At 68.7% G+C, this 46,135-nt stretch carries 45 protein-coding genes, 1 tRNA gene and 2 pseudogenes; 28 read left to right on the top strand and 20 right to left on the bottom strand.

Annotated features, from left to right (window positions below; genetic code table 11):
• Both ABD989_RS16450 and ABD989_RS16445 read right to left on the bottom strand, forming a co-directional pair.
• Positions 1 to 649: helix-turn-helix domain-containing protein (locus tag ABD989_RS16450; RefSeq protein WP_345314306.1), on the bottom strand; the 649-nt coding region annotated here is incomplete at its 3' end.
• A 124-nt stretch (positions 650 to 773) separates the two neighbouring features.
• Positions 774 to 875: pseudogene (locus tag ABD989_RS16445) on the bottom strand (helix-turn-helix domain-containing protein); the annotation flags it as partial.
• 69 nt (positions 876 to 944) lie between these two features.
• On the opposite strand from ABD989_RS16445, the pseudogene ABD989_RS17760 reads away from it, so the two are divergent.
• Positions 945 to 1,067: pseudogene (locus ABD989_RS17760) on the top strand (IS30 family transposase); the annotation flags it as partial.
• A 137-nt stretch (positions 1,068 to 1,204) separates the two neighbouring features.
• On the opposite strand, the gene ABD989_RS16440 reads toward ABD989_RS17760, so the two are convergent.
• Genes ABD989_RS16440 through ABD989_RS16425 form a run of 4 tightly spaced genes read right to left on the bottom strand, consistent with a single transcriptional unit; the run spans position 1,205 to position 7,126 of the window.
• Positions 1,205 to 2,371 carry an aminodeoxychorismate synthase component I gene (locus tag ABD989_RS16440; RefSeq protein WP_246994321.1) on the bottom strand — a complete coding sequence of 389 codons (1,167 nt, stop codon included), beginning with the start codon at positions 2,369 to 2,371 and terminating at the stop codon, positions 1,205 to 1,207.
• A complete protein-coding gene (gene metG, locus ABD989_RS16435) occupies positions 2,368 to 3,909 on the bottom strand; it encodes a methionine--tRNA ligase (RefSeq protein WP_345314305.1) in 1,542 nt (513 codons plus the stop codon). Before metG ends, ABD989_RS16440 begins: the two co-directional genes overlap by 4 nt.
• 46 nt (positions 3,910 to 3,955) lie before the next feature.
• The gene (locus tag ABD989_RS16430) at positions 3,956 to 6,385 is read right to left on the bottom strand and encodes a glycoside hydrolase family 65 protein (protein WP_345314304.1); all 2,430 of its coding nucleotides are present in this window, start codon (positions 6,383 to 6,385) and stop codon (positions 3,956 to 3,958) included.
• 15 nt (positions 6,386 to 6,400) lie between these two features.
• Entirely contained in the window at positions 6,401 to 7,126 is a 726-nt protein-coding gene (locus ABD989_RS16425; RefSeq protein WP_345314303.1) for an HAD family hydrolase, read from the bottom strand.
• 113 nt (positions 7,127 to 7,239) lie between these two features.
• On the opposite strand from ABD989_RS16425, the gene ABD989_RS16420 reads away from it, so the two are divergent.
• The 6 genes from ABD989_RS16420 to ABD989_RS16395 all read left to right on the top strand — a co-directional run bounded on the left by ABD989_RS16420 (position 7,240) and on the right by ABD989_RS16395 (position 13,739).
• On the top strand, positions 7,240 to 8,133 hold the full coding sequence (locus tag ABD989_RS16420) for a TatD family hydrolase (RefSeq protein ID WP_425556555.1): 894 nt from the start codon (positions 7,240 to 7,242) through the stop codon (positions 8,131 to 8,133).
• A gap of 76 nt (positions 8,134 to 8,209) precedes the next feature.
• A complete protein-coding gene (locus ABD989_RS16415; RefSeq protein WP_246994333.1) occupies positions 8,210 to 9,322 on the top strand; it encodes a resuscitation-promoting factor in 1,113 nt (370 codons plus the stop codon).
• A gap of 48 nt (positions 9,323 to 9,370) precedes the next feature.
• Entirely contained in the window at positions 9,371 to 10,258 is an 888-nt protein-coding gene (rsmA, locus tag ABD989_RS16410) for a 16S rRNA (adenine(1518)-N(6)/adenine(1519)-N(6))-dimethyltransferase RsmA (RefSeq protein ID WP_345314301.1), read from the top strand.
• Complete coding sequence (locus tag ABD989_RS16405; RefSeq protein WP_345314300.1) at positions 10,255 to 11,175, top strand: 4-(cytidine 5'-diphospho)-2-C-methyl-D-erythritol kinase; 921 nt, start codon at positions 10,255 to 10,257, stop codon at positions 11,173 to 11,175. The genes rsmA and ABD989_RS16405 overlap by 4 nt, the downstream gene beginning before the upstream one ends.
• A 38-nt stretch (positions 11,176 to 11,213) precedes the next feature.
• Positions 11,214 to 13,049, top strand: coding sequence for an ABC-F family ATP-binding cassette domain-containing protein (locus ABD989_RS16400; RefSeq protein WP_345314299.1), 1,836 nt, complete (start codon positions 11,214 to 11,216; stop codon positions 13,047 to 13,049).
• A gap of 51 nt (positions 13,050 to 13,100) precedes the next feature.
• Positions 13,101 to 13,739: a zinc ribbon domain-containing protein gene (locus ABD989_RS16395; protein ID WP_345314298.1), complete on the top strand. Its 639-nt coding sequence runs from the start codon at positions 13,101 to 13,103 to the stop codon at positions 13,737 to 13,739.
• A gap of 9 nt (positions 13,740 to 13,748) precedes the next feature.
• Here ABD989_RS16395 and ABD989_RS16390 read toward each other — a convergent pair whose 3' ends face one another.
• Positions 13,749 to 15,275 (bottom strand): ATP-binding cassette domain-containing protein, encoded by a 1,527-nt coding sequence (locus ABD989_RS16390; protein ID WP_345314297.1) that lies wholly within the window; start codon positions 15,273 to 15,275, stop codon positions 13,749 to 13,751.
• 80 nt (positions 15,276 to 15,355) lie between these two features.
• Between ABD989_RS16390 and ABD989_RS16385 the strand changes: the two genes are divergently transcribed.
• A complete protein-coding gene (locus tag ABD989_RS16385; RefSeq protein ID WP_246994345.1) occupies positions 15,356 to 16,360 on the top strand; it encodes an enoyl-CoA hydratase/isomerase family protein in 1,005 nt (334 codons plus the stop codon).
• Positions 16,361 to 16,387: 27 nt separating this feature from the next.
• Here ABD989_RS16385 and ABD989_RS16380 read toward each other — a convergent pair whose 3' ends face one another.
• The 8 genes from ABD989_RS16380 to ABD989_RS16345 all read right to left on the bottom strand — a co-directional run bounded on the left by ABD989_RS16380 (position 16,388) and on the right by ABD989_RS16345 (position 24,904).
• Complete coding sequence (locus ABD989_RS16380; protein WP_345314296.1) at positions 16,388 to 17,101, bottom strand: hypothetical protein; 714 nt, start codon at positions 17,099 to 17,101, stop codon at positions 16,388 to 16,390.
• Positions 17,101 to 18,708 (bottom strand): peptide chain release factor 3, encoded by a 1,608-nt coding sequence (locus tag ABD989_RS16375; RefSeq protein ID WP_345314295.1) that lies wholly within the window; start codon positions 18,706 to 18,708, stop codon positions 17,101 to 17,103. The genes ABD989_RS16380 and ABD989_RS16375 overlap by 1 nt, the downstream gene beginning before the upstream one ends.
• Before the next feature lie 57 nt (positions 18,709 to 18,765).
• Positions 18,766 to 19,785 carry a beta-ketoacyl-ACP synthase III gene (locus ABD989_RS16370; protein ID WP_345314294.1) on the bottom strand — a complete coding sequence of 340 codons (1,020 nt, stop codon included), beginning with the start codon at positions 19,783 to 19,785 and terminating at the stop codon, positions 18,766 to 18,768.
• A gap of 73 nt (positions 19,786 to 19,858) precedes the next feature.
• The gene (locus tag ABD989_RS16365; protein ID WP_345314293.1) at positions 19,859 to 20,980 is read right to left on the bottom strand and encodes a beta-ketoacyl-ACP synthase 3; all 1,122 of its coding nucleotides are present in this window, start codon (positions 20,978 to 20,980) and stop codon (positions 19,859 to 19,861) included.
• 123 nt (positions 20,981 to 21,103) lie between these two features.
• Complete coding sequence (locus ABD989_RS16360) at positions 21,104 to 22,348, bottom strand: MFS transporter (protein WP_345314292.1); 1,245 nt, start codon at positions 22,346 to 22,348, stop codon at positions 21,104 to 21,106.
• On the bottom strand, positions 22,348 to 23,709 hold the full coding sequence (locus ABD989_RS16355; protein ID WP_345314291.1) for a GH1 family beta-glucosidase: 1,362 nt from the start codon (positions 23,707 to 23,709) through the stop codon (positions 22,348 to 22,350). Before ABD989_RS16355 ends, ABD989_RS16360 begins: the two co-directional genes overlap by 1 nt.
• Before the next feature lie 20 nt (positions 23,710 to 23,729).
• Positions 23,730 to 24,290, bottom strand: a complete 561-nt coding sequence (gene pth, locus ABD989_RS16350; protein ID WP_425556554.1) for an aminoacyl-tRNA hydrolase — start codon at positions 24,288 to 24,290, stop codon at positions 23,730 to 23,732.
• A gap of 8 nt (positions 24,291 to 24,298) precedes the next feature.
• Positions 24,299 to 24,904: a 50S ribosomal protein L25/general stress protein Ctc gene (locus ABD989_RS16345; RefSeq protein ID WP_345314290.1), complete on the bottom strand. Its 606-nt coding sequence runs from the start codon at positions 24,902 to 24,904 to the stop codon at positions 24,299 to 24,301.
• 190 nt (positions 24,905 to 25,094) lie between these two features.
• Here ABD989_RS16345 and ABD989_RS16340 point away from each other — a divergent pair, with 190 nt between their 5' ends.
• Positions 25,095 to 25,571: a limonene-1,2-epoxide hydrolase family protein gene (locus ABD989_RS16340; RefSeq protein ID WP_345314289.1), complete on the top strand. Its 477-nt coding sequence runs from the start codon at positions 25,095 to 25,097 to the stop codon at positions 25,569 to 25,571.
• On the opposite strand, the gene arsC is transcribed toward ABD989_RS16340, so the two are convergent.
• Positions 25,568 to 25,909: an arsenate reductase (glutaredoxin) gene (gene arsC / locus ABD989_RS16335; RefSeq protein ID WP_345314288.1), complete on the bottom strand. Its 342-nt coding sequence runs from the start codon at positions 25,907 to 25,909 to the stop codon at positions 25,568 to 25,570. The genes ABD989_RS16340 and arsC overlap by 4 nt on opposite strands.
• 23 nt (positions 25,910 to 25,932) lie before the next feature.
• Between arsC and ABD989_RS16330 the strand changes: the two genes are divergently transcribed.
• Positions 25,933 to 26,502 (top strand): hypothetical protein, encoded by a 570-nt coding sequence (locus ABD989_RS16330; protein ID WP_345314287.1) that lies wholly within the window; start codon positions 25,933 to 25,935, stop codon positions 26,500 to 26,502.
• On the opposite strand, the gene ABD989_RS16325 is transcribed toward ABD989_RS16330, so the two are convergent.
• Together ABD989_RS16325 and glmU are read right to left on the bottom strand one after the other, a co-directional pair.
• The gene (locus ABD989_RS16325; protein WP_345314286.1) at positions 26,486 to 27,463 is read right to left on the bottom strand and encodes a ribose-phosphate diphosphokinase; all 978 of its coding nucleotides are present in this window, start codon (positions 27,461 to 27,463) and stop codon (positions 26,486 to 26,488) included. The two genes, ABD989_RS16330 and ABD989_RS16325, sit on opposite strands and share 17 nt — an antisense overlap.
• A complete protein-coding gene (glmU, locus tag ABD989_RS16320; RefSeq protein ID WP_345314285.1) occupies positions 27,460 to 28,929 on the bottom strand; it encodes a bifunctional UDP-N-acetylglucosamine diphosphorylase/glucosamine-1-phosphate N-acetyltransferase GlmU in 1,470 nt (489 codons plus the stop codon). Before glmU ends, ABD989_RS16325 begins: the two co-directional genes overlap by 4 nt.
• A gap of 87 nt (positions 28,930 to 29,016) precedes the next feature.
• On the opposite strand from glmU, the gene fabG reads away from it, so the two are divergent.
• On the top strand, positions 29,017 to 29,772 hold the full coding sequence (fabG, locus tag ABD989_RS16315) for a 3-oxoacyl-ACP reductase FabG (protein WP_345314284.1): 756 nt from the start codon (positions 29,017 to 29,019) through the stop codon (positions 29,770 to 29,772).
• A gap of 7 nt (positions 29,773 to 29,779) precedes the next feature.
• Here fabG and ABD989_RS16310 read toward each other — a convergent pair whose 3' ends face one another.
• Entirely contained in the window at positions 29,780 to 31,012 is a 1,233-nt protein-coding gene (locus ABD989_RS16310) for an oxygenase MpaB family protein (protein WP_345314283.1), read from the bottom strand.
• A 158-nt stretch (positions 31,013 to 31,170) separates the two neighbouring features.
• Between ABD989_RS16310 and ABD989_RS16305 the strand changes: the two genes are divergently transcribed.
• The 17 genes from ABD989_RS16305 (at position 31,171) to ABD989_RS16225 (ending at position 45,291) form a co-directional block, all read left to right on the top strand.
• Complete coding sequence (locus tag ABD989_RS16305; protein ID WP_345314282.1) at positions 31,171 to 31,836, top strand: TetR/AcrR family transcriptional regulator; 666 nt, start codon at positions 31,171 to 31,173, stop codon at positions 31,834 to 31,836.
• A 51-nt stretch (positions 31,837 to 31,887) separates the two neighbouring features.
• Positions 31,888 to 32,292 (top strand): hypothetical protein, encoded by a 405-nt coding sequence (locus ABD989_RS16300; RefSeq protein ID WP_425556551.1) that lies wholly within the window; start codon positions 31,888 to 31,890, stop codon positions 32,290 to 32,292.
• A gap of 2 nt (positions 32,293 to 32,294) precedes the next feature.
• On the top strand, positions 32,295 to 32,900 hold the full coding sequence (locus ABD989_RS16295) for an SRPBCC family protein (protein ID WP_345314280.1): 606 nt from the start codon (positions 32,295 to 32,297) through the stop codon (positions 32,898 to 32,900).
• A 147-nt stretch (positions 32,901 to 33,047) separates the two neighbouring features.
• Positions 33,048 to 33,857, top strand: coding sequence for an MlaE family ABC transporter permease (locus tag ABD989_RS16290; RefSeq protein ID WP_345314279.1), 810 nt, complete (start codon positions 33,048 to 33,050; stop codon positions 33,855 to 33,857).
• Positions 33,857 to 34,717: an MlaE family ABC transporter permease gene (locus ABD989_RS16285; protein ID WP_345314278.1), complete on the top strand. Its 861-nt coding sequence runs from the start codon at positions 33,857 to 33,859 to the stop codon at positions 34,715 to 34,717. Before ABD989_RS16290 ends, ABD989_RS16285 begins: the two co-directional genes overlap by 1 nt.
• Before the next feature lie 2 nt (positions 34,718 to 34,719).
• Positions 34,720 to 36,024, top strand: coding sequence for an MCE family protein (locus tag ABD989_RS16280; protein WP_345314277.1), 1,305 nt, complete (start codon positions 34,720 to 34,722; stop codon positions 36,022 to 36,024).
• Positions 36,021 to 37,040: an MlaD family protein gene (locus tag ABD989_RS16275; protein WP_345314276.1), complete on the top strand. Its 1,020-nt coding sequence runs from the start codon at positions 36,021 to 36,023 to the stop codon at positions 37,038 to 37,040. The genes ABD989_RS16280 and ABD989_RS16275 overlap by 4 nt, the downstream gene beginning before the upstream one ends.
• 9 nt (positions 37,041 to 37,049) lie before the next feature.
• Positions 37,050 to 38,093, top strand: a complete 1,044-nt coding sequence (locus ABD989_RS16270; protein WP_345314275.1) for an MlaD family protein — start codon at positions 37,050 to 37,052, stop codon at positions 38,091 to 38,093.
• Positions 38,093 to 39,244 carry an MCE family protein gene (locus tag ABD989_RS16265; RefSeq protein ID WP_345314274.1) on the top strand — a complete coding sequence of 384 codons (1,152 nt, stop codon included), beginning with the start codon at positions 38,093 to 38,095 and terminating at the stop codon, positions 39,242 to 39,244. Before ABD989_RS16270 ends, ABD989_RS16265 begins: the two co-directional genes overlap by 1 nt.
• Complete coding sequence (locus ABD989_RS16260; protein WP_345314273.1) at positions 39,241 to 40,476, top strand: MCE family protein; 1,236 nt, start codon at positions 39,241 to 39,243, stop codon at positions 40,474 to 40,476. The genes ABD989_RS16265 and ABD989_RS16260 overlap by 4 nt, the downstream gene beginning before the upstream one ends.
• On the top strand, positions 40,473 to 41,702 hold the full coding sequence (locus tag ABD989_RS16255) for an MlaD family protein (protein ID WP_345314272.1): 1,230 nt from the start codon (positions 40,473 to 40,475) through the stop codon (positions 41,700 to 41,702). The genes ABD989_RS16260 and ABD989_RS16255 overlap by 4 nt, the downstream gene beginning before the upstream one ends.
• A complete protein-coding gene (locus tag ABD989_RS16250) occupies positions 41,692 to 42,294 on the top strand; it encodes a hypothetical protein (RefSeq protein ID WP_246994404.1) in 603 nt (200 codons plus the stop codon). The genes ABD989_RS16255 and ABD989_RS16250 overlap by 11 nt, the downstream gene beginning before the upstream one ends.
• A gap of 10 nt (positions 42,295 to 42,304) precedes the next feature.
• The gene (locus tag ABD989_RS16245) at positions 42,305 to 43,252 is read left to right on the top strand and encodes an oxygenase MpaB family protein (RefSeq protein WP_246994411.1); all 948 of its coding nucleotides are present in this window, start codon (positions 42,305 to 42,307) and stop codon (positions 43,250 to 43,252) included.
• 17 nt (positions 43,253 to 43,269) lie between these two features.
• Positions 43,270 to 44,175 (top strand): oxygenase MpaB family protein, encoded by a 906-nt coding sequence (locus ABD989_RS16240; RefSeq protein ID WP_345314271.1) that lies wholly within the window; start codon positions 43,270 to 43,272, stop codon positions 44,173 to 44,175.
• Positions 44,172 to 44,861, top strand: a complete 690-nt coding sequence (locus ABD989_RS16235; protein WP_345314270.1) for a GntR family transcriptional regulator — start codon at positions 44,172 to 44,174, stop codon at positions 44,859 to 44,861. Before ABD989_RS16240 ends, ABD989_RS16235 begins: the two co-directional genes overlap by 4 nt.
• Positions 44,862 to 44,901: 40 nt before the next feature.
• A tRNA-Gln gene (locus tag ABD989_RS16230) sits at positions 44,902 to 44,973 on the top strand.
• 36 nt (positions 44,974 to 45,009) lie between these two features.
• Positions 45,010 to 45,291, top strand: coding sequence for a hypothetical protein (locus tag ABD989_RS16225; protein WP_246994417.1), 282 nt, complete (start codon positions 45,010 to 45,012; stop codon positions 45,289 to 45,291).
• A gap of 107 nt (positions 45,292 to 45,398) precedes the next feature.
• Here ABD989_RS16225 and ABD989_RS16220 read toward each other — a convergent pair whose 3' ends face one another.
• Positions 45,399 to 45,725, bottom strand: a complete 327-nt coding sequence (locus tag ABD989_RS16220) for a hypothetical protein (protein WP_246994419.1) — start codon at positions 45,723 to 45,725, stop codon at positions 45,399 to 45,401.
• Between the last annotated feature and the right edge of the window lie 410 nt (positions 45,726 to 46,135).

The raw sequence follows: 46,135 nt of genomic DNA, 5'->3' as shown, positions 1-46,135 counted from the left end.
ACTGTTTGAGGACGTGTTTGGATCGTCCGCCGATCATGTCGAGCAGGCGTGCGGGGCCGGTCCCGTCGATGACCGGGGTCAGATCGATCAGGACGGTGACGAAACTCGGGTCTCCTTGTCCGCGAACGTGTTTCCATTTGTGTTCGTCCACGCCGAGGCAGCGGACACCGTCGAGGTGGTCGCCGTTGTAGACCAGGGTGCGAGCGGCGTCTGTGGCGATGGTATTGACCGTTCTCCAGGCGATGCCGAGGTTGGCGGCGACTGCGGCCACGCTCATCTTGTCGACCACGATGCGCTGCAGAATCCAGCGCTTCGTCCTGTTCGTGACCACTGCTCGCGCCCTGGCGATGTGATCGATCCTCGCGTGGAAGACCGACCTGGAGCAGTCGCTGGTGTGGCACACGAACCGCGGAACCGCCACGTGCAAGAGGACTGGATGGCCGGCAGCGGGCGTGTCGGTCAGGACCCGTGCGACCCGATCGCGTGGTTGACCTGCCATATTGCAGTCCGGGCATCGGCGATCGGGGTCGAGGACCTCGCAGAATATGTGGGTCCGGTCCTCGGCGTCGACGGCAGCCCCGGTGATCGTGACGCCGAGTTCGACGGTTCGGCAGATGGTGTCAGCGATGAGGCAAGTAGGCTCGTTCATGGGTCCTGTGGTGGCGAGAAGTTTGTGTCAGAGCCTTCATTCTCACACCCAGGGCCCGCCTACATGTTGTGGTCGCCCGCGCTCGTCCCGAACCTCACCTACGCACTCTCAGATACGAAGAGCCCGTATTCCTGGCGACACCGGTCCGCCTGACGATCGCCTTGATCGGTAGTCCCTCGGCCTTGTGCAGCCGACGGATCTCGGCCCAATCTTCCACAGAAATCACACCCTCCAGAGTGTCGAAGGGGGTCAACATTCACCCGTCGTCTGGGGGTCAGTATTCACGCGTCGTCGACAGCTCTACCTGGAAGCGATCGCCCGCGAGCTCAATGAGCGGCCACGCCAATGCCTGGGCTTCTACACCCCGAGGGAAGCCTTCGAACGCCTACTCAAAGACAACGTTGCTTCCACGATTTGACACCGCCGGTTCTTCACCAGAAAGGTGCTCCTCGTCCTGCGTGTGATTGTCGTGTCGTAACAACGATTATTGCAGGTCAGAGCACCGTTCTTCATGAAATCCGCACGTCGGCCGAATTCAGCGATGAAAGCCCGAGGCTAGTTCGAGCGGGTGTGGGCCAGGATGGCCGCCGCTTTGTCGAGGCATTCCTGCCATTCGGCGGCCGGGTCGGAGTCGTAGGTGATGCCGCCGCCGACCCCGAGGGTCAGCGCGCCGTCCGGGGTGATCGATACGGTGCGGATCGCGACGTTGAGATCGAGGAGGCCGTCCGGGCCGGCGATCCCGACGGCGCCGCAGTAGACACCGCGGGGCTGGGCTTCCCACTCCGAGATGAGTTCGGCGGCACGGATTTTCGGCGTTCCGGTGACCGACGCCGGCGGGAACGCGGCGTCCAGGAGTGCGTCGTTGCCGACGGCGTCGTCGAGCTCGGCGGCGACCGTGGACACCAGATGCCACACGCCGGGGGCGCCGACCACAGTGAGGAGTTCGGGGACGCGCACCGTGCCGGTGCGGGCCACGCGCCCGAGGTCGTTGCGGACCAGGTCGACGATCATCACGTTCTCGGCGATGTCCTTGCCGGACTCGGCCAACACCATCGGGTCCACGTTGCGCGGCACGGTCCCCTTGATCGGCGACGACGTCACGGTGGTGCTGCGCCGGGACAGGAAGGTCTCCGGTGACAGGCTTGCCACCGTGCCCCAATCACCGTGCAGGAAGGCGGCTTTCGCGGGTTTTGTGGCGGCGGCGAGATCGGCGAAGTAGCGGTGTGGTGCGCCGTCGAGACGACCGGTGAAGCGGGTGCAGATGCAGGCTTGGTACACCTCGCCCGCGGCGATCGCCTCCAGACACGAGGAGACGGCGGCCAGGTGCGGTGCGCGTTCCGGGGGCGTCCACGACGTCGACCATGCGGACCGCGGCGCGGGCGCGCCCGCCGACAACGGCGGCAGCCAGTCGGGGAGCGGCGCTCCGACCGGGCTCTCCCACGACCACCGGCCGTCGCGGAGCACGAGGATCCCGTCGGTCAGACCGCCGACCGCCGGCGGGAGCGGGCCCTGCTCGCCGCGCACGGGAAAACCCAAGTAGCCCAACCAGAATCGGTCGGGGCGGTCGGGCGGCCGCAGCCCGGGGACCAGTTCGATCGACGGCGCGATCACCGCCTCGGCATCGCACCAATCGCCGATCAGGGCCGCCGGACCCGGTCGCCCCGCAGCGTCGGCCGCATCGGCGAGGGCGCCGAACAGATCCAGCGCCGACGCCGCGTTCACTCGTCCTTGGCCAACTCGATGCGCGGGAAGACCGGACTCGGCTTGGGCAGCGCGACGCCGGGCTGCAGGCGGTTCCCGGCGGCGGCGAACTCGCGGTCGTCGTCGGACACGGCCAGCAGATCCAGGATGGTTCCGGTGGAGGTCGGCATCACCGGCTGCGCCAGCAGCGTCACGATGCGGATCACCTCGGCGCACACGTACAGGACGGTGCCGGTGCGCTCCAGATCGGTCTTGGCCAGCTTCCACGGCTCCTGCGCGGAGATGTAGCGGTTGGTCGCGGCCAGCGTGGACCACAGCGCTTCCAGGCCGAGGTGGATGGCCTGGGCATCGAAGTGCTGGCGCAGGATCGGCAGCAGGCCGTCGGCGGTGGCCAGCAGTTCCCGGTCGGCGTCGGTGAGCTCGGCGGGCGCCGGGAGGGTGCCGTCGAAGTACTTGCCGATCATGCTCAGCGTGCGCTGGGCCAGGTTGCCGTACTCGTTGGCCAGATCGGCGTTGGTGCGGGCGACGATGGCCTCGGCCGAGTACGAGCCGTCCTGGCCGTAGGACACCTCGCGCAGGAAGAAGAAGCGGACCGGGTCGACGCCGAACTCGTCGAGCAGCACGCCCGGGTCGATCACGTTGCCGAGCGACTTGCTCATCTTCTGCCCGTTGTTGAACAGGAAGCCGTGCGCGAAGACGCGCTTGGGTAGCTCGATGCCCGCGCTCATCAGGAACGCCGGCCAGTACACGCAGTGGAACCGGATGATGTCCTTGCCGATCACATGCAGGTCGGCGGGCCAGAACCGGGCGAAGGTCTCCGGATCGTCGGGGAAACCGGCGCCGGTCAGATAGTTGGTGAGGGCGTCGACCCACACGTACATCACGTGGCCGTCGCCGTCGGGCACCGGCACACCCCAGTCGAAGGTGGTGCGCGAGACCGACAGGTCCTTGAGGCCGCCGCCCACGAAACTGGCGACCTCGTTACGGCGCACGTCCGGGCCGATGAAGTCGGGCTGCGCCTGGTACAGCTCGAGCAGCTTGTCCTGGTATGCGGACAGTCGGAAGAAGTAGGTCTCCTCCTCGGTCCAGGTCAAGGCGTGGCCGTTCTCGGTGGCGACGCGGTTGCCGTCGGCGTCGACGGTGGTGTCGTCCTCGTTGACGAAGTTCTCGTCGCGGACGTCGTACCAGCCCGAGTAGGAGTCCAGGTAGATGTCGCCGCGCTCGACCATCCGGCGCCAGATCTCCTCGGAGGCGCGATGGTGGTCCGCGTCGGTGGTGCGGATGAACCGATCGAAGCTGGAGCCCAGCCGCTCCTGCAGCTCCTGGAAACGATCGGAGTTGCGCCGCGCCAGCTCGCCGGTGGGGATGCCCTCGGCCTCCGCGGTCTGCTGCATCTTCTGGCCGTGCTCGTCCGTTCCGGTCAGGAACAGGACGTCGTACCCGTCGAGGCGTTTGAAGCGGGCCAGGGTGTCGGCGGAGATGTACTCGTAGGCGTGCCCGATGTGGGGCGCGCCGTTCGGGTAGGCGATGGCCGTGGTGACGTAGAAGGCAGGACGCATAGTGAGTAGAAGGATACCGGTGGTGACGCAGTCGCTCGCGTGCCCTTCAGCTCGTCCGACGGTAGGGCTCGCACCCGATCGGCGGCAGCGGTGGCGTCTGCTCGGGAATGGGGACGATCGGCCGGGTCACCGGCGCGTCGCTGAGCGTGAACGGTTCACCGTGATGCGCCAGTTCGATGGGCGGACCGTCGAGCAGGCGGTAGGTGGCGCTGTCGGTGTCGATGGCGACGACGATCCGGGACTCGCGGACCATCATGCGGAACGACATGTAGTTCAGGTGCGACGGCAACCGCGGCGCGAAGGTGATGTGGCCGCCGAAGTCGCGCATGCCGCCGAAGCCGGCGACGCAGTCGGTCCAGGCGCCGCCCAGGGCCGCGATGTGTAGGCCGGAGACGACGTTGTTGTGCAGGTCGTGCAGGTCGGTGAACAGCGACTCGCACATCAGGTCGTAGGCGAGGTCGAGGTAGCCCACCTCGGCGGCGGACACCGATTCGCAGCACGCCGACAGCGACGAGTCGCGCACGGTGATCGGGTAGTAGTAGTCGAAGATGGTGCGCTTCTCGGCCTGGGTGAAGGCGTTGCCGAACAGGTAGGTCGCGAAGACCAGGTCGGCCTGCTTGACCACCTGCTTGCGGTAGAGGTCGAAGTACGGATAGTTCAGCAGCAGCGGGTAGCGGCCCAGGGAGGCGTCGAAGTCCCAGCGGTCGAGCAGGGTGAAGGCCTCGCTCTGCTGGTGCACGCCTGCGGCCTCGTCGTACGGGATGGTCATGTTGTCGGCGCACGAGTGCCAGTAGGCCACCTCGTCGTCGGTCACCCCGAGGTCCCGGGCCACGGCAGGCTGTCGTGCCACGGTCCACGCCGCGTCCCGAAGTGTTTGCTGCGCAGCGAGATTGGTGAACAGGTTGTTGTTGATGATGGCGGTGTACTCGTCCGGGCCGGTGACGCCGTCGATACGGAAGTTGCCGTTCACGTCGTGGTGTCCGAAGCCGGCGAAGAAGCGGGCGATCTCCACGAGAAGCTCGGTGCCGCACTCGATCTCGAAGCCCTCGTCGTTGGTGGCGCGGATGTAGCGCGCGGTGGCGTTCGCGATGTCGGCGGAGACGTGCACGCCGGCGGTGCCGGCCGGCCAGTAGCCGGAGCATTCGTCGCCCTCGATGGTGCGCCACGGGAACATCGCGCCCTGCTGGGCGAGTTCGGCCGCGCGCGCCTTGGCCTGGCCGAGTGTGGAGTGGCGCCAGCGCAACTCCTCGCCCGCGGCGCCCGGGACGGTGTAGGTGAGCATCGGCAGGACGAAACTCTCGGTGTCCCAGAAGGTGTGGCCGTCGTAGCCGGGACCGGTGAGGCCCTTGGCCGGGATGGCGCGGGACTGGCCGCGCGCGCCGGCCTGGAGAACGTGGAAGAGCGCGAACCGAATGGCCTGTTGCACCTCCGGATCGCCGTCGACCTCGATGTCGGCGTCGCGCCAGAACTCGTCGAGGTACTCGACCTGTTCGGCTTTCAGTGCCTCCCAACCGGTTTCGGCGGCCATGGCGAGCGCCGCCTCGACCTGCGAGCGCAGCGCGGGCACGCTGCGTCGGGCCGACCACCCGTAGGCGACGTACTTGGTGAGCACCAGGCGGCTGCCCTGCGGAACGGTGGCGGCCACGGTCATTCGCGCGAGGTCGCCGTCGGCGCGAATGGTCACGTCGGCGTTGCCGGGGGTGTCGAGCTCATGGCTCATCGCGGTGGCGACGGTCAGCCCGGAACGTTTGGTGTGGTGCACCAGGACCGCACTGTTGTCGTCGCAGTCGGCGAGCGCGGATACCAGGGGCTGGTCGAGGGCAGCGGCGAGCCGGGGGTCGTTCCCGGGCAGCGGGACCGGCTCGTTGGCCAGCAGATCGGACTGCAGCACCAGGCTCATGTCCTCGCCGATCGGCTCCACTTCGTACCGCGTGGCGACGATGGTGCGTTTGGTGAAGCTGACCAGCCGCTCGCTGCGGATCCGGACGGTGCGGCCGGTCGGGGAGGTCCACAGGGTGCTGCGACGCAGCGTGCCGGTGCGGAAGTCCAGGACCCGCTCGTGATCGACGGTGCGGCCGTAGCGCAGATCCATCGGCTCGTCCTCCACCAGCAGGCGGATGATCTTCCCGTCGGTCACGTTCACCACGGTCTGGCCGGCCTCGGGGTAGCCGTAGCCGCTTTCGGCGTACGGCAGGGCGCGCTTCTCGTAGAAGCCGCTCAGGTAGGTGCCCGGCTGCTCTACGGGCTCGCCCTCTTCGAAGGTGCCGCGCAGTCCGATGTGCCCGTTGGACAGCGCGAACAGGCTCTCAGTGCGACCGATCTGGTCGATATCCCAACCGCGCCAGCACAATTGCCACGGGTGTACGTCGAAGCCGTGCACGGGATGGACGCCGTGATGGGGCACGTTGGTCGGGTCGGTGTGGCTCGAGGTGTCGCCGTGCGTGGTGTGGGTCAGGGTGCCGTGCAGGTCAGCCATGGAGACTCCTCGTGGTCAGTGGGACAGGAGCGCGTCGAGGTCGGTGACGACCACGTCGGCGCCCGCGGTGGCCATGTTCTCCGCCTGGGGTCCGCCGACGCGATCGATGCCGACCACGTAGCCGAAATGTCCGGCGGCGCCGGCTTGGACACCGGAGATCGCGTCTTCGAAGACCGCCGCTTCCGTAGGGGCGACGCCCATCAGCTCGGCACCGCGCAGGTACGAGTCCGGTGCGGGCTTACCCCGCAGTTGCTCGTCGACGATGGTGTTGCCGTCCACCCGGTGTTCGACGAACGACGTCAGACCGGCGGCCTCGAGGACGGCGGCACCGTTCTTACTGGACGTGACCACCGCGATGCGCAGTCCAGCTTCGCGGGCGGCGTTCAGGTAGCGCACCGAGCCGGGGTAGGCGGTGACGCCGTCGCGGGCCAGGGTGGCGAGGAACTCGGTGTTCTTGGCTTCCGCGATCGCCTCGACCGCGGCGTCGTCGACCACGATGCTGCGCGAGGCGAGGAAGCCACGCACGCCGTCGAGGCGGGGACGGCCGTCCACATGATCGAGATAGTCGCGGTCGGCGAACGGTCGCAAGTCTTCGCCCGGCGCACCGCCGTCGGCGGCACGCGCCACCAGGAAGGCGTCGAAGGCACGACGCCAGGCTTCCGAATGCACGGTCGCGGTCGTGGTGAGGACGCCGTCGAGGTCGAAGAGCGCGACGGTGATCTGGGCAGGCAATCCGAGCACGAGGTGAACGCTACCTGTCCTGGCCTATCCTTGCTCCCTGTGAGCGTGCGCAGATTTGTACAGGTGGACGTCCTCGGCGCCGGGACGGTGGACCTGTGAACGACTCGGGAACCGTGGGCGAGTCCGGAACCAGCAGCGAACCATCGGGCCTGTCGGCGAAGGAGATCCGCAAGCGCAAGCGGCGTGAGCCGCCGCCGGACCCGCAGCCGCTGCCCGGCCTGATTGATGCCCACACCCACCTCGCCGCCTGCGGCGGTCGCACGCGCGAAGCGGTCGTCGACATCGTCGATCACGCCGAGCGGGTCGGGGTGGGGCAGGTGGTGACCGTGGCCGATGACATGGTCGACGCCCGGTGGGCGGTGGCGGCGGCGCACTGGGATTCGCGGGTGTTCGCGGCGGTGGGCCTGCATCCCACGCACGCCGCGGACCTGAACGACGAGAACCGTGCCGAACTCGAAGAGATGGTCGCCGACGATCGCGTGGTGGCCGTCGGCGAGACGGGACTGGACTACTACTGGACGGTCCATTCGGACACCTGCGCCGATCCGGCGACGCAGAAGGACGTCTTCGCCTGGCACATCGATCTCGCCAAGCGCAGCGGCAAGCCACTGATGATCCACAATCGCGAGGCCGATCGGGACCTGCTCGACGTGCTCGCCGCCGAAGGCAGCCCGGAAACGGTCATCATGCACTGCTTCTCCGGAGACGCCGCGATCGCTCGCGAATGCATCGACCGCGGCTACCTGTTGAGCTTCGCGGGCACTGTGAGCTTCGTTAATGCCGCGTCCCTGCGGGAGGCGGCGTCACTGGTGCCGCAGGATCAGCTGTTGGTCGAGACCGACGCACCCTTCCTGACCCCGCATCCCTACCGTGGCCAGCCGAATCAGTCGTATTGCCTGCCCTACACGGCGCGGGCGTTGGCGCAGGTGCGTGGCGATTCGGCGGAGCAACTCGCGGTGGCGTTGGGCGCCAATGCACGACGGGCGTACGGCTTACCGTTGCAATAACACACCCCTTTTCGTTACCGTGCTGTGACCCCATCGTTCGGGACGGTAGGGCGGATTTGTGTGCAGGAGCTTCGTTTTGTCTGTTTTTCAGCGTATTAATGCCACGCGCTCGGTGGGCGCTCGCGCCGTCACCGGTGCACTCCTCGTCGCCCTCGCCGGCGGCGGCGTCACCGGCATGGTGATGCACAAGGAACTGACGCTGGCAGTCGACGGACAGACCCGCGAAGTCTCCACGATGGCGTTCTCGGTGGAAGACCTGCTCAACGAGCAGGGCATCGAGCCCGCCTCGGGCGACAAGGTGAGCGCCGCCCTCGACAGCTCCCCGCAGAACGGCCAGGTCCTGAGCATCGACCGCCTCAAGCAGGTGGAGCTCAACCTCGACGGCCAGGTGCAACTGGTGACCACGCACAAGAACTCCGTCGGCGAGATCCTCGCCGAACAGGGCCTCACCTCCGCCGCCGTCACCACCGCGCTCGACCACCAGGTCCCGGTGGCCGGCGCCGACCTCGACGTGACGCTGCCCAAGCCGGTCGTCGTGGTGGACGCGGGCAAGAAGGAGCGCACCGTCGTCGCGGCGAAGACCGTGCGCGAGCTCTTCGAACGCACCGGCAACCCGCTGGCGCCCACCGACAAGGTGTTCCCGGCCGCCGACACCCCGGTCAGCAAGGACATGACCGTCAAGGTCACCCGGATCCGCACCGAGGACAAGACCGTCACCGAGAAGGTCGCCCCGCCGGAGATCACCAAGAAGGACCCCACCCTGGTCCGCGACCGCAAGGTGGTCGAGAAGCCGGGCACCCCGGGCAAGGCTGACGTGACCTACAAGGTGACCACCGTCGACGGCAAGGTCACCAAGCGCGAGAAGCTGGGCGAGAAGGTGCTCGTGGAGCCGAAGCCCGCCACCGTCCGGATCGGCACCAAGCCGGGCGCGCCGCACGTGCCCCACGGCGTGTGGGATGCGCTGGCGCAGTGCGAGGCCACCGGCAACTGGGCCATCAACACCGGCAACGGTTACTACGGCGGCCTGCAGTTCAACCAGAGCACCTGGGAGCGTTGGGGCGGCCTCGAGTACGCGCCGCGCGCCGACCTGGCCACCCGCGAAGAGCAGATCGCCATCGCCAAGAAGACCCAGGCCGCACAGGGCTGGGGCGCCTGGCCGAGCTGCACCTCCCGCCTGGGCCTGCGCTGACGCGCGCCCGCCGCACACGCGGGTTGACGCACCAGGGACAATGACCGGGTGACTGATTCGTCCGACGTGCGCCTCCTCGGTCCGGCCGAGATCCGCGGCCTGGCCGCCGAACTCGGCGTCCGACCCACCAAACAGCTCGGGCAGAACTTTGTGCACGACGCGAACACCGTGCGCCGCATCGTCGCTGTCTCCGGCGTGGGACCCGACGATGTGGTGCTGGAGGTGGGCCCCGGCCTCGGTTCGCTGACCCTGGCACTGCTGCAGACCGCCGGTCGCGTGGTGGCAGTGGAGATCGATCCGGTGCTGGCCGGCCGGCTACCGCAGACCATCGAGGAGTTCGCGCCGACGCGCCGCGACGACTTCGACGTGGTGACCGCGGACGCGATGAGCGTGCTGCCCGCACAGCTTCCGGTCACGCCCACCGCGCTGGTGGCGAACCTGCCCTACAACGTGGCGGTACCGGTGCTCCTGCACCTGATGGCGCACTTCCCGACCATCAAGACCGCGCTGGTGATGGTGCAGGCCGAGGTGGCTGACCGCCTCGCCGCCGATCCCGGCAGCCGCATCTACGGCGTCCCCAGCGTCAAGGCCCGCTACTTCGGCGCGGTCAAACGCGCCGGCGCCGTGGGCCGCAACGTGTTCTGGCCGGAGCCGAAGATCGAGTCGGGGCTGGTGCGCATCGACCGCCGCGACGAGTTCGGCACCGACGCCGACCATCGGCGCGCCACGTTCACCGCCATCGACGCCGCCTTCGCGCAACGCCGCAAGACCATGCGGTCGGCGCTGTCCGGATGGGCGGGCGGCGCACCGCGCGCCGAGGAACTGCTGCGGGCCGCCGACATCGACCCCGGGATCCGCGGCGAGAAGCTCGACGTCGCCGACTTCGTCCGGCTGGCCGAAGCCGCCGGGACCTCGGTGGCCGGAGGAGCCCGATGATGGGCGGGGCCACGGCGCGCGTACCGGCCAAGATCAACCTGCACTTGGGCGTGGGGCCGCTGCGCGAGGACGGCTACCACGAACTCAGCACCGTCTTCTGCGCCGTCTCGCTGTACGACGACGTGACGGTGCGGGCCGCCGACGAGTTGGCGATCACGGTCACCGGGGAGAGCTCCGGCGAGGTGCCTGCCGATCCGACGAATCTCGCCGCGCGCGGTGTCCTCGCCGTCGCCGAGTACGCCGGACGGTCCGAGACGAACGTGGCGATCGAGATCGCCAAGCAGATTCCGGTGGCCGGTGGCATGGCCGGCGGTTCCGCCGACGCCGCGGGCGCGATGCTGGCCGCGGCGCGGCTGTGGCGGGTCGACCTTGAACGCGAGACGCTCATGGACCTCGCCGCCGGACTCGGCAGCGATGTGCCGTTCGCCCTGCTCGGTGGCGCGGCCCTCGGCACCAACCGCGGTGAGAAGCTGCTGCCGGTGCTGCAGCGCGGCGAACTGTACTGGGTGATGGTGGTGGCCAAGACTGGGCTGTCGACCCCCGCGGTCTATCACGAGCTGGACCGCCTGCGGGCCGGGCGCGGGGAGACGGTCCCGGCACCGGAACGGCCCGACGAGCTGATGGTGGCGCTGGCCTCCGGGGACGTGCACGCGGTGGCGCCGTTGCTGCACAACGATTTACAGCCGGCGGCGCTGTCGCTGCAGCCGCTGCTGCGTCGTACGCTGCGGGCTGGCAAGGAGGCCGGGGCACTGGCCGGGATCGTGTCCGGGTCCGGGCCGACGTGCGCATTCCTCTGCGCCGACGCCGACGCGGCCATCGCGGTGGCCGCCGAACTGTCCGGGCTCGGGGTGGCCAAGGCGGTGCGCACCGCCCGCGGGCCGGTGCCCGGTGCCCGGTTGATCCCGGCGCACGGCTGATCCCACCCGAAACCACTGGCACGAACGAACGGAGAATCATGGCACGGCGTCCGGCGGATGCGGGCACCAACAGCTCGCTGGTGATCGTCGAGAAGGTGAGCAAGAGCTTCGGCATCAAGCCGCTGCTCGACGAGGTGAGTGTCGGTGTGCACGAAGGTGAACGCATCGGCGTGGTCGGCCTCAACGGCGGCGGCAAGACCACCCTCTTGGAGATCATCGCGGGCATCACCGAGCCGGACTCCGGGCGCGTCACGCGCACCGGTGGCCTGGAGATGGTGACCGTCACGCAGCGCGGTGAACTGCCTTCGGGCTCAACGGTTTTCGACGTGGTCCTCGGTGCGGGTACCGCCGAACACGAATGGGCGGGCGACGCGCGGATCCGCGGGATCCTGGCCGGGCTGGGCGTCGACGAGCTCCTCCAACGCGACGTCTCGGCCCTCTCCGGCGGGCAGCGGCGACGCGTAGCCCTCGCTGCGGCCCTGATCACCGACGCCGATCTGCTGATCCTGGACGAGCCCACTAACCACCTCGACATCGAGGGCGTGCACTGGCTGGCCGAGCACCTGACCTCGCGGCGCAGCGCGCTGGTGGTGGTGACCCACGATCGCTGGTTCCTGGACACCGTCGCCGACCGCACCTGGGAGGTGCATTCGGGTCGGGTCGACGCGTACGAGGGCGGCTACAACGACTGGGTCTTCGCCCGGGCCGAACGGTCGCGACTGGCCGACGCCGCCGAGGAACGCCGCCGCAACCTCGCACGCAAGGAACTGGCGTGGCTGCGCCGCGGCCCGCCCGCCCGCACCTCCAAGCCCAAGTACCGGGTGGAGGCCGCCGAGAAGCTGATCTCCGATGTGCCGCCGCCGCGGGACAGCGTCTCGCTGTCGGCCTTCGCCAAGCGCCGACTGGGCCGCGTGGCGATCGAGCTGGAGGACGCCCAGGTGCGCGCACCGGCCGCGGTCGACGGCACCGAGGGCCGCGTGCTGCTGGAGGACACCACCTGGCGGCTGGCGCCCGGCGAACGCATCGGTCTGGTCGGCGTCAACGGCTCCGGCAAGACCACGCTGCTGCGCGCGCTGGCCGGCGAGGTGCCGGTGGCGCCGGGCCGCCGGATCGTCGGCAAGACGGTGTCGCTGGGCTGGCTGCGCCAGGAGCTCGACGACCTCGACGAGGACCTGCGCCTGCTCGACGCCGTCGAGGAGGTGGCCGGGCACGTGATGGTGGGCGACAAGGAACTCTCCGCCAGCCAGCTGGCCGAGCGCCTCGGCTTCTCGCCGGCCCGGCAGCGCACGCCGATCCGCGACCTGTCCGGCGGCGAACGGCGGCGGTTGCAGTTCACTCGTGTCCTCATGGCCGAGCCCAACGTGCTGCTCCTCGACGAGCCGACCAACGACCTGGACATCGACACCCTGCAGCAGTTGGAGGACATCCTCGACGGCTGGGCGGGCACGCTGGTGGTGATCAGCCACGACCGGTACCTGATCGAGCGCATCTGCGACAGCACGTGGGCCCTGTTCGGCGACGGGAAGCTGACGAACCTGCCGCGCGGCATCGACCAGTACCTGGAGCGACGGGCCGACGACGCCAACGCGCAGACCAGCCGGGCCAAGGCGGCGGGTGCGACCAAGGCCGCGGCGGCGCCGGCGAGCTCCGGTTTGACGCCGGCCGAACACCAGGCCGCGCGCAAGGCGGTCAGTCGTGCCGAACGGCAGATGGAGAAGCTCGGTAAGCGGGAGGACGAACTGCACGCGGCCATGATCGACGCCGCCGTCGACCCCGAACGACTGGCTGCCCTGAACGACGAGCTGCAGCAGGTGCTCGCGGACAAGGAAGCCGCGGAACTGGAGTGGATGGCCGCCGCCGAACTGCTCGAGTGAGGGGTAGCCGTTAGTATCGGGGGAACTTCATCCCATTTGGAAGGTTTGTCGATGTCGTCCTCACTCCCGTTCACCGACAACTATCGCGACTTGTCGAACAGTGACGGCTACCAGTTCGAGTTCTGCTGTGAACGCTGCGGGAACGGCTACCGATCCGCCTTCCGCCGCAGCATGCGCAAGACGGGCGGGGCCCTGCTGCGCGGTGTCGGCGGGTTCCTCGGTGGCCGCGGCAGTTCGCTCGCCTACCAGGCGAGCAATGCACTCGACCGCGGCACCAACTCGACCGAGAAGGACGCCGCGCTGCGGGCTGCGGTCACCGAGATCTCGCCGATGTTCACCCAGTGCCGCGGCTGCGGCGACTGGGTCTGCGAGCAGGTCTGCTGGAACGATCAGGTGGGCCAGTGCGCCCGCTGCACGCCGATCCAGTCCGAGGAGTTGGCCCAGTTGCAGGCGCAGGCCCGGACGACGCAGTTGCGCGATGCGCTGCGGGAGACGTCGCTGATCGACGGCATCGACGTGGCGCAGCAGTCCATTCCGCGCTGCCCCGGCTGCCAGTCGCAGACCAGCGGCGGCAAGTTCTGCGGGAACTGTGGCCACGCTCTCGCGGCGGTCCGCGCCTGCGGGAGCTGTCAGGCCCAGAACCCGCCCGGCGCAGTCTTCTGCTCCGAATGCGGCAGCAGCCTGCTGTAGGTCGCAGACCTAGCTGAGCACGACCGTGCGGGTCAGGTCGACGCGGTCGACGAAACCCCGGTCGTGCGAGACCAGCACCAGGGCGCCGGTCCACTCGGACAGCGCCGTCAGCAGTGCTTCGACGGTGGCGGTATCGAGATTGTTGGTCGGTTCGTCGAGGATCAGCAGCTGCGGGTCCGGGGTGGACAGCAGCGCCGCCGCCAACCCGGCGCGCAGGCGTTCGCCGCCGGACAGGTCTGCCAGCCGACGTTGGGAGCTCTGACCGACGAAACCGAACCGGGCCAGGTGCGCGTGCACCTGCTCGAGTTCGGTGTCCCCGGCCAGCGCGTAGGCGGCCTCGGCCACGGTGCGGTCCTCGTCGCCGAACGTGATCACTTGCGGCACAACGGCATAGGGCACCGCGATCGCGGTGGGGTCGGCGGTCAGCGCGGCCAGCAGCCGCGACTTGCCGGCGCCGTTCCCGCCCGCCAGCAGCACCCGTTCGGGGCCGGTGATCGGCAGCCGCGGATCGACGATCACCTGAGTCCCGGTGCCGACGTCCGGGCTGTTCAGGCGCAACATCGGCGTGTCCGAACGCCGATTGTCGGCGCGCAACTCGGCCAGGTCGGCGCGCGCGCTCGCCACGGAATCCCGTTGTCCCCGTTCGAGTTTGCCCGCCGACACCTGCGCCTTGTTGGCGCGTAAGCCGGCGGCGATCGGCGGCAGCCGCTTCTCGACTTGGGCGCGCTGGGCGGTGCGTCGACGCCGCGCCAGCGCGGTCTGGGCGTCGTCGAACTGGCGCTGCTCGCGGCGCACCTGGGCGGCGGCCGTCGCCACCTGCTCGGCGTGCGTCGCCAGTTCGGCGTCGATCACGTCGCGATAGTGGGTGTAGTTGCCACCGAACGCGCGTAGTCGGCCCTCGCGCAGTTCCAGGGTATGGCCGGCGCGGTCGAGCAGTTCCAAGTCGTGGCTCACCACCAGCACGCTGCCGCCGAACTCGTCCAGCGCCCGGTGCAGGCGGACCCGCGAGTCGGCGTCGAGGTCGTTGGTCGGTTCGTCGAGCAGCAGCACCCCGGGCTGCGACAGCAGCGCCCGGGCCAGCGCGAGACTGCGGAACTGGCCGCCGGAGAGCCGGTCCAGCGGGCGGTCGATGTCGATCGGCAGGCCGAGCCGGTCCAGTTGGGCTACGGCGCGGGCCGCGAGGTCCCAGTCCTCGCCGACGGCTTCGAAGTCGGCCGGGTCCACGCTGCCGCCCTCGATGCGGGCCAGCGCCGCCAGATTGTCCGCGACCCCGAGGGCAGCGGCGATCGTCGACGCCGTCGCCGGGGTCGCCGACTCCTGGCGCACCAGCGCGATGAGGCCCTCGGCGGTCACGGTGCCGCCGTCGGGCGTACGCAGGCCCGCGAGGATCTCCAGCAGGGTGGTCTTGCCTGCGCCGTTGTCGCCGACCAAGGCGGTGAGGCCGGGGCCGAGGGCCAGATCGACGCCGTCGAGGACGGGCGCGCCGTCCGGCCACGCGAAGTGCAGGCCGACGGCGGTCAGAGCAGAAGAAGACATGGTGGGACCGAGGCTACGGCCTCTCCTCTGGTCCCGGCCACCCGTTTTCCGTCCACCAGTGGGGCACTAACGTTGGGGGTATGTCGTATATCCGCACCGCCGTGCACGGCGACGTCGGCGAGATCATCCTCGACCGACCCCGCGCCCTCAACGCCCTCGACCAGACGATGATCGACGACCTCTACGCCACCCTGCTGGCCTGGGCCGACGACGACGCCATCGAGACGGTGCTGGTGACCTCGGCCAGCGAGCGGGCCTTCTGCGCGGGCGGCGACATCCGCGCCATCCGGGAGAGCGCGGTGGACGGCGACGCTGCGGCCATCACGACCTACTTCGCCAGTGAGTACCGGCTCAACCAGCTGATCGCCGAATACCCCAAGGCCTACGTGGCGTTGATCGACGGCGCGGCGATGGGCGGCGGCCTCGGCATCAGCGTGCACGGCGAGGTGCGCGTGGTGACCGAACGCGCCGTCATCGCCATGCCGGAGACCGCGATCGGCTTCATCCCGGACGTCGGCTCCACCTACTTCCTGCCGCGGCTGCCGGACGGCGTCGGGCTGTGGCTGGGCCTGACCGGTGCGCGGTTGCGCGGCGCGGACGCGGTCGCGGTGGGGCTGGCCACGCACTTCGTGCCGTCCGACCGGCTCGACGGCGTGGCCGAGGCCATTCGCTCCGGGCTCGGTCTGCGCGCGGCGCTGGAGGACCACCGCGATCCGGTGAGCACCGACCTGCCGCTGACGCAGATCGCCGGCTACTTCGAGATCGGCGCGGACGCGGCCGGCCTCCTCGGCGGCCTGCGCGGCGCCGTCGGCGACGACTGGGCGCAAGAGGCCGCGGACCTGATGGAGGCCGCCTCGCCGACCAGCCTGCAGGTCACCGCCGTGCTACTGGAAGCGGGCGCGTCGTCGTCGCTGGAGGAGTGCCTGGAACGGGAGCTGCGCGCGGCCGAGAAGATCACCGCGACGCACGACTTCATCGAAGGTGTGCGGGCGGTCCTGGTGGACAAGGACCGCAGCCCCGCCTTCGATCCGGCCACGCTCGACGACGTCGACCCGATGGCCGTGGCGCAGATCGTCGGACAGTAGGCGGCACCCCGGCCGACATCGGCCCGGTCAGTGCTTGACCGAGAACCAACCGGACAAGACGGCGGTCGGCGGCGGCGGGACGGTGTCGTCGAGGTTGTAGTCGACGTCGTCGGACGGCGCGAACGGATTCGCGGCGCGCGTCGCCGCGGCCGCACAGTCGAACCGGCCGCTGGCGCCCTCGGCGGTGACCGTGCGCAGCAGGACCGCGCACTGATCGGCGAAGTAGTACGTGCCGCCGATCGACGCGCCGACGCGCGCGTTGATCGGGTAGTCGAGCGGGCCGACCTTCGGGACGTACCCGTTGCCCAGCGGGGGCAGGACGCCGCCGGTCAACGCGACCGTGTCGAACTCCACTTGGGCGCCTTCGCCGTTCGGGGCGGCGAAGGTGAACAGCAGGGTGTCCGGCGGCACCTGCGGGTCGTCCGCACCGCTCTTGGCGAACTCGACGCACGCCGCGCCCGGACCGGCGTACGGCGTGACGGCGACGTGAATCGATCCGCTGGAGTAGTCCAGGCCGTAGCCGCTGCGCACCACACGACCGGCAGGCGGCGTTTGGCCGCAGGCCTCGAGGCCGCGGCGCTGCGCGGGTGCCGGGGTGCGCGGCGCAGGCTGGGCGGAGGACACCGCGCGGTCGTCGGCGGGCTCGGCGGGCATCTCGCCGGTGTCGGCGCAGCCGGTCAGCAGCACACCGATCACGGCGAGCCCGGGCAGGCCCAAGCGGGTGTGGAGGGCGCGCCGCATCAGTTGTCGGCGGCGGCCACCAGCGGGGCCAGGACGAGGTCGGGGAATTCCTTCTCGATGAACTGCAGCCGCCACTTGTCGCCGAACAGCGCGAGGATCGCGCCGTCGCTGCGGGTGAACACCTCCACGCCGCGCTGGCGATCCAGCTCGGGTGCACTGGCCTCGTCGGTACGTCGCGCGAGCGAGTAGCCGAGCGGCTCCAAGATCGTGTCGACGTTGAACTCCGCCTTCATGCGCGCGGTGACCACCTCGAACTGCATGGGACCCACGGCCGCCAGCACCGGTGCGGCGTCGCCGCGGAGGTCGTTGCGGAGCACCTGCACCACGCCCTCGGCGTCGAGCTGGTCGATCGCCTTGCGGAACTGCTTGTACTTGTCTGCCGTGGTGACCCGCAGCGTGGAGAAGTGCTCGGGTGCGAACGACGGAATCGGCGGGTACTGGACTTTGGGCTCGATGTACAGCGTGTCGCCGGGCGCCAAGGCCATCGCGTTGACCAGGCCCACCACGTCGCCCGGGTAGGCGGTGTCGACGGTGGAGCGGTCGCGGCCGAAGACGGCCTGGGCGTACTTGGTGGCGAACGGCTTGCCGGTCTGCGCGTGCGTCACGACCATGCCGCGTTCGAATTCACCGGACACGATGCGCATGTAAGCGAGGCGGTCGCGATGGCTGGTGTCCATGCCAGCCTGCACCTTGAAGACCACGGCGCTGAACTCGTCGGTCACGGCGCGTTCGGTGCCGTCGATGCCTTCGCGGCCCTCGGGCGCCGGGGCGAACTCGACCAGCGCCTCCAGGAGCTGGCGCACACCGAAGTTGAGCATGGCGGAGGTGAAGATCATCGGCGAGGTCTGCCCGGCCAGGAACATCTCCTGGTCGTGGTCCTGACCCATCTCGCCGAGCAGTTCGCTCTCCTCCACGGCCGCGATCCACGCGTCGCCCTCGGACTCGAGCGCTTCGTCGGCGGAGAGGAACGCCTCGGGGGCGATCTTGGAGCCGCCGGCGGTACGGGTGAACTTGATGAACCCGCCGGTGCGACGATCCAGCAAACCGCGGAAGTCGCCCGCGATGCCGACCGGTACGAACAGGGGAGTGGGGATGAGGCCGATGCGGTCGGTGATCTCGTCGATCAGCTCCAGCGGCGTCTGGCCGGGGCGGTCCCACTTGTTCACCACGGTGATCACCGGGATGCCGCGGTGGCGACAGACCTGGAAGAGCTTGAGCGTCTGCGGCTCCAGACCCTTGGCGGCGTCGATCAGCATCACCGCGGCGTCGACCGCGGTCAGCACGCGGTAGGTGTCCTCGGAGAAGTCGGCGTGGCCGGGCGTGTCGACGAGGTTGATCACGCTGGGCTCGGTGCCGCTGTGCTCGCCGTCGTAGGCGAACTGCAGGGCGGTGGAACTGACCGAGATACCGCGGGCCTTCTCCATCTCCATCCAGTCCGAGACGGTGGAGCGTCGTCCGCCCTTGCCGTGCACCGCGCCGGCCTCGCTGATCATCCGGGCGTGCAACGCCAGCGCCTCGGTCATCGTCGACTTACCGGCGTCCGGGTGGGAGATGATGGCGAAGGTTCGACGGCGCTTCACTTCGCGTGCAATGGCCTCTGAACTCACCCGTTCACGCTATCGGCCCGACGGTGTAAGGAGCAAAAGAGTCGGCGCGGAGGTTCCTCACTCGAACGGAATCGGCGGCATCTTGATCACCTGGGCGGCGTAGCTGAGGCCGGCGCCGTAACCGAGCAGCAGCGCGGTGTCGCCCGGCTTGGCCTCGCCGGTCGACAGCAGCTGTTCCATGGCCAGCGGAATGGACGCGGCCGAAGTGTTGCCCGCGGTCTCGATGTCGTTCGCGATCGCGGTCTCCGGACGGAAGTTCAGGTGCTTGGCCAGGAGCTGGTTGATCCGGGTGTTGGCCTGGTGGGGCACGAAGACGTCGATGTCGGAGGCGTCCACCTTGGCGACGTCCATCGCCCGCTGTGCGGCCTTGCCCATCTCGAAGGCGGCCCAGCGGAACACCGCGGTGCCCTCCAGGCGCAGGTAGGGACGGTTCTCGTGGTCGTCGCCGTCGAGGAAGGTGATCCAGTCGATGTCCTGGCGGATGGCGTCGTACTGGCTGCCGTCGCTACCCCACACCACGGGTCCGAGCTCGAGCTCGGGGGTCGGGCCCACCACGACGGCCCCGGCGCCGTCGCCGAAGATGAAGCAGTTGGTGCGGTCGGTGGGATCCATGGTGACCGACAGCTGTTCGGCGCCGATCACCAGCACGTGCGTGGCGGTGCCGCCGCGAATCATGTCCGACGCCAAGCCCATCGCGTAGCCGAAGCCCGCGCAGCCGGCGGTCACGTCGAACGCCTGCACACCGTTCGCGCCGAGTTCGGTGGCGATCTTGGTGGCGCCTGCAGGGGTCAGCAGGAGGTGGGTGTTGGTCGCCAAGATCACCGCGTCGATGTCCGAACCGGACAGCAGCGCGTTGGCGATGGCCTTGCGGCCCGCCTGGATACCCATCTCGACGACGGTCTCGTCGCGGCGCGCGAACCGGCGACTCTTGATGCCGGTGCGCGTGTAGATCCACTCGTCCGACGAGTCGATCTGCTCGCAGATCTCGTCGTTGGTCACCACGCGATCGGGGCGGTAGGCCCCGATCGACAGCATGCCGATCTTGGAGATCCCGGGCAGCTCTGCGAATTCCACCATGGGTCCAATGTGTCACGGGCGCGACCTACTAAAAAGTAGTTCGCGCCCGTGCGTGTGTCGTGAGTGGTGGAAGCTAGTCGGCGTCGACCCCGGCCAGGTGCGCGGCGAGAGCGCCGGACGGCTGCTCGTCGAGGCCCTCGAAGCTGGTGACCTTCGGCGCCGGCGGGAGCGTGACCACGGCGCCGGCGTAGCTCAGGCCCGCGCCGAAGCCGAGCAGCAGCGCGGTGTCGCCGCCCTTGGCCTTGCCGGTGGCCAGCATCTCCTCGATGGCGAGCGGGATCGAGCCGGCCGAGGTATTGCCGGTGTTCTCGATGTCCCCGGCCATGGGCAGGTCGTCGGGCAGGCCCAGGTTCTTCTTCAGCAACTCGCTGATCCGCGCGTTGGCCTGGTGCGGAATGAAGACGTCGATGTCATCGAGCGCCGCACCGGATTCCGACAGCGAGGTGGTGAGCGCCTTGGGCAGGGTCACCGCGGCCCAGCGGAACACGCGGGGGCCCTCCATGTAGATCACCATGCGGCCCACCGGATCGGTCTCGGGATCCTTGCCCTGGTACTCGACGGCGCGCGCCATGTAGCTCACGGTGTCGATGTTCTGGGCGATGGCTTCGGCGTTCTCGCCGTCGCTGCCGGACACGATCGGGGAGATCCCGTTCTCCTCGGTGGGGCCGATCACCACGGCGCCGGCGCCGTCGCCGAAGATGAAGCCGGTGCTGCGGTCGGCGGGATCCAGGCCCACCGACATGGTCTCGGCGCCGATCACCACGGCGTAGGTGGCGCTGCCGGCGCGGATGGCGTCGGCGGCCACGCCGAGCGCGTAGCCGAAGCCGCCGCAGCCGGCCGAGACGTCGAACGCCGGGATGCCGTTGAGGCCCACGTCCGAGGCGACGATGGGTGCGCCGTGCGGGGTGTTGTACGGCCAGCTGCTGGTGCCGAGGACCAGCAGATCGATCTTGCTGCGGTCCACACCGGAGTTGACGATGGCGCGCTCGGCGGCGGTCTTGGCCAGGAAGCGGAGGTCCTCGTCGCCGGAGATCCAGCGACGGTTCCGCACGCCGCTGCGCTCGTAGATCCACTGGTCGGACGAGTCCATCACCTTGCAGAGGTCGTCGTTGCTGATCAGGCGGCCGGGGCGGCACGCGCCGATACCCAGCATGGAGACGTTCTGATGGCCGGAAGGAGTAGCCAGATTCGCCACAGCGCAGTCCTGTCTGTCGTGGACTGGCGTAGGTCTACGTCGTCCTTTTTGGATGGCCCCTTGTTACGGGATATTAACCAACGATGGTGGTGTGCCGGTTCGCCGCCCGGCCGCGAACATGAGTCAGGTCACGTCGACGGCCGATTTCTCGCGCGCCAGCAACGTGAGCAGGCCGCCGGCCACCGACAGTAGCGACGCCATCAGGAACAGCAGCCAGAAGCCGCCGACCGCCGCCACCAGGCCGGCGCCGAGCATCGGGCCGAGCAACTGGCCCAGGGCCGCGGCGACGTTCACCACGCCCAGATCGCGGCCGTGGTCCTCCTCGTGGGGGAGCAGATCGGTGGCGAAGGCCAATCCGACGGTGGAGAAGGCGCCGTAGCCGACGCCCATCAGCGCGGCGGCGACCAGGGTCATCGAGAAGGTCGGCACGGCGAGGATCAGCACCCCCGACAGCGCCTGGATGCAGGCCGCGATCACCGTCGGCATCCGGCGTCGGCCGGTGCGATCGGAAGCGAGGCCGGACACGATCGACGAGCCGACGACGAACACGGTGTAGACCACGACGAGCAGGAGCAGATTATTCTCGGCGGCGGTGTCGTCCTGGTCGAGGCCGTACAGGAGGAAGAACAGCAGCAGCGACGTACCCAGCGCGTTGCCGATGTTGGTCACCAGCCGCCCGGTGAGCATCCAGCTGAAGTCGCGGTCGCGCAGTGAGCGGAAACGATCGCGTTCCACGGTGGCCGCGCGGACGTCGCGCGTCGCCGGGGGATCGGGGAGGCCCAGCGCGGCGATCGTGCCGACCAGGGCCACGACGACGGCGAGGAACAGGTAGCCGCCCAGCACGCTCAGGCCGAGGGTCACCACCACGCCGACGCCGAGGACGATGCCGGCCGCCTGCGAGGAGCCGACCGCGGCCGATGCCGCGCCGCGCTGATCGGCGGGCAACTGGTCGGCGATCATGGCGGTGAACGCCGCCGAGGCGACCGCGATACCGGCCGAGACACCGATCCACGCCAGCGCCACCAGGGCCGGCTGGTGGGCCAGGCCGGTGAGGATCAGGCAGATCGCGGTGAGCCAGATGCCGCCCAGGGCCCACGCGCGACGACGGCCGCCCAGCCACGCGGGGAGACCTCCGGTGCGGTCCGAGGCAGCACCGGCCAGGGGCCCGGCGATCACCGCCACCAGGCCGCCGATGCCGAGGATGAGTCCGGAGATCACCACGCCGCGCACCCAATGGTCGCCGCCGTCGGACAGTTGGTCGTCGAGCTGCAGGGGAAGCAGCAGTTGCAGGGGCGTCAGCTGGACCATCCAGATGGCCAGCCAGGCCAGAGTGAAGAGCGTGAGCCAGCGCCTCCCGGCGCGCGGCATCACGAGCGGGCCGCAGCGATCAGCGCGCGATACCAGTCGTACGACGCCTTCGGTGTGCGCTCACCGGTGGTGAAGTCGACGTGCGCCAGACCGAAGCGCTGGGTGTAGCCGTCGGCCCATTCGAAATTGTCGATCAGCGACCAGACCGTGTACTCATCGACGCGGGCGCCGTCGGCCATCGCCGCCGCGACCGCCCGCACGTGCCCGTCGAGGTAGGAGATGCGGTCGACGTCGTCCACGCGGCCAGCCGCGTCGGGTTCGGGGAACGACGCGCCGTTCTCGCCGATAATCATCGGGGGCAGGGCGTCGCCGTAGCGCCGGTGGAAATCGACCAGGAGCGCGGTGAGCGCCTCCGGCATGATCCCCCAGTCCGGGCCGAAGCCGGTCACCGGGACGCCGGGCGTGGGCAGCATGTCGAACGGGATCGGGCTGTCCGCCGGCGGCGCACCGATGGTGGTGGGGTTGTAGTAGTTGATGCCGTAGAAGTCCGGGCGCTGCGAGATCAGCTCCAGGTCCCCGTCTTCGATCGGCAGTTCCGGCGAACCCAGGGCCGCCAGGTCCGGGTAGGCGCCGAGCAGCACGGGCTCGGCGAAGATCCGGTTGTGCAGCAGGTCGTAGGCGGCTGCGGCAGCGGCGGACTCCGCGGTGTCGTCGGCGGCCAGCACGTGGGTGTGATTGTTGGTCAGCCCCACCGCTTCGGCACCGGCCCGACGCAGGACTCCGGTGGCCAGTCCGTGTGCCAGCAGCTGGTGGTGCACGGTGGGCAGCGCGTCGAACAAAAGGAAACGACCGGGTGCCAGTTCGCCGACCGCATAGCCCTGCAGGGTGGTCATCGCCGGTTCGTTGAGGGTGTACCAGTGCTTGACGCGATCGCCGAGGTGATCGGCCACGAGCGCGGTGTAATCGGCGAAGCGGAGGGCGGTGTCGCGGGACAGCCAGCCGCCGGCCTCTTCCAGGCCGATGGGCAGATCCCAGTGGTAGAGCGTCGGGAAGGGCGTGACGCCGGCTTCCAGCAGGCCGTCGACGAGACGCGAATAGTAGTCCAGCCCAACGGGATTGGCAGCGCCGCGACCGTCGGGCTGCACCCGGACCCAGGAGATCGAGAAACGGTAGCGGTCCAGTCCGAGGCCCGCGGTGAGGGCGACGTCCTCGGCCCAGCGGTGGTAGCTGTCGGCGCCCGGATCGGCGGTGGAACCGTCGATCACCCGGTCGGGGGTGTCGACGAAGGTATCCCAGACGCTGGTGCCGCGGCCGCCTTCGGTGCGGGCACCTTCGATCTGGAAGGCCGCGGTGGCGGCGGAATAGCGCAGCTTCGACAGCTGGGCGAGGGGCAACGGTGACGACGAATTCAGACTGGACACAGTGTCAGACTAGAACACGTTCACCAGGTGTGGACAACGTTCTGCGCGGCCTCGAGACCCTGCTGCACCAGAAGTTCGGTGGCGTCGACGCCGTTGCCGATCAACAGGTCCACCTCCGCGCGGTCGGCGGAGGGGAAGGGCTTGAGCACGAAGTCGGCGGGATCCTGGCGACCGGGGGGACGCCCGATGCCCAGGCGCACGCGTTGGTAGTCGCGGGTGCCGAGGGCGGAGGTCAGCGAGCGGAGGCCGTTGTGCCCGCCTTCGCCACCGCCGCGCTTGAGGCGCACCTGGCCGAAGTCGATGTCGAGCTCGTCGTGCAGCACGATCACGTCGTCGGCCGCCACGTCGTAGTACTTGGCCAGCGGCCCGATCTGGCGGCCGGTGGTGTTCATGTAGGTCCGTGCTTTCGCGACCAGCACCGGGGTGCCGCCGATCCGCAGGGTCGCCACTTCGGCGCCCGACTTGCGGTGCACGGTGTACTTCTCGCCGTACGAGAAGACCAGGCGATCGGCGACCATCGCGCCGATGTTGTGCCTGGTCTTCTCGTAAGCGGGACCGGGATTCCCCAGTCCGATGATCAGAGTGGGAATTACTCTGCGGCTTCTGCTTCGCCGGCGGCTTCCTCGTCCTCGGTGGGCTCGGCAGCGGCCTTCGACTCGTTCACCGAAGCGACCAGCAGGTCGGCCGGCGAGACCAGGGTGACGCCCGCGGGCAGCTCCAGGTCGCCCGCGAAGATGTTGGCGACCGGCTCGAGGCCCTCGATCGAGGCGACGAGGTGCTCCGGGATCGACAGCGCGTCGGCCTCGATCTCCACGGCGCTGGCGTCCTGGACCACCAGGCCGCCGGCCGGGCCGGGCTCGCCCTCGACCACGATCGGGACCTCGACGATGACCTTCTCGCCGCGGCGGACGATCAGCAGGTCGACGTGCTGGATGTAGTCACGGGTCGCGTGCACGTCGACCTGACGGGTCAGTGCCAGCTGGCTTTCGCCGTCGATGTCGAGGTCGATGACGGCGTTGACGCCGCCGTTACGCAGGATGGCGGCCAGCGCCAGGTTCGGCAGCAGCAGGTGCTTGGGGTCGGTGCCGTGGCCGTACAGGACGGCGGGCACGTTGCCGGCGCGACGGTCACGACGGGCGGCGCCCTTGCCGGTGTCGACGCGGGGAGCGGTGCTCAGCTTCGGGGTCTGCGACATGGAGTTCTCCAACTTCTCGTGCGGCCCGATCTGATCCGGACTCGCTGGGGTGGTTACGCGGCAGACGACGGCCGAGACGAACAACCACCCGAGACAGCGGGGAGTGTCTTCCTGGTCGCGCCGATTACGGTGAACTCCACACGGTGGATCACCCTCGCCGAGACAACGGCAGCCAGTTTATCATGGGCCGATGACCTCCCCCAAGCCCGAACTGCTCGCTCCGGAACGCCTGGTGACCGACTTCTTCGCGGCCCTCGCGCAGGGGCGCGTGGAGCAGGCGCTCGCCGTGGTGGACGACGACATCCTCTACACCAACGTCGGGCTGCCGTCGGTGCGCGGCAAGCAACTGTTCGGCACGGTGATGGGCGCCCTCGGCGGCGGCGGGATCGTCGGGTTCGACCTCGAGATGCGCGCGATCAGCGCCGACGCCGACGGCGACGGCGTGGTGCTCACCGAGCGGATCGACGAACTCCGGGTGGGTCCGCTGCGGATGACCTTCTGGGTCTGCGGCCGCCACGAGGTGCGCGACGGCCGCCTCACCGTGTGGCGCGACTACTTCGACTTCGTCGCCGTCACGCGCGGCTTCGCCCGCGGCGTGCTCGCGCTGGCCATCCCGGCGCTGCGTCGACCGCTGCGCAACCCGATCAGCGCCTCCGCGGGGAGCTAGAGGATCTCGTCGATGTTCTCGACGGGGCGCGCCAGGCGGGTGCCCTTGTCGGTCACCACGAATGGACGCTCGACGAGCACCGGGTGCTCGACCATCGCGTCGAGCAGGGCGTCGTCGTCGGCCTCGGCGAGATTCAGTTCCTTGTAGAGAGCCTCGCGCTTGCGGACGGCCTGGCCGGGGGTGAGACCGGCGTCGGCGAACAGTTGCCGCAACTGCTCGCGCGTCCAGCCGAGGTCGAGGTACTTGATCACCGTCGGTTCCACGCCGGCCTCGCGGAGCTTGTCCAGGGTCTTGCGGGAAGTCGAGCAGCGGGGGTTGTGATAAATCGTCGCGTCCACATCCTCACCGTACCGCCGCTACCGTGAAGAAGATGAAAGTGTGGCACGCGGTCGTCGCCCTTGCCGTGGGGTTCGTCGGCACCGTCCTGGCGGTGCCCGGGACCGCGCACGCGTGCAGTTGCGTCGCACTGGCACCGCAGTCGGTGATCGAGCAGTCCGACGCGGTGGTGCTCGGTACCGCCGTCGAGGTGCGCGAAGAGACGAACAGTCGCACCTACGTCGTCGAGGTGAAGCAGAGCTATCGGCAGCGCGTGCCCGCGCGGATCGAAGTCCGCACCCCGTCGCAGTCCGCCGCGTGCGGGGTGGAGCTGACGTTGGGCCAGGAGCGGTTCCTCGTCTTGAGCGCCCCGGTCGACGGCCCCGCCGACCCGACGCACTGGCGGGCGAGTCTCTGCTCCAACCTGATGTCCGCCGACGACATCCACGCCTATGCGGGTGCGTCGCTGGCGCCGGTCGGCGCACTCGACTCCGCCAACGACGACGGCCCCGGCGAACTCTCCGCGGGCGTGATCGCCGGGATCGTCGTCGGGGCCGTCGGGGGACTGGTGGTCCTGGCCGCTGCCGGGGTGGCGGTGGCTAGGCGCTTCCGTTGAACAGGCTGGTGACTGAGCCGTTCTCGAAGACCTCGCGGATGGTCTGCGCCAGCAGCGGAGCCATCGACAGGACGGTCAGGTTGTCGAACTGCTTCTCCGGCGGGATCGGCAGGGTGTCGGTGGCGATCACTTCCTTGGCGCCGCAGGCGGCCAGGCGGGTGGCCGCGGGCTCGGAGAACACGCCGTGCGTGGTGGCGATGATGACGTCACCGGCACCGGCCTCCTTGAGCACGGTCACCGCGCCGGCGATGGTGCCGCCGGTGTCGATCATGTCGTCGATCAGGACGCAGGTCTTGCCCGCCACGTCGCCGACCACGCGGTTGGACTTGATCTGGTTGGGCACATCGGGGTCGCGGGTCTTGTGGACGAAGGCCATCGGCGCGCCGTCGAGGGCGTCGGCCCACTTCTCGCCCACCTTGACGCGACCGGCGTCGGGGGAGACCACGCAGATGTTGTCGGTGCCGTAGTTGGCGCGGACGTACTCGGCCAGCTGACCCTGCGCGTGCATGTGGTCCACCGGGCCGTCGAAGAAACCCTGGATCTGGTCGGTGTGCAGGTCGACGGTGATGATGCGGTCGGCGCCGGCGGTCTTGAGCAGGTCGGCGATCAGGCGAGCGGAGATCGGCTCGCGGCCGCGGTGCTTCTTGTCCTGACGCGCGTACGGGTAGAAGGGGAGGATCGCGGTGATGCGCTTGGCCGATCCGCGCTTGAGCGCGTCGATCATGATCAGCATCTCCATGATCCAGTGGTTCATGGGTGCCGGGCAGCTCTGCATCACGAAGGCGTCGCTGCCGCGCACCGATTCCTCGAAGCGCACAAAGATCTCGCCGTTGGCGAAGTCGCGGGCCGTTTGAGGAGTTACCTCGACGTCGAGCTGCTGTGCCACCGCCTCCGCCAGTTCGGGGTGGGCACGTCCGGAGAACAGCATCAGGTTCTTTTGGACGTCGGTGGTCATGCTCATGACTTGCTCTCCTCTTGCGCTGTCCGGGCTGCTTCGGCGGCACGGCTGGTGGGTCGTTTCTCCAAGACCCAGTTCTCGATGTTGCGCTGGCGTCCGGCTGAGACGGCCAGTGCCCCGGGCGGAACATCCTCGCGGACGACAGTGCCGGCACCGGTGTAGACGCCGTCGCCGATGGTGATCGGTGCGACGAACATGTTGTCCGACCCGGTTCGGCAGTGTGAGCCGATCACGGTGCGGTGCTTGTGCTCCCCGTCGTAGTTGACGAAGACGCTGGAGGCTCCGATGTTGGAGTGCTCGCCGATCTCGGCGTCGCCGACGTAGGTCAGGTGCGGCACCTTGCTGCCCGCACCGATCTGCGCGTTCTTGGTCTCGACGAAGGTGCCGATCTTCCCGTCGGCGCCGAGGCGGGTGCCCGGACGCAGGTAGGCGAACGGTCCGACGAGTGCGTCCTCGCCGATCTCCGCATCGCTGCCGTGGGTGCGGATCACCTGCGCGCGGTCGGCCACGGTCACGTCGGTCAGCGTGGAGTCGGGTCCGATCACCGCGTCGGCGCCGATCGCGGTACTGCCGTGCAGCTGGGTGCCGGGCAGGATCTGCGAGTCCTGACCGATGGTCACGTCGACGTCGATCCAGGTGGTGGCGGGATCGACGATGGTCACGCCGTTGAGCTGGTGTCGGCGGATCACGCGCCGGTTCAGTTCGGCGGCGAGTTCGGACAGTTGCGCGCGGTCGTTGCAGCCGGCCACGACGACGGGGTCGGCGACGATGTGCGAGCGGACCACGCGGCCGGCGTCGCGGGCGACCTTGACCACGTCGGTCAGGTAGAACTCGCCCTGCGCGTTGTCGGTCGACAGTCCGCGCAGCGCCATACGGAGGACCTCGGCGTCGAAGGCGTAGATGCCCGCGTTCACTTCGTCGATCTCCAGCTGAGCCGGCGACGCATCCTTGTGTTCGACGATCGCGGTCACGTCGCCGTCGGTCCGCTCGATCCGGCCGTACCCGGTCGGGTCGGCGACGGTGAAGCTGGTCAGGGTGACGGCCGCCGCGGGTGCGGCGGTGTGCGTGGCGACGAGGTCGTGCAGGGTCTCGGCGTCCAGGAGCGGCGCGTCGGCCACGGTCACCAGGACGGTGCCGGTGAAGTCGTCGGGCAGCGCGCTGAGCCCGGCGCGCGCGGCGTCGCCGGTGCCGAGGGGCTGGTCCTGCAGTGCGACGGCCACCTCGCGGCCGAGGTCGTCGGCGATGCGGGCGATCTCGGCTTCCACGCGTTCGCGTTCGTGGCTGACCACTCCCACCAGGTGGGTGGGTGCGATGCCGTGGGCGCCGTGCAGCGCGTGGCCCACCAGGGAACGTCCGGCGATCTTGTGCAGGATCTTGGGCGTCTTGGACTTCATCCGGGTACCCGCTCCCGCTGCCAGAACAATGACGGCCAGGGTGCCGTCGTGTGACCTGGTGGGGTGTTCGGGCATCGAAGTCCTCCGCAGGGGGTCTGGCGATGGGGGTGCAGTTCGCAGCGTGCGGGAGAAATCCTACGCACTCGAAGTAGGGTTTCCGCCATGACCACTCAGAAAGTAGCAATTGTCACCGGAGCGGCCCGCGGAATCGGTGCTGCAGTGTCCCGTCGCCTCGCCGAAGACGGCATGGCCGTCGCTGTCCTCGATCTGGACGGCAAGGCCTGCGCCACGACCGTCGAATCCATCACCGCCGCAGGTGGGAAGGCCATCGCCGTCGGTTGCGATGTGTCCAACGAGGAGCAGGTCCTCGCCGCCGTCGACGCCGTCACCGAGCAGCTCGGTGCGCCGACGGTGTTGGTCAACAACGCGGGTGTGATCCGTGACAACCTTCTGTTCAAGATGAGCGTCGACGACTGGGACACGGTCATGGCCGTGCACCTGCGTGGCGCCTTCCTGATGAGCCGCGCCTGCCAGCGCCACATGCTCGATGCCGGCTGGGGCCGCATCGTGAACCTGTCGAGCACCTCGGCGCTGGGCAACCGCGGCCAGGCCAACTACTCGGCGGCCAAGGCCGGCATGCAGGGCTTCACCAAGACCCTCGCGCTGGAACTGGGTCGCTTCGGCGTCACCGCCAACGCGATCGCGCCGGGCTTCATCGAGACCGAGATGACCCGCGAAACCGCGGAGCGCATCGGCGTGCCGTTCGACGACTTCATCGCCGCCTGCGCCGCCGACAGTGCGGTGAAGCTGGCCGGCCAGCCCGACGACATCGCCAACGCCGTCTCGTTCTTCGCCGACGAGCGCGCTCGCTACGTCTCCGGTCAGGTCCTCTACGTGGCCGGCGGCCCCAAGGCCTGACGGGTTCTCAGCGGTAGTTCGGGTTGTTGTACACCGGGATCGTGATGTTGATCGGCAGCCGCAACTCGGACATGTACAGCAGCACGAACTGCCGCAGGAATTCGTCGAACAACCAGTAGGCCTTCGGCGGCAGCCCGACGTCGAGCAGTCCCTCGCGAACCATCACGTATGGTCCCCACGCGGTCTCCAGCAGCGGCGACCAGACGGGTTCGCGAGGGATGCGCAGCCAGCCGGCGATGTCGTCGCCGAGCATGTAGCGGGTGATCGCGCCCAGCACCCCGCGGCTGAGCAGACTCAGATCGAGGTTGTGTCCCAGGTCGAGCAGCATGCTCGCCAGCCGACGGCCTTCCTCGGTGGGGGCGAGGATCGGGTCGAGGACCTGACGGGCCTGGCTCTCCGCGCTCGCCCACGTGGCGGGGATGTATTCGTCCTTGATGCCGAGCATGTGCGCGCTCAGCTGCCAGGTGTGCAGGAAGCCCTCGCCTTCGGCGCGGTCCACCGGCACCCCCCATTTGCGGAACTGGCGCATCGCGCTGGTGGGCAGGCTGTGCCAGGTGACCATCATGTCGGCCTGGCTGATCGGCAGCTTCTCGTGCGGCTGCGCCCCGCTCGACCAGTGCGGCGACTTCGGCAGCAGGTACCGGACGCCGGAATGTGCGAGGCGGGTCTTGACACACGTGATCATCATTTCGCCGTCCGGGGCGAAGGCGTTGGACGTACCGACGTCGTAGCCCAGCTTGGCGGTCTTGGTGATGCGGTCCTTCAGGTCCGCACCGCCCTTGGAGTAGTACACCGCGCGCGCCTCGCGGGGGATCACCGTGCTCATCATGCCGCTGACGAAGCCGTAGATGATGCCCAGGTAGGTGCCGCGCTTGTCGTTGAACCGCGCTCCGGCGGCGAGCTTGCCGTGGTCGGCCCAGGCGGGGAGTCGTCGTGCCTCGGTGAGGAAGTCGCGCAGGTCCTTCGGCAGGCCGGCCGGCAGCGGTTGACCGTTGCGTGTCCAGTGCTTGAGCAGGCGGTTGACCTTGTCGATGTCGCCCTTCTGGGCGAGATCGGCCACCACGTCGTCGCAATCGGGATCCCAGACGTCGTGCGGATCTTTCCCGGTCCCTTCGCCGGGGACCGCGCCGGCCGGGGACCACGTCCACGGTGTGCCGCCCCCGGCGAGGGACAGTGCGCCGGCGGTGCCGAGTGCGGCACCGCCCAGCAGTGCGGTCCTCCGATTGAACGAATGTGTCATGACGATGCTCCTGACCCGCGTGACGCGATCCCCGACTGTGAAACAATTGAACTCAGTTTGTAACATGCAGTGGCGGGGGTCACAAGCGATTGCGCGATACCGCGGTGCCGTAGCGTTGACTGCGGGTCCGGGTGAGGAGAAAAGGTGTGCCATCTGACGTGACGACGCAGGAGCAGGATTCGCTGCTCGGTCGGGCGCTGCGCGGCGCCACTCGCGATGCGGCGCGGCCTCCCGCTGGGCGCGAGGACAAGACGCGCACCAAGCTGCTCGACGCCGCGTACGACCAGTTCTGCGAGACCGGTATCTCCCGGGCTTCGATGGAGGAGGTGGCGCGTCGGGCGGGTACCGCGCGCATCACCATCTACCGGAAGTTCGAGAACAAGGACGCCCTCGTCGAAGCCGTGATGCTGCGCGAGTTTCAGCGCTACTTCGGCGAGTTTCTCGTGGAGATGGGCAACGCGAAGACCGTGGCCGACCGCGTGGTCGCCGGGTTCGTCACCTCGCTGCGCACCATCGGCGGCAACCCGCTCATCCGGCGACTCCTCGAGATCGAGGCTGCGGCGGTGCCCGGACTGGTGGGCGGCGGGGACAACCGCACGATGTTTCAGGTGCGCGATTTCGTCGCCGAGCAGATCCGTCGCGAGCAGGAGGCGGGCAACATCGCGGTCGACGTCTCCACGATGCTCGCCGCCGACGTGATGGTGCGGCTGACCGGTTCGCTGCTGACCTCGCCGAGCGACCTCATCGAGCTCGACGACGAGGAGGCGCTGACGGCGATGGCGCGGGAGTTCATCCTTCCGGTGGTGGGGCTCCGCGCGGAATGACGCTCGATCTGGCACGATCGATCAATGAAACAGAAGTCGATAGTTTGTAACATGGCGTTGGTGGCGGCCCTTGCCGCCGGCGGACTGATGGCGGCGAGCGCGGGTCCGGCGGCCGCCGCGGCCGTACCGACCGTGTCGGTGACCGCCTCCGGGGCGACGGACTGGCAGATCACCTTCGATCGCGGGGATGCTGCGGGTGCTGCGCGATGCGTGGTCTGGGTGGGCGGCCGTGCCGCCGTGGAATCGAAGGTGGTCCCCGAGTCGCAGGAATCCGGGGCGCCGCGACTGCGCACCGCGGTGCTGCCGGGGCGCGCGGTGCTGCCGGGGCGGCACGCCGTCCGCGTTCGATGCGGGCGTTCGGTGAGTCCGACGGTGTGGCTGCACGCGCCGCGCAACCAGCTCAACGACATCGGCACCTGGCTGTCCAACAGCACCGCCGGCCTCGTCGGGTACTGATCGTGAACGCCTGGAGCATCGTCCTGCTGGTGGTGGCGGTCCTCGCGCTCGGCGGGGTGGCAGGTCTGGTCGCGCTGTACGTCGCGATCAGGTTGGCCGCGCGACCCGACCGCGCGCCGGTGCGGCCGATCTCTGCGGACGGATTGGATCACTACTTCCGTCGGTGCGCGGGCTTCGCGGTCACGGTGACCGCGACCACGGCCCTGGACGTCGACGAGGCATTCGCCCGGCTCGTCGGGCGACCGTATCTGTCGAGCCTGCCGTTCCTGTCGGGCCCGCACTGGCGGTCGGATGCACGTGGAATCGGCGCCGGGCGCACGATGTCCGGCACGGTCTTCGGTGTCGCCGAGGTGGTGGTCGTCGACGATCCCGGGCGCGAGATCGCGTTGACCGGAACGGCGGTCTGCGTGCCGTGGACCATTCGCGATTTCGCCGAGCGATTCGAGGTGGTCGATCGCGGCGACGGTCGGCTTGTCGAGTGGACGATCGCGGGCACGCCGCGGTGGGTCGGCTGGCTGCCGTGGCGGCTGCTGGCGCCGATCGCCCGCCCGGTTTTCGCTTTTGTGCTGCGACATGTCTTGCGCCCCAGGATGTTTCGCGCAATGTAACGATTTTCTAGAAAGTGTTTCATTTCATATTTGATGCATGTTACGGTTTGCCCGTGGTTGTAACAACGACCATGCGAGGTCGGGGGACCGCAACGACGGATTCGCCGACCCGCGACGACTGGGTGTCACCTTCGATGGGGGTCAAAGATGGCGTTCGAACTGCCCGCGCCCAAGGGGCCGGTACGTGATCTGGCGGTAGAAGCCGGACACACTCTCGGGTTTGCGTTGCAGTCGATCGGCGCGCTCGTCGTCGCGGTCCTCCGATTTCGCCTCTCGATCAGTGAGACGCTGAACCAGACCGTGTTCATCGGTCGGGTCAGCACGGGACCGTCACTGCTGCTGATGATTCCGGTCGGCGTCTTCATCGCGGTCTCGGTGGGCGAACTCGCCGGCCGGATCGGGGCCGGCGGCTACTCCGGCGCGGTGGTGGCCTTCGTGATCGTCGGCCAGGCCGCGGCTCTGGTCTGCGCGCTCATGATGGCCGGCGTCGCCGGATCGGCGATCTGCACCGACCTGGGCTCGCGGAAGATCCGCGAGGAGGTCGACGCGCTGGAAGTGATGGGCGTCAACGTGATCGAGCGCCTGGTGGCGCCGCGGATCGCCGCCGCGATCATCGTCTCGCTGGTGCTCTGCTCGCTCATCACCGTCGTCGGCGTCGGCGCCTGCTACCTCTACCACCTGTACGTCCAGCACCTGCCCGCCGGAGCGTTCATGGCCACGTTCAGTCAGTACGGACGGACCAGCGACTTCGTGATGGCGCTGGTGAAGGCGACCATGTTCGCGCTGCTGTCGACGATCGTCGCCTGCTTCAAGGGGCTGCACGCCCGCGGCGGACCGAGCGGAGTGGCCGACGCGGTCAACGAAGCCGTGGTGATCGCCTTCGCGCTGGTCTTCATCTTCAACACCATCCTCTCCGAGCTGTACTCGGTGATGGTCCCCGCGGTGGGGGCGTTCTGATGGTGGTCCTCGACAACACCCTGCGCGTCCGCAGCGATCTCCGACGACGGGTCGGCACGGTCTCCGACTCCGTGGTGCGGCTGGGCGAGTACGTGACGTTCATCGTGCGGGCGATCGCCGCGGTCCCGTACACGCTGGTGCACTACCGCAAGCACGTGGTCCGGCAGATCGCGGAGATGACCTTCGGGACCAAGACGCTGCTGTCCGGCGGCGGCACCATGGGCATCGTGCTGGCGATGTCGTTGGCCGCGGCGATGATGCTCGGCGTCGAGACCTACCGCGGTCTGCAACTGGTCGGCATGACCTCGCTGTCGGGCATGCTCGCGGCGATCGCCAACACCCGCGAGCTCGCGCCGGTGGTGGTGGCCATTGCCTTGGCCGCCAAGGTCGGCACCGGCTTCACCGCGCAGATCGGCGCCATGCGGATCTCCGACGAGATCGCCGCGCTCGACGTGATGGCGATCCGCTCGGTCCCGTTCCTGGCCACCACCCGGATGATCGCGGCGATGGTCTGCGTGCTGCCGATCTACATGATCGGCCTGCTGGCCAGCTACATCGCCACCCGCCTGGTGGTGGTGTGGTTCAACGGGGAATCGCCGGGCACCTACGACTACTACTTCCACCTGGCACTGACGCCCACCGACCTGCTCTATTCGGCGATCAAGGCCGTGGTCTTCGCGGCGATCGTGACCCTCGTGCACTGCTCCTACGGCTACTTCGCCTCCGGTGGTCCCGAGGGCGTGGGCCAGGCCGCCGGCCGGGCGCTGCGGACCTCGATTCTCGCGATCGGCATCTTCGACGTGATCTTCACCTTCGGTCTGTGGGGTCTGGTCCCGCAGATCCCGGGATTGGGGTTGTAGCCATGACGGTGATGCTGCCGGGCCAGCCGGTCTCCCGCTGGGCCTATATGGTGCGCGCCTTGATCGCGGGCCTCCTCATCCTCGCCTTTTCGGTCTGGATGGTCGCCCGGAGCACGGGTGTCCTCTCCTCCGATCCCAAGGTGTACGCGGAGATTCCGGTGTCCGCCGGACTGATCCAGACCGGCGCGCCGGTGCGGTACCACGGCGTGAAGGTCGGGGAGATCACCTCGATCGACGCGGGGTCGGACTCCTCGCGCATCGGGTTGACCATCGACGAGGGCGCACTCGATCTGATTCCGGCCACCGTGGTGATCCGCGTGCTGCCGCGCACCTTCTTCGGCGACATCTACCTGCAGCTGGTTCAGCGGCCGGGAGCGCCTGTGCAGCAGGGGAAGTCGCTCACCCCGGGTGCTGAGCTGGCCGTCGACGACGGGCCGGATGCGGTGAACCTCTATGACATCTTCACCAAACTGTCCGACCTGATCGCCGAGGTGGAGCCGGACCAGGTGAACGTGGCGTTGGCGGCGGTCAATCGGGCCGTCGGCGGTCGCGGCCAGGAACTCGGCGTGATGATCGACGACTGGTGGGCGGCCTCGCAGGAGTTGGAGTCGACGGTGCACCGTTTCCTCGACGCCACCCCGGAGTTCCGGCGCGTCGCCGAGTCGCTGCGCCGCGCGACACCCGACGTCATCGAGACTCTGAACTCGGTCACCAACATCTCGCGCGGGATCGTCGAGCACGACGACGAGCTGGCCGCGTTCTTCACCAGCGCGCTCGGATTCGTCAGTGCGACAGGAGAATTCATTGCCGCCGAGCGGAAGAATCTGATCACGGTCCTCGACGCCACCGGCAAGATCCTGGCCACCGTCGCCGAGCAGCCGTCCGGGATCAGCACCACGATCACCGAGGCCGGCAAGTTCGGCGCGGCCGGGACCATCCTGTTCGCCACCGGGCGGTTCAACATCACCGCGGTACCGACCTTCTCCGAGCCGATGCCGTACACCGGGGCCGACTGCCCGACGTACGGGAGCCTGCGCGGCGCCCAGTGCTTCGGCACCGGCTCGCCGAACGGGCGCGGTGCGGTGCGTGCACCGGGGGAGGGCAATTCGACTGTGCTGCAGCGGAAGCCGCGGAACACGCCGGCCGCGTACACCGGGCCCGAAGTGATCGACGGAAAGGCGGAGTCTGCCGCGATGGGCCGTATCCAGTCGGCGGTGGCGCCCGCCTCGGCATCCGGCACGCCGAACGCTGCCACGGTGCTCATGCTCGGGCCGATGGTCCGCGGGAACCAGGTGGAACTGTCATGACCAAGGTCTCGTACCTGACGGCGACCAAGGCGTTCGTCTTCATCCTCGTCGGCATCATCGCCGCGACGCTGACCGTCAACACCCTGCGGGTTCCGGTGCGCGGAGCGGCCGACACCTACGTGCTGATGTTCACCGACGCCGAGGGTCTGGTGGAGGGTAATCCGGTCAAGATGTCCGGGGTGCGCATCGGCCGGGTCTCCGAGGTGAGCCTCGATCCGCAGTCCGGCGGCAAGGCGCTGGCGCGGGTGTCGGTCCAGATCGAAGCCGCGCACCCGGTACCCGAACGGGTGCACGCCGCGGTGCGGTACGGCGACATGCTCGGCGCGCGCTACATCGCGCTGTCGGATGCGGGACCGGATGCGCCGGCCCGCGAGGGCAACCGCGTGTCGGTCGCCGCGACCAGTGCGCCGGTGAATCTCACGGCGCTGATGAACGGCTTCGAGCCGTTGTTCGCCTCGCTCGAACCCGACCAGGTGAACGACCTGGCCCAGGGCTTCGTCGACACGTTCGCCGGTCGCACCAAATCGGTGGACCTGCTGCTGCGGCAGATCGGCAACATGGGCGCGAACCTGTCCGACAACGCCACTGTGTTCGCCCAGCTCGTCACCAACCTGAACACGTTGATGGGCAGCGCCGATGCGCGCAGCGGGCAGCTCACCGAGCTGTTCGCCGGCCTCGGGCAGCTGACCTCGGCCATCGTCGGCGACGACGGAGAGCTGACCCGGCTGCTGGACTCCGGCGACCGGGCACTCGGGTCGCTCGCGCAGATGATGACGACGGCCGGGTCGTCGTTCGCCGACTCGCTGAGCGGGCTGCGTGACGTCACCGGCGCGTGGATCCCGCAGACCCAGCAGTTCGACACCTTCCTAGCTCGGATGCCGGTGCTCGCCGACCGAATCAACCACAGCGGACGCTACGGGGGCTTCATGATGCTGTACCTCTGCAACTTCACCCTCAAGGGTTTCGATCTGGAGGCCAACATCTTCGGCCCGCTGCATTCGCCGGTGTGCAGGTAGGGGCGGGGCATGTTTCTGGTTCGACTCATCGACGTTTTCGTCGGCATCCTGGAGTTCGTCTTCAAGTCCGACAAGCGCGGGCAGGGCGCGTCGCCCGCGGTGCTCGGCACCGCAGGCATCCTCACGCTGGTGGTCCTGGTGCTGGTGGCCATCGGCATCCCGCGGATCTCCTACCACGTGAAGACCTCGCCGTACTCGGCCGAACTGGCCAATGCGGGCGGGCTCACCACGTCTGATCCGGTGCTGGTGGCGGGCGTCCCGGCCGGGCGCATCGAATCCATCGAGCTGGCCGGCGACCGCGTGCGGGTCGGCTTCCGGCTCGACAACGTTCAGCCGCTCGGCGACCAGACTCGGGCGACGGTGCGACTGCGCACCGTCCTGGGCAAGCGGTACTTCGAGGTGATCCCCGCCGGCTCCGGCCAGGTCGGGGAGAACAACACGATTCCGTTGTCGCGCACCGACTCTCCGTACACGCTCGACGACATCTCGTCCGATGCGGTCGACTCGTCGGCGGAAGTGGATCCGCAGGTGGTGCGCTCCATGATGACCACGCTGCGGGCTCTGGTTCCCGACTCCGATGAGCTGTCCGGCGCGATGGACGGGGTCGGCGGGGCGGCCCTGGCCGTCTCCGGCACCGGCGCCCAACTCGATCAGCTGCTCCGAGTGGCCAAGCGGCTGGCGGATGTGACTGCGAGCCAAGCAGATTCGCTGTCGAACGCGATGGGCAGCACGCAGGCGATCGTGCAGACGCTGGTGGTCCGCAAGGTGGTCCTGACGCGCCTCGTCGACAACCTGCGCCTGGTGCTCTCCACCATGGCCGAGACCTTCCCGACCGTTCCGATGGGAGAACTGGTGACGAATGTGGCCGCGGTGACGGGCACGCTCAAGAGCAATGTCGACCAGATCGACCAGCTCCTCAAGAAGCTGCCGCCGGCGATGCGGACCATCACCGACGCGACGGGCAACGGCAACTGGGCTGACGTGTCCTCGCCGTCGGCCGTGATTCCGGACGGCATGCTGTGCGTGCTCGGCGTGATGACGGGGTGCCGCTGATGGCTTTCCGTCAAGTCCGCGAAGTGCGGCAGCGCAAGCGCTACGGCGGCCGGATCTTCCTGGCCCTGCTGGTGGTCACCACCCTGGTGGTGGGCGGCTGGTTCGTTCTGGTGCGCAAGCCCGACGTGCGCACCGTGCACGCCGACTTCTCCTTCGTGAACGGGTTGTTCACCGGTTCCAAGGTGACCGTCCTCGGGGTGCCGGTGGGCCGGATCGACGAGTTGTCGGCGCGCGGCGACCACGTGCGGGTCACGATGACCGTCGACGGTGCCGTCGACCTGCCTGCCGACGTCTCCGCCTACGTGCTGAACCCGTCGGTGATCAGTGAGCGACACCTCGAGTTGGGCCCGGCGTACACCGGCGGCCCGATGCTCGCCGACGGCGCGACCATTCCGCTGAGCCGGACGCACGCGCCGATCGGGTTCGACCAGCTGCTCGGCAGCCTCGGCGCTCTCACCGACATCCTCGGTCCCGGGGAGGGACCGGACACCACGGACCTGGGCACCCTGGTGTCCAAAACCGCGCAGTCGTGGGACGGCCGCGGACCGGAATTTCAGCAGGCCCTCGACCAGTTGGCCTCGGCCAGCGGCATCGTCGGTGCCCGCAGCGAGGACGTGGAAGGCCTGATCACCGGACTCAACCGACTGATGGCGTCGTTCCACGCCAAGCAGGTCTCGTTGGACGGGCTGATCTCCTCGATGGGCGAACTGTCGACGCAGTGGGCGGGGACCGATCAGGACATCGCGACGCCGATCGCCGACCTGCGCGTGGTCTTCGACCAGATCAACGCCTTCGTTCTGCAGCACGGCGACCAGGTCGGCACGGTGGCGGCCAACCTGGAGGAGCTCGGTCGGGTGTTGGTGGCCAACCAGTCCGGCCTGGCCGAGTTCATGGACCTGGCGCCGCTGATGATGCAGAACCTGTCGGGCACCATCGGGCCGGATCGGCGCGGGCGGATCCGCCTCAACGTGTCCACCACGCTCACCCAGTTCAAGACGCTCAAGCCGCTGTGCGACCGCTTCCCCATGCCGATCTGCATCGGGGCCGGCCTCACCAATCCGATCTCGTTCCCGATCTCCGCCTCCGATCCGCTCGGGATCGTGTCGGCGGTGACCGGTGGACAGCTGCCGCCGAAGGAGGGTCCGCGATGACTGCACGTCGGACAGCGAAGCGGGGCCGCCTGGTGGCGGTGAGTCTGGCCGCCACCCTTTCTGCGGTAACGGTGAGCGGCTGCGCCTACGGGCTGCAGGATCTGCCGGTGGCCGGTGTCGCCGAGACCTTCCCGGTGACCGCGGACCTGCGCACCGCCGACGGGGTGGTCAGCGGCGCCGACGTGCGCAGCGGCCAGCAGATCGTCGGTCGCGTCACCGACATCGCCCTGGTCGACGGCCAGGCGCGCCTGACGCTGAGCCTCGACGGCGACACGTCGTTGCCGGCGAATGTGCAAGCCGCCGTGGAACTCCCGTCCGCGCTGGGCACGCCGTTCATCCGGCTCACCGAACCGGATCAGCCCGAAGGACGGCTGACGGCGGGCTCGCGCATCGACGTCTCCGAGACGTCGCTGGGGCCGCAGGTGGAGAGCACGCTCGCGGCACTGGGCAACCTCGTCACCGGTAGCGGTGTGGGGCAGATCCAGTCGGTGATGCAGAGCCTGAACGAGGCCTTCGCGACCCGCTCGGACAAGGTCGGCGACCTGATCGACACCTTGAACCGGCTGCTCAGCAGGTCGTCGACCTACACGGCCGACTTCAACGCGGCGATGCAGGCGGCCGCGGACGTGACCAGTCTGCTGGCCGCGCAGGAGAGCAAGGTCGCCGAGTTCCTCGAGCAGACGCCCGCGGCGGTCAATGTCCTTGCCCGCCAACGAGATCAGATCGCTGGGCTGATGAGCCTCACCAGCGGCCTGGCCGCGAACCTCGACACCATCACGCAGGGTCGTCGCGCCGACCTCAACCAGTTGGTGCCGGACGCACAGAAGCTGGTGGACGCGCTCGCGAGCGTCAACGGCGAGGTGGGAGCGACGCTCGGGCAGATGAACTCGTTCATGGCGAACATGTCGCGCGCGATCCGCGGCGACTACCTCGTCTTCGACGGCGCGCTGGACATCCCGGGCGGTATCGACAAGATCCTCACCGGCGGCCTGCTGCTGTCCGGGCAGCCGCTGCCGACGCCCGGTGAACTCGCCGACCTGCTGTCCGGCGGTCTGGGTGCCCCGAAGAGTTCAGCCCCGAAGAGTTCAGCCCCGAAGAGTTCAGCCCCGAAGAGTTCAGCGCCGAAGAGTTCAGCGCCGAAGAAGAAGACTGCCCCGAAGAAGGCGGCCCCCACGGCGAGCAAGGCGCCCGAGAAGTCCGGTGCTCCGACGACCAAGGAGGGATCGCGATGAGGGATCGGTTTCCCACGGGCACGTTCCAGTTTCTGCTCTTCGTGGTGATCTCGGCGCTCGTCATCCCGTTCGGGATCGACTACATCGCCGGGCCGGAAGGATTCGGCGACAAGCTGCGGCTGCACGCGCAGATGGACGACGCCTTCGGCCTCACGCCGGGCACCGGGGTCACCGTGCGCGGCGTCGACGTCGGCACGGTGTCGGAGGTGCAGCTGCGCACCGACGGCCGCGGCGCCGACGTGCAGCTGGTGGTGCGCGGTGACACGCGCATCCCGAGCGACTCGTTCCTGCAGGTCACGATGGCGTCGATGGCCGGCATTCAGAGCGTCGACATCGTGACCGGCCGCGACAACGGTGTGTACCTGCAGGACGGTGCCGCGATCGTCGCCCCCGCCGAGAAGCAGCCGATGCAGATGGACGAGCTGATCGGCGAGGCCGCGAAGGTGCTGGCCACGTTCCGCACCGGTTCGGTCGCCACCGTCAGCACCGAGCTGGCGCAGGCCTTCGGCGGCGACCAGGAGTCGCTCGCCAAGCTCATCACCAACGGCGCGGCCCTGGCGAAGGTGGTGCGCCGCAACGCGCCGATGCTGAAGTCGCTGATGGGCGACTGGCTCGACGTGCTCGGCGCCATGGACGACACGCGCGCGAGTTTCGAGACCGGCATGCGGTCGGTGGCGAGCTTCACCGATCAGCTCGATGCGTCGCAGCCGGTATTCGTCTACCTGCTCGATCAGTCGACCGAAGGGTTGGCCAAGGCGACGGCGCTGTTCGACGAGTACCGCGGCACCTTCGGCGGTGTGCTGGCGAATCTGGCGACCGTCGAGCCGATCATCTCTGATCGCACGCCGGCGCTGGCCACCGGTCTGCGCACCATCCCGCAGGGCCTGTTGGATCTGCGGTCCATCGTCAAGAACAACCGGGCCGACTTCGCGTTGATCGGCACGCAGGGCCCGGTGTGCCTGTTCTACGACGAGCCGCGGCGCGCCGTCGGCGACCTCTCACCGTCGCAGCCGAACCTGACGCGCTACTGCCCGCCCGGCGACGGCCTCGGCCAGCGCGGCTCGGTCAATGCGCCGCGGCCGAACGGGCTGGGCACGCAGAACTGGAAGTCGCCCGGCGGGGCGTCCGGTCCGCCGGCCGTCACTGATCCGCTGTTGGTCCCCAACGGCACCGAACTCATGCAGATGTGGTCCGAACTCCTGGAAAGAGCACGAAATGGCAACTGAAACCATCGACAAGCCGGAACTCGACGACGACACCCTCGCCGAAGAATCTGCAGCAGGGGAATCCGCCGCGGCGAAGCCCCGCCGGGTCGCGCCGGTGCGCTCGGCTCGGGTGTCGTGGCAGATGGTGGCCGCCGGCGTCGCGATCGCCGCGCTGCTCGCCGCGGCCGGCTTCTTCGGCTTCCGATTCTTCGCCGATGACGCCTCGACGAAGTCCGGTGCGTCGTCGGATGCGGCGGTACTGGCCGTCGCCAACGACTACGCGGTGAAGCTGTCCAGCTTCGACTACCGCGACCTGGACAAGAACCGGGCGTCGATCACCGCGATGTCCACGCCGGACTTCGGCAAGAAGTACGGCGAGATGGTGGCCGCACTCACCGAGATCGTCGCGAACGGTCAGGGCGAGGCGACCGCCGAGGTGACGCATTCGGCGGTGGCCTCGCTGGAGGGCGATCAGGCGACGGTGCTGCTGTTCGTCGATCAGACGGCCAAGAACGTCGTCGCCCCGGACGGCCGCAGCCAGCCGTACCGCATGGTCGTGAAGCTCAAGAAGGTCGACGGCACGTGGCTCGTCGACGACGTTCAGACGGTGTAGGAGCACTGAGATGACGAACCTGGAGAACCGAACCGGCAGCAAGTACGCGATGAAGTACCTGCCGAACATCGACGTGGAGCGGCCGGAACTGCGGACCGCGGACACCCGCATCACCATCACCACGCGTAAGCGCCGGGTCACCAGCCTGCGCAAGCCCGCCGTGGTGCAGGAGGCGCTCGACTTCTGGTCGTTCTCGGGCGCCGCGGCCAACGTCGTGATGCAGCTCGGCTGGCCGGAAGTGGCCTACGGGGTGATGGAGTCCAAGGTGGAGTCGGGCGCGCTGATGAAGCACCCGTGGAAGCGGGCGCGCACCACCACGCAGTATCTGGCGGTCGCGATCCTCGGTTCCGAGGAGGAGAAGACGGCGTTCCGCGAGGCGGTGAACTCCGCGCACCGGCACGTGAAGTCCGACGAGCGGAGCCCGGTGAAGTACAACGCCTTCAACCGCGAGCTGCAGTTGTGGGTCGCGGCCTGCCTGTTCGTCGGTATCGAGGACAGCCACCAGCTGCTGCACGGGTTGATGGACGAGGAGGAGGCCGAGGGCTTCTATCAGTCGGCCAAGACGCTCGGCACCACGCTGCAGGTGCCCGAGGACATGTGGCCGGCCACCCGCGCCGAGTTCGATCACTATTGGAACACCGCCTGCCAGCGCATCGTCATCGACGACACCACGTGCGAGTTCCTCAACGACCTCGTCGATCTGAAGATGATCAACCCGTTGATCCGGCTGCCCTTCGTGAACCTGCTGCGGTTCCTCACCATCGGGTCCCTGCCGCCGCTGTTCCACGCGCAGCTGGGTCTGGAATGGACCGACGACGATCGACGCCGCTTCGAGCACCTGTTCACGTTCGTCTCGATCGTCAACAAGTTCCTGCCGCGTTCGATCCGCTTCGGCGGCAGCCGCGTGCTGATGAAGGATCTGCAGCGGCGCATGAAGCACAGCCGGGACATGATCTGAGTCGCGAGGGGACCAGGATGTCCACGAAGTCGCGACCGACCCTGCAGCGAATGCTCGACGAGCCGGTCAGCTATCTGCTCTGGCCGCGCGCGGCGCTGATGCAGCTGGCCCATCCGGCGATCGCCCCGACCGAGGTGGAGAGCGGCGCCTACGGCAACCGCGGCGCGCACCGGTGGCGGGCCACCATCGAGTATCTGCGGCTGGTGGCCTCCGACGACGACGAGTCGGTGCGGCTGCTGATCCGCGAGGTGAACCGCATCCATGCGTCGGTGCGGCAGCCGGTCGATCACGACGTCGACCGACCGCGTCGCCCCGCCTTCGATTCGGCCAATCAGGGCTGGGTGGCGGCCACCTGGTTGCACAGCCTGATCGACGCCTACCGGCTGATGATCTCCGACATCGACGACGACGTCCTCGACCAGCTGGTCGTCGACTTCGAGCGGGTCGGAGGATTGCTGCAGATGACGGTGGACGAGTGGCCGCAGGACTACGCCGCCTTCCTGCGGTACATCGAGGCGGGGGAGCGGACCTTCCCGGCACGGCTGCCGCGCTCGGACTCGCGCGACGCGCCCGAACGGCTCCTGCCCGGCGACGTCGCCGCACAGGTCTTCTCCACCTATTCGCTGCCGTTCCGCTACGTGCGGATGGCACCGACGGTCCGGCTGCTGACGTGGGGTGCGGCCGGACCGCAGGTGCGGGAGGTCTACGGCGTCGAGTGGTCGCAGGAGCACCAGCAGCTCTTCGACAAGCGGGTGCGACGCTGGCGGCGACGGATGGCGTGGTGGCCTGGCGTGTGGCGGCGCCGCAACGGCCGCAAGCAGCGTCGTCGTTCCGCGGAACGATTGCGTGAGCACCAGACCCTGGCCTACACGGAGGTCAAAGCGATCGAGCGACGACGATCCCGAACCAAGGAGGATGCGTGAGTGCACCGGTGCGGCGAACCCAGCTGACCGACGAGGTGGCCGATCGGTTGCGAACCCGGATCATCACCGGCCAAGTCCGGCCCGGGGAGTTCATTCGGCTCGACGAGGCTGCAGCCGAGTTCGGCTGCAGCGTCACGCCGGTGCGCGAGGCGCTGGTGACGCTGCGCGGGGAAGGACTGGTGCGCTCGTCGCCGCACCGCGGTTTCATCGTCGACGAGCTCGGTCGGGCCGACATCGAGGACATCTTCTGGATGCAGGCCGAACTGTCCGCACGCCTGGCGACGCACGCGGCGCGCAGCGCCACGTTGGCCGGCGAACTCACCGCGCTGTCCGCGATCGTCTACGACCTCGAGCGCAGCGTCCGTTCCGGGGACGCCGTGCGCGTCGGTGAGCACGAGTACGAGTTCCATCGCCGCGTGAATCTGGCCGGCGGCAGCAAGAAGCTCGCCTGGTTCCTGTCCGCCGCGACGCGGTACACGCCGCACGGTCTGTATACGAGCGATGTGGAGTGGGGTGAGCAGGCGGTGGCGAGCCACCGTCGACTGATCACGCACCTCGCCGACGGCGATGTCGACGCCATCCGTGCGGAGATCCACTGCCGGTTCGTCGACGCCCGAGAACGACTGGTCCGGAGCCTGGAAGCGATCGGTTTCTGGGAGGGCGCCGACCACTCGGCCTCTGCGTGAGCGCTCGGCGGACGCTGTGGCACAATCGAACCCGCATTGATCCGCCGTGGTGTAATCGGCAACACTCCTGATTTTGGTTCAGGCATTTCAGGTTCGAGTCCTGGCGGCGGAGCAACGGTATGCAGGGGAAACAACGGGGGGAAACCGAATGAGCATGCGACGAATCGCGACGATCCTGGCCACCGCGGGTGTGGTGGGCTCCGGTCTGCTCGGGGCGACGACGCTCGCCGCCGGCGAGGCCGCCGCCGGACCGCAGATCACGTGCACCGGTGCGATCTGCAAGAACCGCGGTGACGTGATAGGCATCGGCTTCGGCCAGTACCGCTGCCCCAACGGCATCGTCTACCCGTCGATCGCCATCGTTCCGCCCCGTGGCACGGCGGCCGTCTTCCCGGCCAACTGCAGCCCCGCGCCGAACCTCTACTACTGACCCCTGCCCGCCGGCCTGGCGTGTCGCGACCCTGATCCCGGGTCGCGGTCCGAGCCCCGAGCGCGGCGCGGCAACAGGGTCGCGAAGCGCTCGCACGCACCCTCGCGCTACTGAGCGGGTGACGAGCTCTGCCCCGGCGCGGTGTCCTTGGCCGTCAGCCCGGTGATGCACCAGCCCTGGCTTCGGTCCCGCTCCAGGGCTACTTCGTACGACTGCGTCGTCGCTTGCGCGCTGGCCACCTGAACGGCGGCCCGTCCCGAGTCCCCGTTCACCGAAGCCGGCTGTGTCTGAGTCATCGACCCGGCGGTGTAAGGCGAACCATCCAACGACTGCTTGCCGGCGAAGTCCGCTTGAGCTTCCGTGCATACCGTCCGTTCCACGGCGTCGCCGAGGCCGGCTTCGTTGTACGACGACACGAAGTCTTCGACGGTCACCTGTGCCGCCTTCGCTCCGGTGCCCGGACCGCTCCTGTTGTTGGGGTAGTCGCCGCACGCGGTCGCGCCCGCTACAACGGCGGCTCCTACAGCACCGGAAATGAGGGCTCGAAGAAGTCGCCCGCGACGGGGCTGCCTGGTCTGCATGCCACGACGCTACCCGTTTCCGCCTCTGACCAGCCGAGTTGTGTTCCCGTTCGGCCCTGTGTAACTTAATCCAAGTCGTCAGCGACCAAGTTTCTTCCAGAAATTCGGAATCGCAGGTTGACAAACAGGATCAAGATTGTTTACAGTAGTGATCCTGCCGGTCAGAAAGTCTGGTGCCGGCCTACTGGTGAGGCTGACCACAGCGAGTTGACCGGGACGGGTTCCGGATGTAGTCTGGAACAGTTGCCCGCGAGACGGACAAC

Origin of the sequence: Gordonia alkaliphila (assembly GCF_039542465.1) — a bacterium.
Classification (GTDB): domain Bacteria; phylum Actinomycetota; class Actinomycetes; order Mycobacteriales; family Mycobacteriaceae; genus Gordonia; species Gordonia alkaliphila.
This window is presented reverse-complemented; position numbering and strand designations above follow the sequence as displayed.

Coding starts and splice junctions, on each gene's coding strand:
- ABD989_RS16325 (WP_345314286.1), bottom strand. CDS start 27,463: ATGAGCATGACCACCGACGTCCAAAAGAACCTGATGCTGTTCTCCGGA.
- ABD989_RS16225 (WP_246994417.1), top strand. CDS start 45,010: ATGAGCATGCGACGAATCGCGACGATCCTGGCCACCGCGGGTGTGGTG.
- ABD989_RS16265 (WP_345314274.1), top strand. CDS start 38,093: ATGGCTTTCCGTCAAGTCCGCGAAGTGCGGCAGCGCAAGCGCTACGGC.
- ABD989_RS16300 (WP_425556551.1), top strand. CDS start 31,888: ATGGCGTTGGTGGCGGCCCTTGCCGCCGGCGGACTGATGGCGGCGAGC.
- ABD989_RS16280 (WP_345314277.1), top strand. CDS start 34,720: ATGACGGTGATGCTGCCGGGCCAGCCGGTCTCCCGCTGGGCCTATATG.
- ABD989_RS16430 (WP_345314304.1), bottom strand. CDS start 6,385: ATGGCTGACCTGCACGGCACCCTGACCCACACCACGCACGGCGACACC.
- ABD989_RS16400 (WP_345314299.1), top strand. CDS start 11,214: ATGGCACGGCGTCCGGCGGATGCGGGCACCAACAGCTCGCTGGTGATC.
- ABD989_RS16345 (WP_345314290.1), bottom strand. CDS start 24,904: ATGTCGCAGACCCCGAAGCTGAGCACCGCTCCCCGCGTCGACACCGGC.
- ABD989_RS16370 (WP_345314294.1), bottom strand. CDS start 19,785: ATGGTGGAATTCGCAGAGCTGCCCGGGATCTCCAAGATCGGCATGCTG.
- ABD989_RS16285 (WP_345314278.1), top strand. CDS start 33,857: ATGGTGGTCCTCGACAACACCCTGCGCGTCCGCAGCGATCTCCGACGA.
- ABD989_RS16395 (WP_345314298.1), top strand. CDS start 13,101: ATGTCGTCCTCACTCCCGTTCACCGACAACTATCGCGACTTGTCGAAC.
- ABD989_RS16405 (WP_345314300.1), top strand. CDS start 10,255: ATGATGGGCGGGGCCACGGCGCGCGTACCGGCCAAGATCAACCTGCAC.
- glmU (WP_345314285.1), bottom strand. CDS start 28,929: ATGCCCGAACACCCCACCAGGTCACACGACGGCACCCTGGCCGTCATT.
- ABD989_RS16360 (WP_345314292.1), bottom strand. CDS start 22,348: ATGCCGCGCGCCGGGAGGCGCTGGCTCACGCTCTTCACTCTGGCCTGG.
- ABD989_RS16310 (WP_345314283.1), bottom strand. CDS start 31,012: ATGACACATTCGTTCAATCGGAGGACCGCACTGCTGGGCGGTGCCGCA.
- ABD989_RS16290 (WP_345314279.1), top strand. CDS start 33,048: ATGGCGTTCGAACTGCCCGCGCCCAAGGGGCCGGTACGTGATCTGGCG.
- ABD989_RS16385 (WP_246994345.1), top strand. CDS start 15,356: ATGTCGTATATCCGCACCGCCGTGCACGGCGACGTCGGCGAGATCATC.
- ABD989_RS16245 (WP_246994411.1), top strand. CDS start 42,305: ATGACGAACCTGGAGAACCGAACCGGCAGCAAGTACGCGATGAAGTAC.
- ABD989_RS16275 (WP_345314276.1), top strand. CDS start 36,021: ATGACCAAGGTCTCGTACCTGACGGCGACCAAGGCGTTCGTCTTCATC.
- ABD989_RS16390 (WP_345314297.1), bottom strand. CDS start 15,275: ATGTCTTCTTCTGCTCTGACCGCCGTCGGCCTGCACTTCGCGTGGCCG.
- ABD989_RS16270 (WP_345314275.1), top strand. CDS start 37,050: ATGTTTCTGGTTCGACTCATCGACGTTTTCGTCGGCATCCTGGAGTTC.
- ABD989_RS16255 (WP_345314272.1), top strand. CDS start 40,473: ATGAGGGATCGGTTTCCCACGGGCACGTTCCAGTTTCTGCTCTTCGTG.
- ABD989_RS16260 (WP_345314273.1), top strand. CDS start 39,241: ATGACTGCACGTCGGACAGCGAAGCGGGGCCGCCTGGTGGCGGTGAGT.
- ABD989_RS16340 (WP_345314289.1), top strand. CDS start 25,095: ATGACCTCCCCCAAGCCCGAACTGCTCGCTCCGGAACGCCTGGTGACC.
- ABD989_RS16380 (WP_345314296.1), bottom strand. CDS start 17,101: ATGCGGCGCGCCCTCCACACCCGCTTGGGCCTGCCCGGGCTCGCCGTG.
- metG (WP_345314305.1), bottom strand. CDS start 3,909: ATGCGTCCTGCCTTCTACGTCACCACGGCCATCGCCTACCCGAACGGC.
- ABD989_RS16240 (WP_345314271.1), top strand. CDS start 43,270: ATGTCCACGAAGTCGCGACCGACCCTGCAGCGAATGCTCGACGAGCCG.
- fabG (WP_345314284.1), top strand. CDS start 29,017: ATGACCACTCAGAAAGTAGCAATTGTCACCGGAGCGGCCCGCGGAATC.
- ABD989_RS16250 (WP_246994404.1), top strand. CDS start 41,692: ATGGCAACTGAAACCATCGACAAGCCGGAACTCGACGACGACACCCTC.